This window comes from Delftia sp. WSY_16, from assembly GCF_043104415.1.
Taxonomy (GTDB): Bacteria; Pseudomonadota; Gammaproteobacteria; order Burkholderiales; family Burkholderiaceae_C; genus Comamonas; species Comamonas tsuruhatensis.
The window spans coordinates 113338-171008 of record NZ_JBICKS010000041.1 but is presented as its reverse complement, the minus strand read 5'-3'; the positions used below and the strand labels follow the sequence as shown (position 1 = coordinate 171008).

The 57671-nt window shown below is 69.1% G+C and carries 46 protein-coding genes (2 of these 46 only partly in view); 27 read left to right on the top strand and 19 right to left on the bottom strand.

Features of this window, described 5'->3' with window-relative positions:
* Positions 1-1689, top strand: the 3' portion of a protein-coding gene (locus ACF8O7_RS25495) for a U32 family peptidase (protein WP_016451402.1). Its footprint begins 318 nt before the window's first position; the window shows 1689 of its 2007 coding nt (coding positions 319-2007); the start codon falls outside the window, past its left edge; it ends in the stop codon at positions 1687-1689.
* Here ACF8O7_RS25495 and ACF8O7_RS25490 read toward each other — a convergent pair.
* On the bottom strand, positions 1653-1934 hold the full coding sequence (locus ACF8O7_RS25490) for a hypothetical protein (RefSeq protein WP_012206611.1): 282 nt from the start codon (positions 1932-1934) through the stop codon (positions 1653-1655). The genes ACF8O7_RS25495 and ACF8O7_RS25490 overlap by 37 nt on opposite strands.
* Before the next feature lie 10 nt (positions 1935-1944).
* On the bottom strand, positions 1945-4287 hold the full coding sequence (locus ACF8O7_RS25485) for an FdhF/YdeP family oxidoreductase (RefSeq protein ID WP_392444597.1): 2343 nt from the start codon (positions 4285-4287) through the stop codon (positions 1945-1947).
* A gap of 128 nt (positions 4288-4415) precedes the next feature.
* Here ACF8O7_RS25485 and ACF8O7_RS25480 point away from each other — a divergent pair, with 128 nt between their 5' ends.
* Positions 4416-4874, top strand: a complete 459-nt coding sequence (locus ACF8O7_RS25480) for a GNAT family N-acetyltransferase (RefSeq protein ID WP_013801551.1) — start codon at positions 4416-4418, stop codon at positions 4872-4874.
* Positions 4875-4886: 12 nt separating this feature from the next.
* Here ACF8O7_RS25480 and ACF8O7_RS25475 read toward each other — a convergent pair whose 3' ends face one another.
* Positions 4887-7637 (bottom strand): LuxR C-terminal-related transcriptional regulator, encoded by a 2751-nt coding sequence (locus ACF8O7_RS25475; protein WP_392444594.1) that lies wholly within the window; start codon positions 7635-7637, stop codon positions 4887-4889.
* Between the two features lie 177 nt (positions 7638-7814).
* Here ACF8O7_RS25475 and ACF8O7_RS25470 point away from each other — a divergent pair, with 177 nt between their 5' ends.
* The 15 genes from ACF8O7_RS25470 to ACF8O7_RS25400 all read left to right on the top strand — a co-directional run bounded on the left by ACF8O7_RS25470 (position 7815) and on the right by ACF8O7_RS25400 (position 24178).
* A complete protein-coding gene (locus ACF8O7_RS25470; protein WP_392444592.1) occupies positions 7815-8597 on the top strand; it encodes an SDR family NAD(P)-dependent oxidoreductase in 783 nt (260 codons plus the stop codon).
* Between the two features lie 125 nt (positions 8598-8722).
* Entirely contained in the window at positions 8723-9907 is a 1185-nt protein-coding gene (locus ACF8O7_RS25465; RefSeq protein WP_392444589.1) for an acetyl-CoA C-acetyltransferase, read from the top strand.
* Between the two features lie 69 nt (positions 9908-9976).
* Positions 9977-10801 (top strand): ABC transporter ATP-binding protein, encoded by an 825-nt coding sequence (locus ACF8O7_RS25460; RefSeq protein ID WP_392444586.1) that lies wholly within the window; start codon positions 9977-9979, stop codon positions 10799-10801.
* A complete protein-coding gene (locus ACF8O7_RS25455; protein WP_392444583.1) occupies positions 10785-11510 on the top strand; it encodes an ABC transporter ATP-binding protein in 726 nt (241 codons plus the stop codon). The genes ACF8O7_RS25460 and ACF8O7_RS25455 overlap by 17 nt, the downstream gene beginning before the upstream one ends.
* 5 nt (positions 11511-11515) lie before the next feature.
* Entirely contained in the window at positions 11516-12388 is an 873-nt protein-coding gene (locus ACF8O7_RS25450) for a branched-chain amino acid ABC transporter permease (protein WP_034363620.1), read from the top strand.
* A gap of 130 nt (positions 12389-12518) precedes the next feature.
* Positions 12519-13556, top strand: coding sequence for a branched-chain amino acid ABC transporter permease (locus ACF8O7_RS25445; RefSeq protein WP_392444580.1), 1038 nt, complete (start codon positions 12519-12521; stop codon positions 13554-13556).
* A 29-nt stretch (positions 13557-13585) separates the two neighbouring features.
* The gene (locus tag ACF8O7_RS25440) at positions 13586-14452 is read left to right on the top strand and encodes an enoyl-CoA hydratase-related protein (protein WP_392444577.1); all 867 of its coding nucleotides are present in this window, start codon (positions 13586-13588) and stop codon (positions 14450-14452) included.
* A gap of 143 nt (positions 14453-14595) precedes the next feature.
* The gene (locus ACF8O7_RS25435) at positions 14596-15834 is read left to right on the top strand and encodes an ABC transporter substrate-binding protein (RefSeq protein ID WP_126312126.1); all 1239 of its coding nucleotides are present in this window, start codon (positions 14596-14598) and stop codon (positions 15832-15834) included.
* 35 nt (positions 15835-15869) lie between these two features.
* A complete protein-coding gene (locus ACF8O7_RS25430) occupies positions 15870-17525 on the top strand; it encodes a long-chain-fatty-acid--CoA ligase (protein ID WP_126312127.1) in 1656 nt (551 codons plus the stop codon).
* Positions 17526-17537: 12 nt separating this feature from the next.
* A complete protein-coding gene (locus ACF8O7_RS25425) occupies positions 17538-18620 on the top strand; it encodes a CaiB/BaiF CoA transferase family protein (protein ID WP_392444573.1) in 1083 nt (360 codons plus the stop codon).
* Between the two features lie 9 nt (positions 18621-18629).
* Positions 18630-20192, top strand: a complete 1563-nt coding sequence (locus ACF8O7_RS25420; RefSeq protein WP_017406340.1) for a long-chain-fatty-acid--CoA ligase — start codon at positions 18630-18632, stop codon at positions 20190-20192.
* A gap of 25 nt (positions 20193-20217) precedes the next feature.
* Positions 20218-21366 (top strand): acyl-CoA dehydrogenase family protein, encoded by a 1149-nt coding sequence (locus ACF8O7_RS25415; protein ID WP_017406341.1) that lies wholly within the window; start codon positions 20218-20220, stop codon positions 21364-21366.
* A 77-nt stretch (positions 21367-21443) separates the two neighbouring features.
* Positions 21444-22334: an SDR family oxidoreductase gene (locus ACF8O7_RS25410; RefSeq protein WP_034363614.1), complete on the top strand. Its 891-nt coding sequence runs from the start codon at positions 21444-21446 to the stop codon at positions 22332-22334.
* A gap of 17 nt (positions 22335-22351) precedes the next feature.
* Positions 22352-23164: a crotonase/enoyl-CoA hydratase family protein gene (locus ACF8O7_RS25405; protein ID WP_046241661.1), complete on the top strand. Its 813-nt coding sequence runs from the start codon at positions 22352-22354 to the stop codon at positions 23162-23164.
* 258 nt (positions 23165-23422) lie between these two features.
* Positions 23423-24178 (top strand): 3'-5' exonuclease, encoded by a 756-nt coding sequence (locus tag ACF8O7_RS25400; RefSeq protein WP_017406343.1) that lies wholly within the window; start codon positions 23423-23425, stop codon positions 24176-24178.
* Here ACF8O7_RS25400 and ACF8O7_RS25395 read toward each other — a convergent pair.
* Complete coding sequence (locus ACF8O7_RS25395; RefSeq protein WP_227472559.1) at positions 24175-25233, bottom strand: diguanylate cyclase; 1059 nt, start codon at positions 25231-25233, stop codon at positions 24175-24177. The genes ACF8O7_RS25400 and ACF8O7_RS25395 overlap by 4 nt on opposite strands.
* A 433-nt stretch (positions 25234-25666) precedes the next feature.
* Between ACF8O7_RS25395 and ACF8O7_RS25390 the strand changes: the two genes are divergently transcribed.
* Positions 25667-26956 carry an O-acetylhomoserine aminocarboxypropyltransferase/cysteine synthase family protein gene (locus tag ACF8O7_RS25390; protein WP_046241742.1) on the top strand — a complete coding sequence of 430 codons (1290 nt, stop codon included), beginning with the start codon at positions 25667-25669 and terminating at the stop codon, positions 26954-26956.
* A 7-nt stretch (positions 26957-26963) separates the two neighbouring features.
* Here the strand turns inward: ACF8O7_RS25390 and ACF8O7_RS25385 are convergent, their stop codons facing one another.
* The 4 genes from ACF8O7_RS25385 to ACF8O7_RS25370 all read right to left on the bottom strand — a co-directional run bounded on the left by ACF8O7_RS25385 (position 26964) and on the right by ACF8O7_RS25370 (position 31447).
* Positions 26964-28028 (bottom strand): hypothetical protein, encoded by a 1065-nt coding sequence (locus ACF8O7_RS25385; protein WP_016449203.1) that lies wholly within the window; start codon positions 28026-28028, stop codon positions 26964-26966.
* 86 nt (positions 28029-28114) lie between these two features.
* Complete coding sequence (gene egtB, locus ACF8O7_RS25380; RefSeq protein ID WP_126312129.1) at positions 28115-29425, bottom strand: ergothioneine biosynthesis protein EgtB; 1311 nt, start codon at positions 29423-29425, stop codon at positions 28115-28117.
* A complete protein-coding gene (egtD, locus tag ACF8O7_RS25375) occupies positions 29412-30470 on the bottom strand; it encodes an L-histidine N(alpha)-methyltransferase (protein ID WP_046241879.1) in 1059 nt (352 codons plus the stop codon). The genes egtB and egtD overlap by 14 nt, the downstream gene beginning before the upstream one ends.
* Before the next feature lie 362 nt (positions 30471-30832).
* Entirely contained in the window at positions 30833-31447 is a 615-nt protein-coding gene (locus ACF8O7_RS25370; protein ID WP_016449200.1) for an OmpW family protein, read from the bottom strand.
* A 230-nt stretch (positions 31448-31677) separates the two neighbouring features.
* On the opposite strand from ACF8O7_RS25370, the gene ACF8O7_RS25365 reads away from it, so the two are divergent.
* The 5 genes from ACF8O7_RS25365 (at position 31678) to ACF8O7_RS25345 (ending at position 38351) form a co-directional block, all read left to right on the top strand.
* On the top strand, positions 31678-32193 hold the full coding sequence (locus tag ACF8O7_RS25365) for a sigma-70 family RNA polymerase sigma factor (RefSeq protein ID WP_016449199.1): 516 nt from the start codon (positions 31678-31680) through the stop codon (positions 32191-32193).
* Complete coding sequence (locus ACF8O7_RS25360) at positions 32190-33227, top strand: FecR domain-containing protein (RefSeq protein ID WP_212645408.1); 1038 nt, start codon at positions 32190-32192, stop codon at positions 33225-33227. The genes ACF8O7_RS25365 and ACF8O7_RS25360 overlap by 4 nt, the downstream gene beginning before the upstream one ends.
* 102 nt (positions 33228-33329) lie before the next feature.
* On the top strand, positions 33330-35801 hold the full coding sequence (locus ACF8O7_RS25355) for a TonB-dependent siderophore receptor (protein WP_016449197.1): 2472 nt from the start codon (positions 33330-33332) through the stop codon (positions 35799-35801).
* A 279-nt stretch (positions 35802-36080) separates the two neighbouring features.
* Positions 36081-37613: a hypothetical protein gene (locus ACF8O7_RS25350; RefSeq protein WP_046240617.1), complete on the top strand. Its 1533-nt coding sequence runs from the start codon at positions 36081-36083 to the stop codon at positions 37611-37613.
* Between the two features lie 117 nt (positions 37614-37730).
* Positions 37731-38351, top strand: a complete 621-nt coding sequence (locus tag ACF8O7_RS25345) for a glutathione S-transferase family protein (RefSeq protein ID WP_016449195.1) — start codon at positions 37731-37733, stop codon at positions 38349-38351.
* 36 nt (positions 38352-38387) lie between these two features.
* Here the strand turns inward: ACF8O7_RS25345 and ACF8O7_RS25340 are convergent, their stop codons facing one another.
* Entirely contained in the window at positions 38388-38723 is a 336-nt protein-coding gene (locus ACF8O7_RS25340) for a type II toxin-antitoxin system YafQ family toxin (protein WP_016449194.1), read from the bottom strand.
* On the bottom strand, positions 38723-39019 hold the full coding sequence (locus tag ACF8O7_RS25335; RefSeq protein ID WP_043790100.1) for a type II toxin-antitoxin system RelB/DinJ family antitoxin: 297 nt from the start codon (positions 39017-39019) through the stop codon (positions 38723-38725). Before ACF8O7_RS25335 ends, ACF8O7_RS25340 begins: the two co-directional genes overlap by 1 nt.
* A 262-nt stretch (positions 39020-39281) precedes the next feature.
* Here ACF8O7_RS25335 and ACF8O7_RS25330 point away from each other — a divergent pair, with 262 nt between their 5' ends.
* Positions 39282-39536 carry a hypothetical protein gene (locus ACF8O7_RS25330; protein WP_016451380.1) on the top strand — a complete coding sequence of 85 codons (255 nt, stop codon included), beginning with the start codon at positions 39282-39284 and terminating at the stop codon, positions 39534-39536.
* A gap of 33 nt (positions 39537-39569) precedes the next feature.
* Here ACF8O7_RS25330 and ACF8O7_RS25325 read toward each other — a convergent pair whose 3' ends face one another.
* From ACF8O7_RS25325 to ACF8O7_RS25290, 8 genes are all read right to left on the bottom strand, one after another.
* Complete coding sequence (locus tag ACF8O7_RS25325) at positions 39570-40376, bottom strand: tetratricopeptide repeat protein (RefSeq protein WP_392444567.1); 807 nt, start codon at positions 40374-40376, stop codon at positions 39570-39572.
* A 32-nt stretch (positions 40377-40408) separates the two neighbouring features.
* Positions 40409-41053 carry a hypothetical protein gene (locus ACF8O7_RS25320; protein WP_016451378.1) on the bottom strand — a complete coding sequence of 215 codons (645 nt, stop codon included), beginning with the start codon at positions 41051-41053 and terminating at the stop codon, positions 40409-40411.
* Positions 41054-41371: 318 nt separating this feature from the next.
* The gene (locus ACF8O7_RS25315) at positions 41372-42349 is read right to left on the bottom strand and encodes a DUF808 domain-containing protein (protein ID WP_016449189.1); all 978 of its coding nucleotides are present in this window, start codon (positions 42347-42349) and stop codon (positions 41372-41374) included.
* Positions 42350-42474: 125 nt separating this feature from the next.
* Positions 42475-43707, bottom strand: coding sequence for a VWA domain-containing protein (locus ACF8O7_RS25310; protein ID WP_016449188.1), 1233 nt, complete (start codon positions 43705-43707; stop codon positions 42475-42477).
* Positions 43704-46271: a DUF5682 family protein gene (locus tag ACF8O7_RS25305; protein WP_392444564.1), complete on the bottom strand. Its 2568-nt coding sequence runs from the start codon at positions 46269-46271 to the stop codon at positions 43704-43706. Before ACF8O7_RS25305 ends, ACF8O7_RS25310 begins: the two co-directional genes overlap by 4 nt.
* A gap of 62 nt (positions 46272-46333) precedes the next feature.
* Positions 46334-47416, bottom strand: a complete 1083-nt coding sequence (locus tag ACF8O7_RS25300; RefSeq protein ID WP_016449186.1) for an AAA family ATPase — start codon at positions 47414-47416, stop codon at positions 46334-46336.
* A 66-nt stretch (positions 47417-47482) separates the two neighbouring features.
* On the bottom strand, positions 47483-49237 hold the full coding sequence (locus ACF8O7_RS25295; RefSeq protein ID WP_392444561.1) for a DUF5691 domain-containing protein: 1755 nt from the start codon (positions 49235-49237) through the stop codon (positions 47483-47485).
* On the bottom strand, positions 49234-50694 hold the full coding sequence (locus tag ACF8O7_RS25290; protein WP_126312137.1) for an SWIM zinc finger family protein: 1461 nt from the start codon (positions 50692-50694) through the stop codon (positions 49234-49236). Before ACF8O7_RS25290 ends, ACF8O7_RS25295 begins: the two co-directional genes overlap by 4 nt.
* 481 nt (positions 50695-51175) lie before the next feature.
* Between ACF8O7_RS25290 and ACF8O7_RS25285 the strand changes: the two genes are divergently transcribed.
* Together ACF8O7_RS25285 and ACF8O7_RS25280 are read left to right on the top strand one after the other, a co-directional pair.
* Positions 51176-52495: a putative DNA modification/repair radical SAM protein gene (locus ACF8O7_RS25285; RefSeq protein WP_016450772.1), complete on the top strand. Its 1320-nt coding sequence runs from the start codon at positions 51176-51178 to the stop codon at positions 52493-52495.
* Positions 52496-52510: 15 nt separating this feature from the next.
* Positions 52511-53350 carry a TIGR03915 family putative DNA repair protein gene (locus tag ACF8O7_RS25280; RefSeq protein WP_046986777.1) on the top strand — a complete coding sequence of 280 codons (840 nt, stop codon included), beginning with the start codon at positions 52511-52513 and terminating at the stop codon, positions 53348-53350.
* Positions 53351-53415: 65 nt separating this feature from the next.
* Here ACF8O7_RS25280 and purL read toward each other — a convergent pair whose 3' ends face one another.
* Complete coding sequence (gene purL, locus ACF8O7_RS25275; protein WP_280047706.1) at positions 53416-57447, bottom strand: phosphoribosylformylglycinamidine synthase; 4032 nt, start codon at positions 57445-57447, stop codon at positions 53416-53418.
* A 178-nt stretch (positions 57448-57625) separates the two neighbouring features.
* Here purL and map point away from each other — a divergent pair, with 178 nt between their 5' ends.
* On the top strand, positions 57626-57671 hold the 5' end (the start) of the coding sequence (map, locus tag ACF8O7_RS25270) for a type I methionyl aminopeptidase (protein ID WP_016450769.1). It continues 770 nt past the right edge of the window; 46 of the gene's 816 nt are visible here — the first part of the coding sequence; it begins with the start codon at positions 57626-57628; its stop codon lies beyond the right edge, outside the window.

Here is a 57671-nt window from a genome sequence, read left to right as displayed (position 1 = left end):
GACCTGCCGCCCATCCAGCTGCACGCCAGCACCCAGACCGACATCCGCACGCCCGAGAAGGCCCGCTTCCTGCAGGATGCCGGCCTGTCGCAGATCGTCGTTGCGCGCGAGCTGGACCTGCAGCAGATCGCCGCCGTGCGTGCGGCCACCGACCCGGCGCGCACCACCATCGAATTCTTCGTGCACGGCGCGCTGTGCGTGGCCTACTCGGGCCAGTGCTACATCACCCACGCCCACACGGGCCGCAGCGCCAACCGCGGCGACTGCAACCAGGCCTGCCGCCTGCCCTACGAGGTGCTGGACGCCAGCGGCCGCATCATTGCCCACGAAAAGCACGTGCTGTCCATGAAGGACAACAACCAGAGCGACAACCTGCGCGCACTGATCGACGCCGGCGTGCGCAGCTTCAAGATCGAGGGCCGCTACAAGGACATGGGCTACGTGAAGAACATCACGGCCCACTACCGCAAGCTGCTGGACGAAATCATCGAGGAGCGCGAATTCTCCGACACGCCGCTGGCGCGCTCGTCTTCAGGCAGCACCACGTTCAGCTTCACGCCCGACCCCGACCAGAACTTCAACCGCGAGTTCACCGACTACTTCGTCAACGGCCGCAAGGACGACATCGGCGCCTTCGACACGCCCAAGACACCGGGCCGCGCCATCGGCTGGGTCACCAAGGTGGGCGAGAACTTCGTGGAGATCGAGACCTCGAGCCGCGACACCGAACTGCACAACGGCGACGGCCTGTGCTACTACGACCTGCAAAAGGAACTGGTGGGCCTGCAGATCAACCGCGCCGAGTCGGTGGATGCGAAGAAGTCGCTGTGGCGCCTGTTCCCCAAGGACCCCATCGCCGGCTTCAAGGACCTGCGCAAGGGCCTGGAAGTCAACCGCAACCGCGACATGGCCTGGGTGCGCACGCTGGACAAGAAATCCAGCGACCGCCGCATCGGCCTGTGGGCCGAACTCAAGGAAACGCCCGACGGCTTTGCGCTCACGCTGACCGACGAGGACGGCTTCACCGCCACCGCCGCCATCGTGCAGGAACACCAGGCCGCCACCGACGCAGCCCGTGCCGAGGCCACGCTGCGCGAGCAGCTGGGCCGCTTCGGCGCCACCATTTTTTCCGTGCATGACATCGGCCTGCAGCTGAGCCAGCCCTGGTTCGTGCCGGCCTCGGCCCTGAACCAGCTGCGCCGCGACGCCGTCGCCGCGCTGGAGGCCGCGCGCCAGGCCGGCTTCGTGCGCCTGCCGCGCGCCCTGCCCGTGGAGCCGCCCGTGCCCTTCCCCGAGGACACGCTGACCTACCTGGCCAACGTCTACAACCAGAAGGCGCACGACTTCTACATCAAGCACGGCGTCAAGGTCATCGACGCGGCCTACGAGAGCAAGGAAGAAGAAGGCGAAGTCAGCCTGATGATCACCAAGCATTGCGTGCGCTTTTCCATGAGCCTGTGCCCCAAGCAGGCCAAGGGCGTCATCGGCGTCAAGGGCACGATCAAGGCCGAGCCGCTGCAGCTGATCAACGGCAAGGAAAAACTCACGCTGCGCTTCGACTGCAAGCCCTGCGAGATGCACGTGGTGGGCAAGATGAAGCGCGCGGTGATCAACCAGCACGCCAAGGAAATGCAGGAGTTTCCGATGCAGTTCTACCGCACGCGGCCCGTGCCCTCGGCCAGCGCCTGACAGGCCTCGGCCTCCACCCACAAGCGCCCGCGCTCCGTCAGGGCCGCCAGCCACCGCCCCTCTTCCTGCTCCAGCCTGACCCAGCCCGGCCCCGGTGTGCCGGCAATGGGTGCATCGCCCATCAGCGCCAGGCAGCGCATGAGCACGCTGGCGCCCTGCCCCAGTCGCTTGCCCAGCCTGGGCAGGGACATGGGTGCGGGCTCGGTGGCCAATTCGCGCAGGATGGCGGCGGCCAGTTCTTCCATGCCTTGCACTTCAGGCCGCCATTTCTTCCAGCGCAAGAGACGGCACGGCAGGCAGCCGGTGCGCCACCAGCTGCACGGGAATGGACTTGGAGCTGGGCGTGCCCGCCACGATGGCCGTGGCCGACAGCGGCACCAGCGGATTGGTCTCGGGATAGTAGGCAGCGATGCAGCCGCGCGGAATGTCGTAGGCCACGAGCCTGAAGCGCTCGGCGCTGCGCTGCTGGCCGTCATCCCACACCGTCTGCAGGTCCACCCAGTCGCCATCCTTCAAGCCCAGGGCGCGGATGTCCTCGGCATGGATGAAGACCACGCGGCGCTGTCCGAAGACGCCGCGATAGCGGTCGTCCATGCCGTAGATGGTGGTGTTGTACTGGTCGTGCGAGCGCGTGGTGAACAGCGTGAACACCGGCGATGCGCCGGGGCTGCGCGCGGCGCGCGCGCGGTGCACGGGCGTGTCGCGCGGCACGGCGTGCACGAAGAAGCCGGCCTTGCCCCGGGGCGTCTCCCAGATGCGCTCGCTCGCCGCATTGCGCAGCTTGAAGCCGCCCGGCACGGCCACGCGCGCGTTGAAGTCGTGGAAGTCGTCGAAGACCTGCTCGATCAGCTCGCGTATGCGTGCATAGTCGCCAGCCAGCTCCAGCCAGTGCACGGGCCGCTGCGCGCCCAGCGTGGCGGCGGCCAGGCGCGCGACGATGGCGATCTCGCTGAGCAGGTGCTCGGACGCAGGCGGGTTGATGCCGCTGGAGATATGGACCATGCCCATGGAGTCCTCCACCGTCACGCCCTGCGGGCCGGTGGCCTGCATGTCGATCTCGGTGCGGCCCAGGCAGGGCAGGATCAGCGCCTCGCGGCCGTGCACCAGGTGGCTGCGGTTGAGCTTGGTGGTCACATGCACGGTCAGGTCGCAGCGGCGCAGCGCCTGCCAGGTGGCATGCGTGTCGGGCGTGGCCGCCGCGAAGTTGCCGCCCAGCGCGAAGAAGACCTTGCCCCTGCCTTCGAGCATGAGGCGGATGGACTCGACCACGTCCACGCCGTGGGCGCGCGGCGGCTCGAAGCCGAAGACCTGCTGCAGCCGGTCCAGCAGCGCGGCCGGCGGCTTTTCCCAGATGCCCATGCTGCGGTCGCCCTGCACATTGCTGTGGCCGCGCACCGGGCAGGCACCTGCGCCGGGGCGGCCGATGTTGCCGCGCAGCAGCAGCAGGTTGACCAGCATCTGCACGGCGGCCACCGAATGCATGTGCTGCGTGATGCCCATGCCCCAGCAGACGATGGTGCTGCGGGCGGCGATGTAGACCTCGGCCGCCGTCTGCATCTGCGCGCGGCTCAGGCCGGACTCGGCCTCCAGCAGGCCCCAGTCCTCGGCCCGCAGGTCCTCGGCCAGGGCCTCGAAGCCGGTCGTGTGTTCGGCGATGAAGGCATGGTCGAGCACGCCGCCGCACCCGTGCCCCAGTGCATCGTCCTGCGCGATCACATGCTTCATGATGCCCTTGACGGCCGCGATGTCGCCGCCCACGCGCAGCTGGAAGTAGTGCGTGCTGATGGGCGTGGCGCCCAGGGTGGCCATCTCCAGCTTGCTTTGCGGGTCCTGGAAGCGCTCCAGCCCGCGCTCGCGCAGCGGGTTGAAGCTCAGGATGCGCGCGCCGCGCTTGTGGGCTGCGCGCAGTTCGCCCAGCATGCGCGGGTGGTTGGTGCCGGGGTTCTGGCCGAAGATGAAGATGGCATCGGCCTGCTCGAAATCGGCCAGCTGCACCGTGCCCTTGCCCACGCCGATCTGCGGCTTCATGCCGCTGCCGCTGGGCTCGTGGCACATGTTGGAGCAGTCGGGGAAATTGTTGGTGCCGTAGGCGCGCACGAACAGCTGGTACAGGAAGGCCGCCTCGTTGCTGGCGCGGCCCGAGGTGTAGAAGATGGCCTGGTTCGGGTCGGGCAGCGCGTTCAGGTGGCGGGCAATCAGCGCAAAGGCGTCGTCCCAGGCGATGGGCCGGTAGCGGTCGCTGGCCGCGTCGTACACCATGGGCTCGGTGAGCCGGCCCTGGTCTTCCAGCCAGAAATCGCTTTGCGCCATGAGCTCGGCCACCGTGTGCCGGGCAAAGAATTCGGGCGTCACGCGGCGCGCCGTGGCCTCGGCCGCCACGGCCTTGGCGCCGTTCTCGCAGAACTCGAAGGTGGAATGGTGGTTGCGGTCGGGCCAGGCGCAGCCCGGGCAGTCGAAGCCGTCGGGCTGGTTGGCCGACAGCAGCGTCTTGGCGCCCTTGACGGCGATATCCTGGCGCATCAGGGCCTGGCTCACGCTGCGCAGTGCGCCCCAGCCGCCAGCGGCCCCCTTGTAGAACTCGATCTTTTGTTCGGACATGGGCCGGGAGTGTTTCGCCTGTCCATGATCCAGGTCAAATCACATCTCCAAATGGAGAGATTCAGCAAAGATATGAGCACGGCATCCTTGCCCTGCGCCATGCTGGCAACCTCCGCCCCGGACCACCGATGAACTCCACAGCCATACACACCGCCATCCCCGAAGACGCCGCGCTGATCGCTCCGCTGTTCGACGCCTACCGCCAGTTCTACGAGCAACCTGCGGATGCCGACGCGGCGCTGGCCTTCATCACGGCGCGGCTGGAGCGCGGCGAATCCGTGATCCTGCTGGCCCGCCGACCGGACGGCAGCGCCCTGGGCTTTTGCCAGCTCTACCCCTCGTTCTGCTCGGTGCTGGCCGCGCCCATCTACGTGCTCTACGACCTCTTCGTGGTGCCCGATGCGCGCCGCCTGGGCGTGGGCCGCGCCCTGCTGCTGGCGGCCGAAGCCCATGCCCGCGCCACGGGCCATGCACGCATGGACCTGACCACGGCCCGCAACAACCTGCGCGCCCAGGCGCTGTACGAGTCGCTGGGCTGGGTGCGTGACGAAGTGTTCCTGACCTATGCGCGCCATCTGCAGGCTTGAGCCGCCAGCGGCCTAGCGCAGAACCCGCAGCTCCCGCGCCAGCGCCACGGCCTGGGTGCGGCTGCGCGCGCCCAGCTTGAGGTTGATGCTGCGCAGGTGGGTGCGCACCGTGCTGTCGGAGACGAAGAGCTTTTCGGCCATGGCCGCATTGGAGTAGCCCGAGGCCAGCAGTTCCAGCACGCGCAGCTCCTTGCGGGTCAGGGGCTCGGCAAGCGCCGTGGCCGGCGCCGGGTCCTGGGGCGCATCCGCTGCCTGCAGCTCGGGGGGATCGGCGGGCTCGGCGGGCTCGCCCAGGGCAGACAGCAGCCGCTGCGCATGGGCGGCAGCCTCCGGCTCCGCCGCTTCCGTGCGGCGCGACAGTGCAGGCGTCAGTGAGGGCGACAGCACACGCTGCAGCACGGGCGCGAGCAGCGGCCCCTCATCGAGCATCAGGCGCACAAAGCCTTCGCTGGCCCCGTGGCGCAGCGGCTGGGCCAGCATGGCGGCTGCGGCGTCCATGTCGCCGCAGCCCGCCTCGGCCAGCGCGCACAGCACCTGCAGCTTGAGGCTGCGGTGGCGTCGCCCGCGCAGTTGCGCATCGGCCAGCAAGGGGGCGATGGCATCGCGCACGGCACGGCAGTCGCCAAAGTGCAGCCCCCAGCGCAGCCGGGCGATGGCGATGTCCTCCACCTCGTGCGGCGGCAGGCGCAGGCGTTCCACGCGCGGCCATACGCCGGGATCGTCGGCACGCTCCAGCGCCTCGGACGCGGCGGCCCGGTTGCCCTGCAGCACGAAGATGCGCGCATGCTCCAGCCGCGCGCTGGCCGTCACGCGCGGCAGCTGGCGCTCGTGCCCCAGGTATTCCAGTTCGGTGAGCAGGCCCACGGCGGCATCCACGTCGCCGCGCAGGAAGGCGATGCGCGCGCGCATGCGGTAGCTGGCGATCACGTGGTCGGGCAGGCCCACATCGCGGGCCAGCGGCAGGTAGACGTTGAGCAGGTGGTCGGCGCCGTCGAGGTCGTTGGTCTCGTAGAGCACGCCGGCATGCAGCACGCCGGCCCAGGCATTGCCGTTGGTGGGGTTGTAGGAGGCGCTGCGCGGCGTGGCGGCCAGCGCCACGCGAAAGCGCGACGCCGCCTGCCGCAGCCGTCCGCCCGACAGGTCCAGCACGCCCTCCATGGCCTCGGTGTACATGCGGCTGAACAGGCTGCCGGCCTGGGTGCTGCGTGCCGCATCCAGCAGGCGGCGGGCCTCGTCGGTATCGCCCAGCACCGATGCCACGTAGGCCATGGCATTGGTCAGCGAGCTGTCCGCAAAGGGCCGGCAGCTGGGCAGGCGCGCCAGCGCCTCGCGGCCCAGGGGCGCAGCCTCTTCCACGCGGTCCATCATGGCCAGCAGCAGCGGCCGCAGGGCGATGACCAGGGCCTGCGCGGCAGAGTCGGCGGCCATGCCGGGCTCCAGCGCATCCAGCCACAGCTGTGCCTGCACGGGACCGCGGGTGAAGCAGTCGGCATAGGCGGCGACGGCCTGCAGCAGCGGCTCGCGCGCCAGCAGCGGCGCCGGCAGGGCCGTGAACCAGCGCGACAGCAGGCGCATGCGGCCCTGCTCCATCAGCGCCTCGGCATGGCGCGCCAGCAGGGACAGGGCATGCGGCAGGTCGCCGCCTTCCAGCGCATGCTCGATGGCGGGCACGGGCCGGCCGCAGGATTCGTACCAGCCGCTGGCCGCCAGGTGCAGGCGCTGTACCTCGCCGGGGCGCTCGCGCTGCAGCTGGGCGCGAAGGAAGTCGGCAAACATGCTGTGGTAGCGCCAGCTGCGCCTGCCCTGCCCTTCGTCGGCCAGCGGCAGCAAGAACAGATGGGCCTGCTCCAGCGCCTGCAGCATGGCGGCGCCATCGGCGCGCGGCACCAGGGCCTGGCAGACCTGGGCATCCAGCGTGCGCAGGATGCTGGTGCGCAGCAAAAAATCGCGCACGGGCGCGGCCTGCTGTACCAGCACGTCCTCGGCCAGGTAGTCGGCCACGGCACGCTCCGAGCCCGAGAAGCGCTCGATGAAGTCGCTGTGCGCCCCATGCCGCTCCAGCGCCAGCGAGGCCAGCCACAGCGCGCCTATCCAGCCTTCGGTCTTGTCCACCAGGCGCGCCACGGCCTCGCGCGGCAGCGCGCAGCCGCGCAGGCGAAAGAACTCCTCGGCCTCGGCCGCTGAAAAGCGCAGCAGCGCCGCATCGATCTCGAGCAGCTGGCCGCTGGTGCGCAACCGCCCCAGCCCCAGGGCCGGCAGCGCGCGCGAGCCTATGACCAGCCGGCCGTGCACGGGCAACTGCTCCATCAGCTGGCGCACCAGGCCCAGCACGGCATCGTTGTGCAGCACCTCGAAATCGTCGATGAACAGCGCAAACGACCGGCCTTCGCCGGCCAGCGACTGCAGCGCCCGGGACAGCTCGCCCGGCCCGTCCGCCTCGCGCTCGGCCATGCCGCCCAGGCCGCGCACGGCCGCGCCCAGGCATTGCAGAAAGCGCGAGACATCGTTGTCGGCGGCATCCAGCGTGAGCCAGGCCGTGGCCTGCCCTTCGGCCTGCAGGCGCTCGCGCATCTGGCGCATGGCCGTGGTCTTGCCGAAGCCGGCCGGCGCACGCACCAGCACCACACGGGCGCGCAGCGCCTCGGGCCAGCGCGCGGCCACCGCCAGGCGCGCCACCTGGGCTGCGGCCGCGCGCGGCGGGCTCAGCTTGGCCTGGGGCACATAGCCGGAACCGGGAGCAGGAATGGGCACTGGGAACGGCATGCGGGCGAGGAGCACATGGCAGGAGTGAAGGAGCGGGCACTTTCGTCGGTTTCGACGATGGCGGCAATGCGGGGTGATTCCTAGACTGGCCTGCAGATCATAGGCAGCGCAGCGCGCCCTGTCGCGAGCCAAGGCGACAGGGCGCGCGGCAAAGACTCTCACAAAGGAGACCCACACATGAAGCTTGACGCAAGCATCGGCGCCGTCGTCACGGGCGGGGCATCGGGCCTGGGCGCGGCCACCGCGCGCCGCCTGGCCGCCAGGGGCGTGCGCGTCGCCCTGTTCGACCTCAACGAGACGGCCGGGCAGGCGCTGGCGCGCGAGACAGGCGGCCTGTTCTGCCGCGTGGACGTGACCGACGAGGCCAGCGTGGACGCGGGCTTTGCCCAGGCCCGCGCGGCCCACGGGCAGGAGCGCATCCTGGTCAACTGCGCGGGCACGGGCAATGCCGTCAAGACGGCCAGCCGCGACAAGGCCACGGGCGAGATCCGGCACCTGCCCGTGGCCAACTTCGACCGCATCATCCAGATCAACCTGGTGGGCACCTTCCGCTGCATCGCCAAGTCGGCGGCGGGCATGCTCACACTGGAGCCGCTGGCCGACGGCGAGCGCGGCGCCATCGTCAACACGGCCTCGGTGGCGGCGCAGGACGGGCAGATGGGCCAGGCCAGCTACTCGGCCAGCAAGGCCGGCATCACGGGCATGACCCTGCCCATCGCGCGCGACCTCATGGGCGAGGGCATCCGCGTGAACACCATCCTGCCCGGCATCTTCGACACGCCGCTGCTGCAGGGCGCGCCCGACAACGTGAAGGCGGCGCTGGCCGCCTCCGTGCCCTTCCCCAAGCGGCTGGGCCAGCCCGACGAATACGCCCACCTGGCCGAGACCATGATCACCAACGGCTACTTCAACGGCGAGTGCGTGCGCCTGGACGGCGCCATCCGCATGGCGCCGCGTTAGGCGCACCGCCCAGCCACTAACCGTCCCCGCGTTTTCCCTGGCCGGAATCGTCGCTTGCGACGATGCCCGGCCCGCGCCGGCCGGGCCACCATCCCCCCAGGAATACAGGAACAGGAGACATATCCATGGCACAGGCATACATCGTTGCCGCCACGCGCACGGCAGGCGGCAAGCGCGGCGGAAAGCTCTCGGGCTGGCATCCGGCCGATCTCGCGGCCCAGGTGCTGGACGAGCTGGTGCGCCGCAGCCAGGCCGACCCGGCCCAGGTCGAGGACGTGATCATGGGCTGCGTCAGCCAGGTCGGCCAGCAGGCGACGAACGTGGCGCGCAACGCGGTGCTGGCCTCGTCCCTGCCCGAGTCCGTGCCGGGCACCACGGTGGACCGGCAGTGCGGGTCGTCCCAGCAGGCCCTGCATTTCGCGGCCCAGGCCGTGATGTCGGGCAGCATGGACATGGTGATCGCCGCAGGCGTGGAGAGCATGTCGCGCGTGCCCATGGGCACGCCCAACGCCCTGCCCGCCAAGGCCGGCCTGGGCGTGTACATGAGTCCGGCCATGCAGCAGCGCTATCCGGGCGTGGAGTTCAGCCAGTTCATGGGCGCCGAGATGATGGCCGGCAAGTACGGCCTGGCCAAGGACCAGCTGGACGCCTATGCGCTGCAAAGCCATGAGCGCGCCGTGCAGGCCGCGCGCGAGGGCCGCTTCGACCGCGAGATCCTGGCCGTGCAGGCGCGCAGCGCCGAAGGCGGTGCCGAGGGCGAAGGCCAGCCGCACACGGTGGACGAAGGCATACGCTTCAACGCCACGCTGGAAGGCATTGCCGGCGTCAAGACCATCCGCGAGGGCGGCTGCGTGACCGCCGCCACGGCCAGCCAGATCTGCGATGGCGCCAGCGGCGTCATGGTGGTCAGCGAGCGCGGCCTCAAGGCCCTGGGCGTGCAGCCGCTGGCGCGCATCCACCACATGAGCCTGCTCGGGCACGACCCGGTGATCATGCTGGAGGCCCCCATCCCCGCCACCCAGGCCGCGCTGAAGAAGGCCGGCATGCGCATCTCCGACATCGACCTGTACGAAGTCAACGAGGCCTTTGCCCCCGTGCCCCTGGCCTGGCTGCAGACCACGGGCGCCGATCCGGCGCGGCTCAACGTCAACGGCGGCGCCATTGCGCTGGGCCATCCGCTGGGCGCCTCGGGCACCAAGCTCATGGCCACGCTGGTCCACGCCCTGCATGCGCGCGGCGGGCGCTACGGCCTGCAGACCATGTGCGAGGGCGGCGGCATGGCCAACGTCACCATCATCGAGCGCCTGTAGGCGCCGCCATGCCACCGTGCGACCGGCGCGGCCAGCGCCGGCCGCCCACCATCGGGGGGAGGGAAAGCCATGAGCCAGGACTCGCAGCCCCTGCTGCGCATCGAAGGCGTTTCGCTGCGCTTCGGCGGCATCGTCGCGCTGGACGGTGTGAGTTTCGATGTTGCGGCAGGCCAGATCTGCGGCCTCATCGGCCCCAACGGTGCGGGCAAGAGCAGCCTGTTCAACTGCCTGTCGCGGCTGTATGCCTGGCAGGCCGGCCACATCCGCTTTCGCGGCCAGCCGCTGGCCACGCTGGCGCGCCACCGCATGGCCGCGCTGGGCATGGGCCGCACCTTCCAGAACCTGGCCCTGTTTTCCAGCATGACGGTGGCCGACAACGTGCGCCTGGGCACGCACAGCCACCAGCACGCCGGCTTTGTGCGCGACGCCCTGCGCCTGCCCGGCGTGCGCCGGCGCGAGGCAGAAGCCCGCGCCCAGGCGCAATCGCTGATGGCCCTGCTGGAGCTGACGGGCGTGGCAGAGCGCCGCGTGGCCGACCTGCCCTTCGGCACGCAAAAGCGCGTGGAGCTGGCGCGCGCCCTGGCCTGCCGCCCGCAGTTGCTGCTGCTGGACGAGCCGGCCTGCGGCCTCAACCATGAGGAGCTGGCCGGCCTGGGCGAACTGATCCTGTCGCTGCGCGACCGGCTGGGGCTGACCGTGCTGCTGGTGGAGCACCACATGGGCCTGGTCATGCGCGTGAGCGACAAGGTCGTGGCGCTGAACTTCGGCCGCAAGATCGCCGAAGGCACGCCGGGCGAGGTCCGCGCCCATGCCGAAGTCATCCGCGCCTACCTGGGCTCGGACATGCAGCCGCAGGATCAGGACAGGGAGGTGGCGCATGCCGGCACTGCTTGAAATCCGCGGACTGCATGCGGCCTACGGGTCGGTGCGCGTGCTGGACGGCATCGACATGGACCTGGCCGAAGGCCGCGTCACGGCCCTGCTGGGCGCCAATGGCGCGGGCAAGACCACCACGCTGCGCGCCATCTGCCGCCACCTGGTGGACACACGCGGCGAGGTGCGCCTGGCCGGCGAACGCATAGACCGGCACAGCACCGAGCGCATCGCGCGCCAGGGCGTGGGCCATGTGCCCGACGGGCGCGGCACCTTCGCCCAGCTCAGCGCCGAGGAGAACCTGCGCCTGGGCGCGCAGGCCCGGCCCACGCGCGCTGCCCGTGCAGACGTGGGCAGCGATATGGAGCGCATGTTCGGCTACTTCCCCCGCCTGCGCGAGCGCCGCACCCAGCAGGCCGGGACGCTGTCTGGCGGCGAGCAGCAGATGCTGGCCATTGCCCGCGCCCTCATGGGCCGCCCGCGCCTGCTGCTGCTGGACGAGCCCTCCTTCGGCCTGGCGCCGCTGGTGGTGCGCGACATCTTCGGCATCCTGCAGCGCATCAACGCCGAGCAGGGCACGACCATCCTGCTGGTGGAGCAGAACGCGCGCCTGGCGCTGGAGCTGGCGCACAGCGCCTACCTGCTGGAGACCGGCCGCATCGTGCTGCACGGCTCCAGCGAAGCCATGCGCCGCAACGATGCGGTACGCCAGGCCTATCTCGGGGAGTAGCGGCCATGGACGCCTTCATCCACCAGTTGCTGGCCGGCCTGGCCACGGGCGGCATCTACGCCACCGTGGCGCTGGCCCTGGTCATGATCTACCAGGCCACGCACCACATCAATTTCGCGCAGGGCGAGATGGCCATGTTCTCCACCTTCATCGCCTGGGCGCTGCTGCAGGCGGGGCTGCCGTACTGGTGGGCCTTCCTGGCCACGGTGGCGCTGTCCTTCGTGCTGGGCGCGGCCGTGGAGTTCGCCATCATCCGCCCCATGCACAAGGCGGCGGACCTGGCCCAGGTGGTGGTCTTCATCGGCCTGCTGATCGTCTTCCACAGCCTGGCCGGCTGGATCTTCGGCTACACCATCAAGGAGTTTCCCAGCCCGTTCCCGGCCGACGCCTGGTATGGCAGCGCCCTGATGTCGGCCCATGAGGTGGGCACCATCTTCGTGGCGCTGTCCATCGTGGCCCTGCTGTTTGCCTTCTTCCGGCTCACGCCGCTGGGGCTGGCCATGCGCGCGGCCGCGCAGAACCCGGCCTCCTCGCGCCTGGTGGGCATCTCCGTGGGGCGCATGCTGATGCTGGGCTGGGGCCTGGCCGGCGCCATCGGCGCGGTGGCCGGGATGATGGTGGCGCCCGTGGTCTTCCTTGATCCGCACATGATGAGCGGCGTGCTGCTGTATGCCTTTGCGGGCGCGCTGCTGGGCGGCATCGACAGCCCCGCGGGCGCCGTGCTGGGCGGCTTCATCGTGGGCGTGCTTGAAAACCTGGTGGGCAGCTACGTGGTCGGCACCGAACTCAAGCTCTCGGTGGCCCTGGTGCTGATCGTGGGCGTGCTCATCGTGCGGCCGGCCGGGCTGATGGGCCGCAAGGTCGTCAGGAGGGTTTGAACAATATCCCCCCTGAGCGGCTACGCCGCTTCCCGTTGCACGGCGCCCCCTCTCTCGCTACGCGGGAGGGGGACGACACCCTCGCTTTTGGGCCACGCCAGTTTTGTGCCCAACGCCCTGGAGAACAATGATGTCCACACGATCCGCCTCCTCGTCTGACGCGCTGGTCGCCTCCACCAGCGCGCGCCGCCCCCTGCCCCTGGGCACGGTACTGATCGCGGCGCTGGCGCTGGCGGCCTGCTCGCTGGTCTTCGTGGCCAAGGGCTACCAGCTGTTCCAGGCCACCATGGTGCTGGCCTATGCCGTGGCCCTGGTGGGGCTGAACATCCTCACGGGCTACAGCGGCCAGATCTCGCTGGGCCATGGCGCCTTCTTCGCCATAGGCGCCTATGCGGCCGGCATCCTGATGGACCGCGCGGGCCTGGCCTACTGGCTTGCCGTGCCTGCAGCGGGCCTGGTGAGCCTGGCGGCGGGCTACCTGTTCGGGCGGCCCGCGCTCAGGCTGGAAGGGCTGTACCTGGCGCTGGCCACCTTTGCGCTGGGCGTGGCCATGCCCCAGCTGCTCAAGTACCGCCACCTGGAGGCATGGACCGGCGGCGTGGGCGGCATCGTGCTGACCAAGCCCGAGGCGCCCTGGGGCCTGCCGCTGGATGCCGACCAGTGGTTCTACCTCTATGCATTGGCCGTGGCGGCCCTGCTGTTCTGGATGGCGCGCAACCTCATAGACAGCGGCAGCGGCCTGGCGCTGCGCGCCATCCGCGACCACGCCATGGCGGCCGAGGCCATGGGCGTGGACAACGCGCACTGCAAGTCCATGGCCTTTGCGATTTCGGCCGGCTACACAGGCGTGGGCGGCGCGCTGTCGGCCATTGCCGTGCAGTTCGTGGCGCCCGACTCCTTCACCATGTTCCTGTCCATTTCGCTGCTGGTGGGCGTGGTGGTGGGTGGCGTGGGAACGCTGTGGGGCGCGCTGTTCGGCGCCCTGTTCATCATGTTCATCCCGGGGCTGGCCGAGCAGGTGTCCAAGGCCGCGCCCTGGGCCGTCTACGGCACCGTGCTCATCGTCTTCATGTTCGCCATGCCCGGCGGCGTGATGGGCCTGCTGCACCGACTGGGCCGACCGGGCCGGCCGGGCCGGCGCCTGCCCCGGCAGCGGCCGCGCACCTGACTTTCCATCCCCACCCACAGGAGTCCCCCATGAATTCCAGTCCGGCCGTCCGCATGGAACGCCACGGCAACAACGGCGACAGCGGCAACAACGGCGAGATCGCCCTCATCGTCCTCCAGGACAGCGCCCGCATGAATCCGCTGGGCAGGCCCTTGCAGCTGCGGCTGCGCGAACTGCTGGCCGAGGTGCGCGAGGACACCTCCCTCCGCGCCCTGGTGCTCACCGCCGAGGGCCGGGGCTTTTGCGTGGGCGCGGACCTGTCGTCCATGGGCGGGGCACAAGGCGGGGCACAAGGCGGGGCCCAGGCCGATGGCCGCACGCTGGGCGAGCAGACGGCCGACAACATGCAGCAGCTGTCCAACCGCCTCATCCTGGACCTGCAGCAGTTGCCCGTGCCCGTGGTCTGCGCCATCAACGGCGCGGCAGCCGGGGCCGGCGTGGGCCTGGCCCTGGCCGGCGACGTGGCGCTGGCGGCGCGCTCGGCCTACTTCTACCTGCCTTTCCTGCCGCGCCTGGGCATCGTGCCGGACCTGGGCACCACCTGGTTCATCGAACGCCGGCTGGGCCGTGCGCGCGCCATGGGCCTGTCCCTGCTGGGCGACAGGCTGGGCGCGCAGCAGGCCGCCGACTGGGGCCTGGTCTGGGCCTGCGTGGACGACGAGGCCCTGCGCGAGCAGGCCCTGGCCGCGGCCGCCCGCCTGGCGCGGCTGCCGGCCGGCGCCGTGCTGGAAGCCCGCCGCGCGCTGGACCACGCAGCCGCTTCCACGCTGGAGCAGCAGCTTCACTACGAGGCTGAACGCCAGCGCGAGCTGGTGGGCGCGCCGGCCTTCATGGAAGGCGTGCAGGCCTTCATGCAAAAGCGCGAGCCCGTGTTCGCGCCCCGCCAGCCGGGCTGAGCGCCGCGCCTTCCCGACGCACCTTGCTGCGCCCGCACATGCATTCGTCGGAATCGACGATGGGCGCGCGCCGGGCCGGTTCCTACCATGGACCGGCCACCACAAGAAAAGCGGGCACGGCGCCCGCAAGCCAGGAGACCACCATGCGCAACCCCTTCGCCCGCGGCCCCCGGGCCCTGATCGCCTGCCTGGCGCTGGCCCTGCCGGCCATCACCCAGGCGCCAGCCCAGGCCCAGGCCCAGGCCCAGACCCAGACCCAGACCCAGAAGAAGTACGACACCGGCGCCAGCGACACCGAGATCCGCATCGGCAACTTCGTGCCCTACTCGGGCCCGGTGTCGGCCTACGGAACCATCGGCAAGGCCCATGCGGCCTACTTCGCCAAGATCAACGCCGAGGGCGGCATCAACGGCCGCAAGATCACCTACCTCTCGGCCGACGACGCCTACAACCCCGCCCAGAGCGTGGAGCAGACGCGCAAGCTGGTCGAGCGCGACGGCGTGCTGCTGATGTTCGGCGCGCTGGGCACCTCGCACAACCAGGCCGTGCATCGCTACATGAACCAGCGCAAGGTGCCCCAGCTGTTCGTCTCCACGGGCGCCACGCGCTGGGGCGATCCGAAGAACTTCCCCTGGACCATGGGCTGGCAGCCCACCTACCAGCTCGAAGGCCGCACCTTCGCCCAGCACATCCTGGCCACGCGGCCCCAGGCCAAGGTGGCCGTCCTGATGCAGAACGACGACTTCGGCAAGGACTACCTCAAGGGCGTGCTCGACGGCTTCGGCGAGCAGGCCAAGCAGCGCATCGTCGTGCAGCAGACCTACGAGGTCGGCGACCCCACGGTGGACAGCCAGATGGTGGCGCTCAAGGGCTCGGGGGCGGACACCTTCATCAACATCAGCACGCCCAAGTTCGCGGCCCAGTCCATACGCAAGGCCGCCGACATCGGCTGGAAGCCTGCGCACTACCTGGTCAGCGTCTCGCTGTCCATCAGCTCGGTGCTCAAGCCCGCGGGCCTGGACAACGCGCGCGGCGTGATGACGGCCAGCTACCTGCGCGAGCCCTCGGACCCCACCAACCAGGGCACGCCCGAGCTGGCCGGCTACCTGGCCTTCATGAAGCAGTTCTACCCGGCCGGCGACCCCAACGATTCGCTCAACGTCATCGGCTACTCCCAGGCCCAGACCCTGGTGCAGGTGCTCAGGCAGGCCGGCGACGAGCTCACGCGCGCCAACATCATGAAGCAGGCCGCCAGCCTGAAGATGGACCTGCCCATGCTCTACCCGGGCATCAGCCTGCAGACCGGTGCGGACGATTTCTTCCCCATCAAGAAGATGCAGCTCGTGCGCTTCGACGGCAGCCGCTACGCGCCCGTGCAATGACCCCGGCCTTCAGGACAACGACAGGAGACACCCCCATGCCCGCCTTGCAAGGACTGATGCAGGACCGCCCGCTCATGATCTCGTCGCTGATCGAGCATGCGGCGCGCTTTCACCCGCACACCGAAATCGTCTCGCGCCTGCCGGAAACCCGGGACGGTGGCCTGCACCGCACCGACTGGGCCGGCATGCGCCGCGCCTCCTGCCAAGTGGCCAACGCCCTGCAGTCGCTGGGCGTGCAGCCTGGCGAACGCGTGGGCACGCTGGCCTGGAACAGCTGGCGCCATCTGGCGCTGTACTTCGGCGTCTCGGGCAGCGGCGCGGTGCTGCACACCATCAACCCGCGCCTGTTTCCCGAGCAGATCGAATACATCGCCAACCATGCCGAGGACAAGGTGCTGTTCTTCGACGTGACTTTTGCGCCGCTGGTGGAAAAGCTCGCACCGCATCTGAAGACCGTCACCACGTATGTCTGCATGAGTTCGCGCGAGCACATGCCCGCGCTGGACCTTCCCGGCCTGCACTGCTGGGACGAGCTGGTGGGCAACCAGAGCGAGGACTTCGACTGGCCCGAGTTCGACGAGCGCACGGCCTCCTCGCTGTGCTACACCTCGGGCACCACGGGCCACCCCAAGGGCGTGCTGTACTCGCACCGCTCCACCGTGCTGCACACGCTGATGGAGCTGGCGCCCGACACCTTCGGCCTGAACGCGCGCGAGACCGTGATGCTCATCGTGCCCATGTTCCATGCCAACGCCTGGGGCACGCCCTATGCGGCGGCCATGGCCGGCGCACGGCTGGTGCTGCCCGGCCCGCACCTGGACGGCCAGAGCGTCTACGAGCTCATGCGCGACGAGAAGGTCACTTTCTCCCAGGGCGTGCCCACCGTGTGGCTGATGCTGTTCCAGTACCTGGATGCGCATCCCGACATCGACCCGCGCGCGCTGGGCGTCAAGAGCATAGGCATCGGCGGCGCGGCCGTGCCGCGCGCCATGCTGGAGCGCTTCGAGAACCAGTTCGGCGCCCAGGTCGTGCAGGGCTGGGGCATGACCGAGACCAGCCCCATCGGCGTGGTCAGCAAGCTGCTGCCCCGGCACGACGCGCTATCGGGCGAGGAACTGGTCAAGGTCAAGCTCAAGCAGGGGCGCGGCGTCTGGGGCGTGGACCTCAAGATCGTGGACGACGACGGCCGGCCCCAGCCCTGGGACGGCCAGGCCCGGGGACACCTGCGCGTGCGCGGCCCCTGGATCGCCAGCGCCTACTTCAAGGGCGAAGGCGGCTCGCCCGTCGATGAGGAAGGCTTCTTCACCACGGGCGACGTGGCCACCATCGATGCCGGCGGCTTCCTGCAGCTGGTGGACCGCGCCAAGGACGTGATCAAGTCGGGCGGCGAGTGGATTTCCTCCATCGACGTTGAGAACGCCGCCATGGGCCATCCCGGCGTGGCCGAGGCCGCCATCATCGGCGTGGCCCATCCCAAGTGGCAGGAGCGGCCGCTGCTGCTGGTGGTGCCGCGCGCAGGCCACAGCGTCAGCCGCGAGTCCATGCTCGACTTCCTGTCCACGCGCATCGCCAAATGGTGGCTGCCCGACGATGTGCTGCAGGTGGCCGAGCTGCCGCACACGGCCACGGGAAAACTGCTAAAGACCAAGCTGCGCGAGCAGTACAAGAACCATCCACTGCCCACGGCCTGAAAGGAGACCTCCATGCCAGGACCGCTTGAAGGCGTGCGTGTGGTCGAGTTCGCGGGCCTGGGCCCGGGGCCGTTCTGCGCCATGCTGCTGGCCGACATGGGTGCCGAGGTGCTGCGCATCGCGCGGCCCGGCACGCCGGTCGATGCACAGGACATCACCACGCGCAGCCGCAGCCAGGTCGAGATAGACCTGCGCGGCGAGGAAGGCCAGGCCTCGGCCCTGGCGCTGATCGCACGCGCCGACCTGCTGGTCGAGGGCTTTCGGCCCGGCGTGATGGAGCGCCTGGGCCTGGGGCCCGAACCCTGCCTGGCGCGCAACCCGCGCCTGGTCTACGGCCGCATGACGGGCTGGGGCCAGCACGGGCCGCTGGCGCATGCGGCGGGGCATGACATCAACTACATCGCCATCTCCGGCGCCCTGCACGCCATCGGCCGCGCGGGCGAGGCGCCCGTGCCGCCGCTCAACTACGTGGGCGACTTCGGCGGCGGCGGCATGCTGCTGGCCGTGGGCCTGCTGGCCGCCCTGCACGAGGCCGGGCGCAGCGGCCGGGGCCAGGTCATCGACGCGGCCATGACCGATGGCACGGCCCTGCTGTCGGCCTTCATGTACGGCTTCAAGGCCAAGGGCCAGTGGAGCAACCAGCGCGGAGAGAACCTGCTGGACGGCGGCGCGCACTTCTATGACACCTATGCCTGCGCCGACGGCAAATACATCGCCATAGGCGCCATCGAGCCGCAGTTCTACGCCGAGCTGCGCCAGCGCTGCGGCATACAGGACCCGCTGTTCGACGCGCAACTGGACGCCGCACGCTGGCCCCTGCTCAAGCTGCGCCTGGCCGACGTGTTCCGCACGCGCACGCGCCAGCAGTGGTGCGAGCTGCTGGAAGGCAGCGATGCCTGCTTCGCGCCCGTGCTCGACTGGGACGAGGCGCCCCAGCACGCCCACAACCGCGCGCGCGCCACGTTCACCGAGGCCGGCGGCGTACTCCAGCCCGCGCCGGCGCCGCGCTTTTCGCGCAGCGTGCCCGAGCAGCCCCGCCCCCCGCGCGCCACCAGCCTGCAGGACACGCTGGCCGCCTGGAATGCCCGCTCCTGAGGAAACCCCATGCCCATGTATCTCACCCAGGCCATCCACAAGGGCCGCCGCGAAAGGGCCGGCGCCACGGCAGCCATCTGCGGCGCAGAGCAGGCCAGCTGGTCGCAGCTTGCGCAGCGCATCGAACGCTGTGCCGGCCTGCTGCGGGCGCTGGACGTGGCGCCCGGCGACCGCGTCGGCATGATGGGCCTGAACTCCATCCGCTACCTTGAATACTTCTATGGCTGCTGGTGGGCAGGCGCCGCGGTCAACCCCGTCAACATCCGCTGGAGCGCGCACGAGGTGGCCTACTCGCTGGACGACTGCGACACGCGCGTGCTCTTCGTGGACGATGCCTTCGCGCCCCTGGTGCCCCGGCTGCGCGAGCTGTCCTCCAGCCTGCGCACCGTGGTGTTCTGCGGCACGGGCGCCGCGCCCGAAGGCGCGCTGCACTACGAACAATTGCTGGCCGCCGCCACGCCCTGCGCCGACGCGCTGCGCAGCGGCAACGACCTGGCCGCCGTCATGTACACAGGCGGCACCACGGGCCGACCCAAGGGGGTGATGCTCAGCCACGACAACCTGTTCATCAACGCCCTGTCCAATGCCAGCAACGTGCCGCGCCAGCATGTGAAGGTGGGCATGGTGGTCACTCCCATGTTCCATGTGGCCGGCTGCGGCCTGGCCCTGCTCATGGCCCAGCGCCTGGTGCCCCAGGTCATAGTGCCGGCCTTCGACGAGCTGGCCATCCTGGACGGCATCCAGCAGCACGGCGTGAACGAGCTGTTCCTGGTGCCCACCATGATCCGCCGGCTGATCGAGCATCCGCGCATGGCCGAATTCGACCTGTCCAGCCTGCGCCTCATGCTCTATGGCGCGGCGCCCATCGACGCCAGCCTGCTGGAGCGCGCCATGCAGGCATTGCCCGGCGCCGACTTCGCCCAGGCCTACGGCATGACCGAGCTGTCGCCCACCATCGTGTCCATGGGCCCGGCCGAGCACCGCCCCGGCCCGCAGCGCGAGCGCCTGCTGCGCGCGGCCGGCCGGCCCGTGACCATTGCCGAGGTGCGCATCGTCGATGGCGAGGGCCGCGAGCTGCCGCCCGGCGAGGTGGGCGAGATCACGGCACGCGGCCCCATGGTCATGCAGGGCTACTGGAACAGGCCCGCCGAGACGGCCGCCGCGCTCAAGGACGGCTGGATGCACACGGGCGACATGGGCCGGCTGGATGCCGACGGCTACCTCTTCGTCGTGGACCGGCTCAAGGACATGATCGTCAGCGGCGGCGAGAACGTGTACTCGGCCGAGGTCGAGAACGCCATCGCCCAGCTGCCCCAGGTCGCCATGTGCGCCGTCATCGGCGTGCCCGACGAACGCTGGGGCGAGCGCGTGCACGCCGTGATCGTCGCGCGCGAGGGCCAGCCGCTGACCGAGGCCGAGGTCATCGCCCACTGCCGCGAACGCATCGCGGGCTACAAGTGCCCGCGCTCGGTGGAGTTCCGCAGCGAGCTGCCGCTGTCGGCCGCGGGCAAGCTGCAGAAATTCCAGCTGCGCGAACCCTACTGGCAGGGCCGCGAACGCCGCATCAACTGAACCCCTCAATCCACCGGTCCAAGCCATGCCACTGCAACTGACACGCTCCTGGAGCACCCCCGAACTGGAAAGCCTGCGCGCCACCGCCGTGCGCTTTCTGGAAACCGAAATGCAGCCGCAGGACGAGGCCGCACGCCAGCGCGGCAACGTGGGCCATGCCATCTGGCGCCGCGCCGGCGAGCTGGGCCTGCTGTGCACCGACATCCCCGAGGACTACGGCGGCGGCGGCGGCGACTTCCGCCACGAGGCCGTGATCCACGAGGAGATGGCGCGCCGCGCCCTCTCGGGCATGAGCAACTCCGTGCATTCCATCGTGGCCCACTACCTGCTCAACCACGGCACCGAGGCGCAAAAGCGCAAGTACCTGCCCGCCATGGCGCGCGGCGAGCTGGTGGGCGCCATCGCCATGACCGAGCCCGGCGCGGGCTCGGACCTGCAGGGCGTGCGCACGCGCGCAGAACTCAGGGACGGCCGCTACCGCATCAACGGCAGCAAGACCTTCATCACCAACGGCCTGCTGGCCGGCCTGATCCTCGTGGTCTGCAAGACCGACCCGGCCCAGGGCGCGCGCGGCACCTCCATCCTCATCGTGGAGACCCGGGACTGCGCGGGCTTTCGCGTGGGCCGCGTGCTCGACAAGATGGGCATGAAGGCCCAGGACACCTCGGAGCTGTTCTTCGACGACGTGGCCGTGCCGCAGGACGCGCTGCTGGGCGGGCGCGAAGGCCAGGGCTTCTACCAGCTCATGGGCGACCTGCCCTACGAACGCCTGATCATCGGCCTGGCCGCCCTGGCCTGCATGGAAGGCGCCTATGAGGCCACGCTGGCCTACGTGCGCGAGCGCCGCGCCTTCGGCCAGGCCATTGCCGACATGCAGAACACCCGGTTCAAGCTCGCCGAGGTGGCCACCACCCTCACCGTGGGCCGCGCATTCATCGACCGCTGCGTGGAGCAGCTGGTGGCCGGCACGCTGGACACGGCCACGGCCTCCATGGCCAAGCTGTGGGGCTCGGAAGCGCAGGGCCGCGTGCTCGACGAACTCGTGCAACTGCATGGCGGCTACGGCTACATGAACGAATACATGGTCACGCGCATGTACGCCGATGCGCGCGTGCAGCGCATCTACGGCGGCACCAGCGAAATCATGAAGGAAGTGATCTCGCGCGCGCTCTGACGCTCCGATCCCCTGGCGGCGCCAAGCGCTGCCGCAGTCCCCCTATCCCTTCCCCGGCAGCACAGGAGACAGCAGCCATGACCCTCGACGACCTCATCTACAAGCCCGGCCTGCTCCAGGGCGAACGCATCCTCGTCACCGGCGGCGGCACCGGCCTGGGCCGGGTCATGGCCGAGGCGTTTCTCATGCTGGGCGCCGACATCCACCTGTGCGGCCGGCGCGGCGCCGTGGTCGAGCAGACAGCGCAGGAGCTGATGCAGCAGCACGGCGGCCGGGCCACGGGCCATGCCTGCGACGTGCGCCAGCCCGAGGCCGTGGAGCAGATGATCGAGGCCATCTGGGCCGACGGCGGCGCGCTCACGGGCCTGGTCAACAACGCGGCCGGCAACTTCGTGAGCCGCACCGAGGACCTGTCCATGCGCGCCTTCGACGCCGTGGCCAACATCGTCATGCGCGGCAGCTTCAACCTCACGCTGGAGTGCGGCCGCCGCTGGCTGGCCGAGGGCCGCAAGGCCAGCGTGCTGTCCATCCTCACCACCTGGGTCTGGAACGGCTCGGCCTTCACCGTGCCCTCGGCCATGGCCAAGTCGGGCGTGCATGCCATGACGCAGTCGCTGGCCGTGGAATGGGGCAACCGGGGCATACGCTTCAACGCCATCGCGCCGGGCCTGTTCCCCACCGAAGGCATGAGCGCGCGGCTGAACCCGCAGGGCGGCGAGCATGTGCGTGCCGACAACCCCATGGGCCGCAACGGCCGCATGCCCGAGCTGGCCAACCTGGCCGTCTTCCTCATGAGCCGCCAGGCCGAGTACCTGACGGGACAGACCATCGCCATAGACGGCGGACAATACCAGGCGACGGGCGGCAACTTCGCCGGGCTGGCCAGCTGGAGCGACCAGGACTGGGCGAATGCGCGCAGCGCCATCGAATCGCGCAACGCGGCCGACCGCCAGCAAAGAACCGCATAGACACAAGGAGACAAGCCATGAGCCAAGAACGCGTGCGCATATCGGTGGACCACGGCGTGGCCGAGGTGACCCTGGCCCGGCCCGACAAGATGAATGCGCTGGACCCCGCCATGTTCGACGCCCTGATCGACGCATTGGCGCGGCTGCGGGACACGTCCGGGTTGCGCGCCGTGGTGCTGCATGGCGAGGGGCGCGCCTTCTGCGCGGGCCTGGACATGGGCAGCATGGCCGGCATTGCCGACGGCCAGCAGACGGCAGACATGACGGACCTGGCCGCGCGCACGCACGGCATTGCCAACCGCTTCCAGCAGATCTGCTGGGGCTGGCGCGAACTGCCCGTGCCCGTGATCGCCGCCGTGCACGGCGTGGCCTACGGCGGCGGCCTGCAGCTGGCGCTGGGCGCGGACATCCGCCTGGTGGCCGAGGATGCGCGGCTGTCCATCATGGAAATCAAGTGGGGACTGGTGCCCGACATGGCCGGCTGCGCGCTGGCCGCGCCGCTGGTGCGCGGCGATGTGCTGCGCGAGCTGGTCTACACAGGCCGCATCGTGCCCGGCCCCGAGGCCGTGGCCCTGGGCCTGGCCACGCGCGTGAGTTCCGCGCCGCTGGAGGAAGCGCGCCACCTGGCCCGCCAGATCGCGGCCAGCAGCCCGCACGCCATGCGTGCGTCCAAGCGCCTGATGCAGCTCAGCGAAACGGCATCGCCCCAGGACATCCTGCTGGCCGAGGCGCGCGAGCAGCAGGCCCTGCTGGGCAGTGCCAACCAGGCCGAAGCCGTGCGCGCAGGCCTGGAAAAACGGGCCCCGGTGTTCAGCGACCAAGGCCTTTAGACACCTCTTGAAACAACCACCGGACCCTGCCCGCGGGTCCGGCGCGGCCATCCGTAATTACCCTTAATCGACGCCCTTTCGCCACTGCGCTGATTTTTTAGGCATTCCGTGGAAAGCCTTGCAGGGCGCGGATTCGGCAAGTTACACCCGGAGTTTTCCACAACTCCGTCCACATGCATCGGGGATAAAAACCCGGGGCCGAAGGGACATGCAGGAGCAGGCATACTTGACGGCTCGCCTCGGCCTCCCCCCTTTCCCATGCCCCGCCTGCACGCCCCCAGCAAGGAAGACAGCCGCCTGCTGCCGCCTTTTTCCGCCCTGCCGGAACGCTGCATCCACGTGCCCGCCACCGACGCCGAATTCGCGGCCGCCCGCGCCGCGCTGATGGCCGCGCCCGTGCTCGGCTTCGATACCGAGAGCAAGCCTCTTTTCCACGCCAGCCAGACCGACACCGGCCCCCATGTGGTGCAACTGTCCACCTGCGACCAGGCCTGGCTGCTGCAGCTGCACCATGCGCAGGCACGCGCGCTTGCGGCCGACGTGATGGCCAGCGAGGCCATCTGCAAGGCCGGCTTCGGGCTGGACCATGACCGCAGCGCGCTGCCCGCGCGCCTGGGCGTGGCGCTGAACAACGTGATCGACCTGGACCGCGTGTTCAAGCGCCATGGCTACGCCAGCTCGGTAGGCGTACGCGCGGCCGTGGCCCTGGTGCTGGGGCAGAACTTCCAAAAGTCCAAGAAGATCTCCACCTCCAACTGGGCTGCACCGCAGCTGAGCCTGGCCCAGCGCCACTACGCGGCCAACGACGCCCACGGCGCCGCCATGGTGCATGCCGCGCTGCCGGGCTGGGAGCTGCGCCAGCCGGCAGCGGCCCAGCGGCCTTCCAGGCCTGCGCTTGAACCGCGCGGGCCGCGCGAGTCCAGCGCCCCGCAGACGCCGCAGACGCCGCAGACACCGCGTCCGCCCCGCACCGCTCGCCTGCTGCAGGCTGCGGTCGCGCCGGCCAAGTCCTAGAGCGTTTCCTCTTCCTTCACCAGCCGCACCCGGTCCCGGCCTGCGCGCTTGGCCTCGTAGAGCATGGCGTCGGCACGCGCGAGCGCCTGCTCCAGCGTCTGGCCCGGCGCCATCCAGGCCACGCCGAAGCTGGCGGTGATGCGCACCTCGTCGGGCAGCCCGCTGAAGCCCATCAGGCGCAGCTGGGTCTGTATGCGCCGGGTGATCGACTGCACGGCCAGCGGGTCCGCACGCGGCAGCAAGGCCACGAACTCTTCCCCGCCAAAGCGGGCCACCAGGTCCTGCTGGCGCGTGCTGCGCAGCAGCAGTCGCGCAAAGCGCTGCAGCACTTCGTCACCGGCCGCGTGGCCCCAGCCGTCGTTGACCCGCTTGAAATGGTCCAGATCACAGACCAGCACGGCGGCTGAAAGCTGAGGGTGCTCGGCCCGCCGGCGCTGCACCTCCTCCTTGAAGGCGCGCCGGTTCAGCAGCCCTGTCAGCGGATCGCGGTCGCGCTCCTCATGCAGCTCCTGCACGGTGTCGCGCACCGCCGCCGCCAGGAACACAATGGCGAACAGCAGGCCGAACACCAGCAGGCTCAGCTGCTTCGCCAGGCACGCGGAAGAAACGCCCAGCCATTCACTGGCCGCGTCGGCCGGTGGCGAGGCGCCAGGCGGTGTCAGCCACAGCGCACGAACGAAAAAGCTCAGCGCAAAGACCACGAACACCCCCAGCAGCAGCCGGTCCCAGTCCGTACCGGGATGCCTGCGCGGCAAACGCCACAGCGGCAGGGCCAGTTGCAGTCCCAGGCCGAAATTGAGCACATGCTGGCGCGCCTGCGCATCGGGAACGACCCAGGCGTAGTAGCCCAGCACCGCCAGCACTGCGCTGCCAAAGACAGCCGCCAGCGGCGCATCCGGTCGCACGCCCTGGCGCATGGCCATGGCCTCGGTGATGAACCAAGCCGCACACAGCTGCAGCGCGGCCGTGGCCAGCGCATTGACGGGCACGGCCGCAGGCCGCTCCAGGACCTGCAGCAGCAGCGCCAGGCTGAATCCGGTGAAGGCGAGGGACATGCTGCGCAATTCGCGCCGGGCACGCAGATGCCGCCAGCAGACATAGAAACAGCCGGCCAGCAGCGAGGTGCACAAGGGCACCGCCAGCGCCAGAAAATGTCTTGCTGTCAACGTCACCATCAACTCCCGAATGGAGTCTAGCGATCAGGTCACGTTACAACACGTTGTTAACAAAAATACACATTCACTCACGATCCTGGCAAAGCCAGGCCGGACATATCTGCGCGCGGCAGAGGAGCAACCGGTCTGCGGCGTATATGTTCGTAACCAACGCATCGTTGGGCACCGGAGGCCGGCACGCCACAATGCCAACCGTCCTCCGCTTGTAAAACCTCAGGACTTACGCAAACAGGATGCGGGACGCGCCGCTGCCCATGGCAAATGGCCCGCCCTGCCCTTCTTGCGTAAGCCGTCACCAGAAAGGCAATCTTCCATGCGCATCGAAACCCTGGCCGTCCACGCCGGCTACTCGCCCGACCCCACCACCAAGTCGGCCGCCGTGCCCATCTACCAGACCGTGGCCTATGCCTTCGACAGTGCCCAGCATGGCGCCGACCTGTTCGACCTCAAGGTGGCCGGCAACATCTACACGCGCATCATGAACCCCACCACCGACGTGCTGGAAAAGCGCGTCGCGGCGCTGGAAGGCGGCATTGCCGCCGTGGCCGTGGCCTCGGGCATGGCCGCCATCACCTATGCCATCCAGGCCATCGCGGAGGCAGGCGACAACATCGTCTCGGCCAGCACGCTCTACGGCGGCACCTACAACCTGTTCGCCCACACATTCCCGCAGCAGGGCATCACGGTGCGCTTTGCCGATCCGCGCGACCCGGCCAGCTTCGCCCAGCACATCGACGAAAAGACCAAGGCCATCTTCATCGAGTCCATCGGCAACCCGCTGGGCAATGTCACCGACATCCGCGCCCTGGCCGACGTGGCCCACGCCCACGGCGTGCCGCTGATCGTGGACAACACCGTGCCCAGCCCCTACCTGCTGCGCCCCATCGAGCATGGCGCCGACATCGTGGTGCACTCGCTGACCAAGTACCTGGGCGGCCACGGCAACAGCGTGGGCGGCGCCGTCGTGGACAGCGGCAAGTTCCCCTGGGCCGAGCACAAGGCCCGCTTCAAGCGCCTGAACGAGCCCGATGTCAGCTACCACGGCGTGGTCTACACCGAGGCCCTGGGCGAGGCAGCCTACATCGGCCGCGTGCGCGTGGTGCCGCTGCGCAATACCGGCGCCGCACTGTCGCCGCACAACGCCTTCCTGATCCTGCAGGGCATCGAGACGCTGGCCCTGCGCATGGACCGCATCTGCGAGAACACCCAGAAGATCGCCGAGACGCTGCAAAGGCATCCCAAGATCGAATGGGTGCGCTACGCCGGCCTGCAGGACCATCCCGACCACGCCCTGGTGAAGAAGCAGCTGGGCGGCCGCGCCTCGGGCATCCTGTCGTTCAGCCTCAGGAACTGCAACGGCGACAGCGACACCCGCGCCGCCGGTGCGCGCTTCCTGGATGCGCTGCAGCTGTTCACGCGCCTGGTCAACATCGGCGACGCCAAGTCCCTGGCCACGCACCCCGCATCGACCACGCACCGCCAGCTCGACGCCGAGGAACTGGCCAAGGCCGGCGTCACCGAAGGCATGGTGCGCCTGTCAGTGGGCATTGAGCACATCAGCGACCTGCTGGCCGACCTGGAGCAGGCGCTGGACAAGGTCTGAGACGCCCTCAGCGCCTGCGCGAGCGCTCGCGCAGTTCCTGCGAGGAATAGAAGATCAGCGGGTCCGGCGTGCGCTGCGGATTGGCGCAGGGCTCGATGGCATGGCCGCGCGGCGGGGCGCAGCGGGCCAGGTCACGCAGCTGGGCCTGGGTTCGTTCGGCGTGGCGCGCGGCGGTCTCTCCTTCGGAGGGGCGGCTGCCGGGCACGATCAGGCGCAGCTCCATCTTGCGGATGGCCGGCTCCACGGCGTAGGTGCCCTGGAACTGCAGCACCACGCGGCGCTCGGGCAGGTCCACCGTGGCCAGCACGGCACGCATGGGCACGGGAATCATCGCTCCCGACTGGTAGCGCACCAGCACGAAGGGCGCAAAGGGCTTGGGCAGCTTCAGCGCCAGCGTCTGGCCCTTGCCGTTTCCATTGCCGTTACGCGCATCGGCACGCACACGCAGCTGTCCGCCATCGGGCAGATAGCGGTCCAGCCGCCAGCCGGTGGCCACGCGCTGCGCGCCCACACAGGGCGCGTAGTAGTACTCGGTGGGGTCGGCATCCTTGCCCGTGTACAGCATCTGGGCGCCTTCATGCTCGGTCAGCGTCTTGATGGCCGCATCGGCGCCATCCGCCTGGGCGCCGACCAGCGTGCCGCCGCGCACGAACACGCCCGTATACGGGAACCAGGTGGTGCGCTGGTTGGCCACGGCGCCATAGGGCTTGCATTCGGTGGACATGCTCTGGTCCTGCATGTCGGCATGCGGGGCCACGGGCTCGCCGCCCTGGCCGCCGCCCTGGTCGGCCAGGGTCAGGCGGCCATCGGACTCGATGGTGAAGGTGGCCTTGGCCACCATGGAGTAGTAGCGGCCGGCTGCGTCTTCGCCGATCAGCAGCAGGCTGGGCAGGGGCGTGAGGTTGGCCACCTCGGGCTCGGCGCGCGGCGTGTCGGCCGGGGCCTGGGCAGGCACCTGGGGCCGGGGCTGCTCCTGTGGCTGGCTGGGCGCCGGAGCCTGGGGCGGCGCAGTGGCGCAGCCGGCAAGGACCAGGGACAGCGGCATGGCAAGAACAAGCGAACGCAACAACATGGAACTCCCTCGGATCATTGAGGCCGACGATGCTACTGCATGCACCGGCGGGCGGCGCAATGCATGGGGATGCGGCAGGGGCAGGCTCAAGCCGGATCCCGCGCCAGCCGCAGGCCGGTCATCTGCCAGCGCGCCTGCGTGGGAAAGAAATTGCGGTAGCTGGCGCGCGCATGGCCTGGCGGCGTGAGGCAGGAGCCGCCCCGCAGCACATACTGGTTGACCATGAACTTGCCGTTGTATTCACCCACGGCGCCCTCCGCGATCTGGAAGCCCGGGTAGGCGCCGTAGGCGGACTGGGTCCATTCCCAGACCTCGCCCAGCGCAAGGCTGCCGGGCTGCATGGCGCGCGGGTGCACGGGGCCGGGAGGCTCGTCGTGCTCGGGGCGCTGCGCCATGGGCGCGGCAAAGGCCGCCTCCCATTCCGCCTCGGTAGGCAAGCGCGCGCCGGCCCAGCGCGCATAGGCGTCGGCCTCGAAAAACGAGATGTGGCAGACGGGGCGGCGCCCGTCCAGCGCCAGCGCGCCATGCAGGCTGAACTCCTGCCACGTGCCGTCCGATGCGCCATCCAACGCGCCGCCTGCATTGCGCCGCCAGTACCAGGGATGCTCCAGTTGCTGCGCGCAGCGCCAGTCCCAGCCTTCGGCCAGCCACCACTGCGGCTGGGCATAGCCGCCGTCCTCGACGAAGCGCAGGAACTCGGCATTGCTCACGGGCCGCTGCGCGATCTCGCAGCCTTGCACAAACACCTCGTGGCGCGGGCGCTCGTTGTCGAACGCAAAGCCCTCGCCGCCATGGCCCACGGCATGCATGCCACGCGGCACGGTCTGCCACTGCAGCGGGGCAGGCGTTCCATCTGCCGGCCCAGGCGCAGGCATGCCCTCTTCCTGCTCTCGATAGGCAGGCCACAGCGGGTGGCACGACAGCAGGTGCTTGATGTCGGTCAGCAGCAGTTCCTGGTGCTGCTGCTCATGCTGCAGGCCCAGCTCCAGCAACGCGGCCAGACGCGCAGGCGGCTGCGTGCCCCAGTCCTCGAACATCTGCAGCATGCGCTGGTCCACGGCTTCGCGGTAGGCCAGCACCCGTGCCAGCGAGGGCCGGGTCAGCAGCCCGCGCTGGGCACGCGGATGCCGCGCACCCACCTGCTGGTAGTAGGAGTTGAACAGCACGCGGAAGTCGGGATCGAAGGGCGGCACGCCGGGCGCGTGCTCGGCCAGGACAAAGGTCTCGAAGAACCAGGTGGTATGCGCCAGATGCCATTTGGCAGGGCTGGCATCGGGCATGGACTGTACGCAGGCATCCTCGGCGGACAAGGGGGCGGCCAGCAGCACGGTGGTCTGGCGCACGGCCTCGTAGCGCTGCACCCAGCGGAAGACGGCGGGCATTTCACGCATGGGCATGGATCACCGCAAACCACTGGCGCTCATCGGTCCAGACCTGGCAGGCCCCGAAACCCGCACAGGCCAGCATGTCCAGGAAGTCGGGCAGCGGGTATTTGTAGCTGTTCTCGGTGTGTATGGTCTCGCCGGCCGCGAAGTGCCGCAGCCCCTGGGGCCAGCCCACGATCAGCGGGCGCCGCGCGCGCAGGTGCATCTCGATGCGCGAGTGCTCGGTGTTGAAGAAGGCCACATGTTCCCAGTCGCCCTCGTTGAAGTCGCTGCCCAGCAGGTGGTTCACATGGCTGAGCAGGTTGAGGTTGAAGCGCGCCGTCACGCCCTGGGCATCGTCATAGGCAGGCTCCAGCCACTGTATGGGTTTGGGCAGGTCTATGCCGATCAGCAGCCCACCGTCGTCGCTGAGCAGGGCCCGCATCTGGCCCAGCATGCGCTGGGCCTGTTCAGGGTCGAAGTTGCCTATGGACGAGCCCGGGTAGAACAGCAGCCGGCCGGCCTGCGGGATGTAGGGCGGCAGGGCCAGCGGCTCGGTGATGTCGGCCGTGACGGCATGGGCCTGCAGCTGCGGAAACTCCTCGGCCAGGCGCCGCACGGACTGGCGCAGGAAGGCGCCCGCAATGTCCACGCCCACGAAGTGCCGTGGACGCAGGCTGCGGCACAGGCCGCGCACCTTTTCGCAATTGCCGGCGCCCAGCTCGATCAGCACCTCGCTGCCGCGCAGGGCCTCGGCCATGGCCGGACCGGAGTCGGCCAGGATGGCAGCCTCGGTGCGCGTGGGGTAGTACTCGGGCAGCCGCGTGATCTGCTCGAACAGGTCGCAGCCGCGTGAGTCATAGAGAAACTTGGGCGAGACCCGGGCCTGCGGCTGCATCAGCCCGTGCTGCAATTCGGCCAGGGTTGCTCGCAGGGCGCTGTCTGCCAGCTCCGGCGCAGCCTCTCTCCTGCCACCTTCGGCCGGTGTGCGCGGGGCCGAAGGCAGGGGCAGGGGCACGCGCTGGGCGCGCGACGCCAATGGAGGGGAAGACACGGAATGATCGTGGGCATACAGCATGGTGGGGGCCTCGCGTTGTGCGCCGACCGCCTCAGCATGGTGAATGCCGCGCCCCCGCCTTGCAGCGGGGAGCGGTCGCCAAGGGGGCGGGCAGCCAGAATGAAGCCTGCAAACTGGCGTCCCGCCTCGCAAGGCGCGCGCCGACAGGCCGAGGCACCAGCCTAGGCGCCCGCCCCGGGCACGCGGGTAGGACAGTTTCCAGCGAGCGTGTCTTTTTCATGACCTGCAGATCTGGTGCGCTGCAGCATGCCGGACGAAAAAAATCCGGTATGCCGCGAACGGCATACCGGACCAAGTACCCATCCTTGCCTCACTACGCGCTGCCGGATGAAGCAGCGCGTGCCTCGCTCATGATCCGAAGATCAGAAGCGATAGCCCAGTCCCACGCCAACCAGCACGGGGTTCACCTTGAAGGTGCCCACCTTGGTGCCGCCAGCGCGCACGTCCGTCTCGATGAAGACTTTCTTCACGTCGAAATTCAGCGACCAGTTCTTGTCCAGCGCATAGTCGAAGCCGATCTGCAGCGCGCCGCCAAAACTGTTCTTCTTGATGGAGGGGTTCAGCGCGGCCTGCACGGCGGGATCGAAGTTCACGCTGGAAAAGCGCGTGAAGTTGACACCGGCGCCCACGTAGGGCTTGAACGCGCCGAAATTGGTGAAGTGGTATTGCGCCAGCAGCGTGGGCGGCAGGTGCTTGAGGCTGCCGATCTGACCCAGGCCGTTGGCACGCAGGTCATGCTTTTGCGGGTAGGTCAGCACCAGCTCGGCCGCGATGTTGGGCGTGAAGAAGTAGGACACGTCCAGTTCGGGCATCCACTTGTCATTGATCGACAGGCCCAGGCCCGTGCTGTCCTTGTTGACGCTGTCCAGGTGGACGGCGCGCACGCGCACCATCCAGGGGCCTTCGGCCTGCTGCGCAAAGGCGGCACCCGACGACAGGGCGCAAACGGCAGCAACGGCGAGCAGAGTTCTTTTCATGATGGAGAGTCTTGGAGTAGCCCGGGGCAAATCCCGTAGCTGTATTGCAGCAGGGGCAGGCAAGGCCGGTCTTGTCCTAGCTCAAATCCGAAGGTGGGCGCCGTCGCATGGCCGGATCGCGTTGGATGCATGCAACGCCATGCGCGGCAGGCCAGTTGCGGCCAGGCTGCAGCCATTGCTCAAATAGAATGCGAATCATTATCAAATCCGCTTTCCCAGGAACCCGCTCCATGGCCGCCGCGCCTTCGCACCCCGATATCGCCCTGCTCTACAGCGACCACCACGGCTGGCTGGTGGGCTGGCTCAGGCGCAGGCTGGGCAATCCCTGCGATGCGGCCGACCTGGCCCAGGACACCTTCATTCGCGTGCTGGGCAAGCCCCAGTCCCTGCATGGCGTGCGCGAGCCGCGCGCCTGGCTCACCACCATCGCCCACGGCCTGGTCGTGGACCACACACGCCGCGCCGCGCTGGAGCGCGCCTGCCTGGACGCCATCGCCAGCCTGCCCGAGCCGCTGGCACCCTCGGCCGAGGAGCGCCATCTGCTGATCGAATCCCTGGTGCGCATGGACAACCTGCTGGCCGGCCTGCCGCCCAAGGCCCGCAGCGCCTTTCTGCTCTCCCGCCTGGAAGGCCTGAGCTACCCCGAAATCGCCCTGCAGCTGGGCGTGTGCCTGAGCTCCGTCGAGAAATACATGGCCACCGCCATACGCCACTGCCTTGCCCTGCGCAGGGAACTGACGGCGTGAGCACAGACCAGGCCCCCCAGGCGCTGGAACAGGCCATTGCCTGGGCCGTGCGGCTGGCCTCCGGCACGGCCACCGATGCCGACCGCGCCGCCTGCCAGGCATGGCGCAGCAGCCACGCCGCGCACGAACAGGCCTGGCAACAGGTCCAGGCGGTGGAGGCCCAGTTCGCCCTGCCCGCCGGCCAGGCGGGCCTGGCCCACGGCGTGCTGCGGTCCGCCGGCCCAGGGCCGGCGCGAGGCCGGCGCGCAAGCCTGCAGCGGCTGCTGTTCCTGGGCCCCGCTGCCCTGCTGCTGGGATCCATGGCTTGGCGCTGGGCTGCACCGCGCGAGCAGATCGCGCTGGAAACGGCCATTGGTGAGCGCCGCAGTACCCTGCTGGCCGACGGCAGCCGCCTGCACCTGGCACCGGACACGCTGGTGCAGGTGGATTTCACCTTGCTGCGCCGCGTGGTCCGCCTGGCACGCGGCGAGATCTTCATCGACACCGGCAGCGACCCGCGCTCCCTCGCGGGCCGACGCTCCTTCTGGGTGGAAACGCCGCTGGCCCGCTTCGAGGCCCTGGGCACCAGCTTCGGCGTGCGCCACGAAAAACACCCGGACACGGCCACGCGCCTGTACGTCACCGAGGGCCGCGTGGCCATCCATGTCAGGGCGCTGGACGGCACTGCGCCAGGCACCCTGGACGCCATCGTCGCCACCTCCGGCGAAACCCATGTGCTGCACGCCGGCCAGCACCGCCCTGTGCGCCTGCCCGACGAAGGCCTGGTGCCCGACGCATGGACCGACGGCGTACTGGTCGCCCGCCGCATGCGCCTGGACGCCTTCGTGACCGAGCTGTCACGCCAGAGCGGCATGCCCATGGAATGTGCCGACGACGTGGCTGCCCTGCGTGTTTCAGGCGTATTCCAGCTGGACGGCCCGGATCCGGCGGGTCGTGCGCTGGCCGCCATTGCCCGCACGCTGCCTGTGCGTGTGGAGCGCGGACAAGGTGCAGCCAGCGGTGCCCGCAGCGCCAGGCGCCTGGTCAAAGCCTGAGCCGGAATTTTTTCAGGCAGTCATTACGGGTTTCACACCGCCCGTTCGGCATAGGAGCAAAGACATCGCTTTTTCCTTTGCCGCTTCTCAAGGACTGCCTCCATGCCCAGCCTGCCCAGCACCCGCCGCGCCGCCCATCCACCCTCGTGCACACGCCCCACGGCGCTGGCTGCACAGGCCTTGATGCTGGGCCTGTTGATCACGCTGGGCCTGCCCATGACCGCCCTGGCCCAGAGCCCGAGCTCCGCCCCGGATGCCAGATCCATCCGGTTCGACCTGCCGGCCGGTGAACTGGAGACCAGCCTGCACAGCCTCGCGCGCCAGGCAGGCATCACCCTCTCGTTCGATCCAGCCCTGGTCCAGGGCCGACAGTCGGCGGCGCTGAGCGGTACGCGCGGCGTGCACGAAGGGCTTGCCGCCCTGCTCGCCCCGCACCAGCTGCAGGCCACGCGCACGGCCGAAGGCGGCTGGGCCGTGCACCGTGCGCGGCCCGGGGCCGCGGCCGAGCATGCGCTGCCCACCGTGAACGTGCTGGCCGATGCCGAGCATGAAAGCGCCTGGGGCGCCGTGCCCGGCTACGGGCCGCGCCGCAGCGCCTCGGCCATGAAGATGGATGTGCCGCTGCTGGAGACGCCGCAGCAGGTCAGCATCATCGGCGAGGCCCAGATCCGCGACCAGGCCATCTCCAGCGTGGCCGAAGCCGTGCGCTACAGCGCGGGCGTGCGTCCCATGGACTACGGCATCACCGATGACGACGTGGCCGTGCGCGGTTTCTATCTGACCGGCACGGGCCTGTACCGGGACGGCATGCGCATGGTCCACAACGGCTTCATGACCAACCTGGAGCCGTATGGACTGGAGCGGCTGGAAGTCGTGCACGGCCCGGCCTCGGTGCTGTACGGCCAGTCCGCGCCCGGCGGCCTGATCAATGCCGTCACCAAGCGCCCGCGCGCCGGCATGCAGCGCGAAGTGGGCGTGGAATTCGGCAGCCACGACCGGCGCCAGCTCACGGCCGACATCGGTGGCGCCATCAATGAACAGGGCACGGCGCTGGCACGGCTGACCGTGCTCAAGCGCGAATCGGGCACGCAGTGGAACGGCCTGCGCGCCGACCGCAGCTACATCGCCCCCTCCTTCACACTGCTGGGCGAGCGCACCAGCCTCACCGTGCTGGCGCAGTACCAGGAGGACGAAACCGGCTTCGTCATCCCCTACTACCGCCAGACGCCTGCGGGCTGGTCGGCCACGGACATCAACGTCAGCGGACCGGGATCTGGCCACCACAAGCGCAACGCCAGCGTGGGCTGGCTGCTGGAGCACCGGCTGAACGACCAGCTCACGCTGCGCAACAACCTGCGCTACCTGGACGGCCGCAACGACCGGCGCGAGATGCGCAACCGGGGCCTGACGGCCGACCAGCGCGGCATGGCACGCCTGGCCATGGTGCGGCCCGACGCCGAACAGACCTGGGTCATGGACACGCAGATCGAAGGCCGCCACCGGACGGGTGCCGTCTCGCACCAGTGGGCCGTGGGCTTCGACTACTACCGCTCCAGGCTCGACTGGCGCATCTACTCGCTCAACGGCGCCGTGGCGCCGCTGGACCTGGTCAACCCCATCCACATCGCGCCGAACTGGAATGACAACTACCTCAGCGACCGCGCGCTGGCCCGCACGCACCAGGCGGGCCTGTACGTGCAGGACCAGATCAAGTTCGGCGAGCGCTGGGTGCTCAGCGCCGGCCTGCGCCGCGACAGCGCACGCATAGACACCGACTACGACGCGCGCGCCGCAGCCAACGCGCCCTTCGCCATCACCACCGTGCGCCGCACCGACAGCGCCGTCACCGGACGACTGGGCCTGATCTACCTGGCGCCCAGCGGCCTGGCTCCCTATGTGTCCTTCAACAACTCCTTCCAGCCGCCGCTGACCACGGTCACGGCCACCGACGCCAACGGCAGGCCCTACGAGCCCGAGACTGCGCGCCAGTTCGAGGCCGGCCTGCGCTACGCGCCGCCGTCGACCGGCTACACGCTCAGCGCCGCCGTGTTCGACCTGCGCAAGCGCAATGTGCGCACGCCATCCACACTCAACCCGCGCTTCGACGTGCAGACCGGCGAAGTGCGCAACCGGGGGCTGGAGCTGCAGGCCCAGGGCGAGATCGGCGGCGGCTTCTCGGCCATTGCGGCCTATACCTACCTCGACTCCAGGGTCACGCGCAGCAACAACGCCATCGAGATCGGCGCGCGCCCCGGCGCCACGCCGCGCCATGCCGCATCGCTGTGGGGCAAGTACCAGCGCGGCGCCCTGGAGCTGGGCCTGGGCCTGCGCCACATCAGCGCCACGCCTGGCGAGCTGCCCATGGACGGCGTGAAGACCCCCATGAACGACGCCTACACGCTGTGGGACGCCATGGCCGCCTACACCACCGGCCCGTGGCGCTTCTCGGTCAACCTCAGCAACCTCACCGACAGGCAGTACCGCACGCAATGCAACACCTTCCGTGGCGGCGCGCAATTCTGCGCGCTGGGCTTCGGGCGTGAGGTGCGTGTGGCTGCGGCCTATCGGTTCTGAGTGCCGCCATTGCTGCCCGCCAGGGCGGGAGCAATGCAGGCCCCGCTCTTGGAACAACGCCTGGCGGACAGCAACAGACCGCCCACTCGGCATGCATCTGCAGCACGCTCGGTGCAGCTTCCATCCGGCACAGCGCATCGCGGACCTGCTCGTCTGGATCGGATGGCGTTGCACCGCCGCAGCTGCATTGGTTCAGCCGCGCACCACGCCATCGACTTGACATTTCGCCCAGTCCACACCGCGCTCTGCTGGCGACAATCAGGTCTTTGAAAGGCGCGCATGCACTACGGCAAATCCCAGGCCATTGGAGACAAGAGCATCTTCATCATCGACACCGCCATGAGCGTGGTCGATGGCCGGCTCTACTACGAGTACTGCAACAAGGGGGACAGCACAACGTCCTTTCTGCGCGCCGTTGATGTGGCCACCGGCAACGTGCTCTGGGACCACCGCATGCGCGAGAGCGAGGGCATGTCGTGGTTCGTGGACGAGCGGCATCTGATGCTCTGCGACCAGGTGCTTGATGCCCGCACCGGCGAATGCCTGTTCGACTTCCATGCCGTGCCGGGCATGCAGGCCAGGCATTGGCCCGTTCCCGTGGAGCTGGACGCGCATCGCTGGCTCGTCGCGATGGAGGAGAGCAGTCCCGAGGGCCGCTATCTGCTGCTGGACCGTCGCACCTGGCAGGGCAGCACGCTGGCGCTGGGCCTGCAGGGTGCGTTTGTGCTGGAGGGGGCGGTCTACGGCTGGATCGTCCACCCTGAGCGCTCGGAGCTGCGGCGCTGGCATGAAACAGACGGGCACACCGAGCATGTGCTGTGGGTGGACAGTGCCCGCGACCTGTACTCGCCCGCCATTGCAGGCGCGTGGGCCGTGTTCGGCCCCGGCAGCAGAGACCACGTGGACATCGATGCACCCTGGCTTCGCATCCATCCTTGCAGCGGCGAAGTCCTGGCCATCACACCTCCCGTTCAACCTGACGATGAGCGCCGGCATGTGCATGCCCAGCGGGCAGCGCATCGTGACGGCGTGGTCTATTTCTGCTTTGCACGCCAGGGCATGTATGGCTATGACATTCGCAGCAACCGTTTCGGACCGTGCCTGTCGCCTACCCATGTCAGCGCGCCGCAATGCCATGCCGGCGTCCTCTATGGAATACAGGACAGGCACGAGGACGGCATGGAGCGGGCCTATCTTGTCGCCGTGGACCCAGACACCGGCGCCCCGCTTTGGGAAACCCCGTGCAGCAGCCGCAACTACAGGCATCTGAGCGTGAGCGAATGCGGTGTCTTTCTGGGCATTGCGGGCGGCAAAATCCAGCACCTTCCGCCAGCGGGCCGCAGGCGCAGCACCCCAACGGCAGAGCCTGCCAAACGCGCCAAACGCGCCAAACGCGCCGAAAGCGCCAAGGCCGCCACCCGGCCAGTACGCACCGTGCCGCCCGAGTCTCCCTATGCACACATGCTGGACGACATGCCCACGCTGCTCGATGCCCTGCAGGCGCGCGCCTGCGCGCAGAGCCCGGATAGCACCCTCACGGCCGTGGCCGTCTCCAAGCCCTGGGCCATGGTGGCCTGCATCGAATATGGCGAGGACCCCGACTTCCCCCATCTGCGCCTGCTGGATCTGCAGACCGATGCCTGGATCGCGCTCGACTGCAACGACCTGATCGACGCCCCCATGATTGAAGGCATCACGTTCGTGGATGGCCAGGACGGGCAGCTGGACCTGCTACTGCATGACGGCGGCCGCCACACCATCCACATTGACCTGCCCGCACGCACCGTGCGCTGGAATGCCGAGCAGGCATAGGACAAGACAACGATGCCGCTTGCACGACCGTGCAATCCGCACTAAGTTGGGGGGCCGGTCCGGCCATCGGCGCCGACGGCAGAATCTGCCCGTATCCCACCCCTACCCGTCTCTTTCATGACCACCCTCAAGCTCTACTACGCTCCCGGCACCTGCGCCCTGGCCGCCCGCATCGCCCTGATCGAGGCCAATGCGCCCCATGAAGTCGTCAAGCTCGATTTCTCCAAGGGCGAGCAGCGCAGCCCCGAATACCTGGCCATCAATCCCAAGGGCCGCGTGCCCGCCCTGGTGACCGAGCGCGGCGTGCTCACCGAAACGCCGGCCCTGCTCGCCTATATTGCCCGGCGCTTTCCCGAAGCACGGCTTGCCCCGCTGGACGATGCCTATGCCTTCGCCCACATGCAGGAGTTCCACGGCTACCTGTCCTCCACCGTGCACGTGGCCCACGCCCACGGCCGGCGCGCAGGCCGCTGGGCCGATGACGAGGCGGCCATTGCCTCCATGCAGCGCAAGGTGGCAGCCAACATGGCCGAATGCTTTGGCGTGATAGAGCGCCATTACCTGGGCGACGCGCCCTGGGTGCTGGGCTCCGACTATTCCGTGGCCGACGCCTATCTGTTCACCATTGCCGGCTGGCTGGAGGGCGACGGCGTGGACATCGCCGGCTTCCCCAAGGTGCAGGCGCACTTCAAGCGCATGGGCGAGCGCGCTGCCGTGCGCGGGGCGCTGGGGAGCTGAGAGGGAGAGGCTGCCCGCGGCCTGCGATGGCCGCGCTCAGCCAAACAGATCGCCGTGGGTTCCAAGGCGCTTGAAGATGACGATCTCCATGTCCTTGGCTTCGGGATGCGGATCAATGCGATAGATCAGCAGGAAGTCCCCTCCCAGATGGATGTCCCGGTCGCCCGCGTCCCATTCATCGTCGGCGATCAAGGCGTGATCGCTCCACTGCGCCGACAGCACCTGTTGCGCCGTGTGGGCGATGAGCAGGCCGCCGACCTGGTTCACCAGAGCCATGTCGTAGCGGCCTGATGCCGCCATGCGCTGGTAGTCCTTCTTGAAGGTCTTGGTGTACGCGATGGTGCGCAGCCTGCAGCCCTTCTTGCCGGCCATCAGGCTTCATCCCTTTCCATGGCCTGCAGCATGGCTTCAACAGAGGCATGTCCAGGTTCACCGCCTCTGGCGATTTCTCTCGCCTCCAAAGTGGCCTGCCGGTTTGTCTCGCGACGCAGCCGCATCGCCTGCACCTGCTCCGCCGTCAGCCGCAGGTCAAAGGGAATCCCGTTGTGCAGCACAACGCCCTGCAGAAACATGCGCACGGCGGCGTTCACGTCCATGCCCAGCGTAGAAAGTATGTCGGCAGCGCTGTCGTAGATCTTGTCATCCACGGTAGTACGGATGATGGTCATCTTTTGCTCCTTTGAGGTCCCTTGCCGACATATTTTAGGCAATCTCAAATCAACCGTTGCTGCGACCTTCCACACGCATTCACTTGCAAAAACAAAAAACCAGACAGCCATTCGTAAATTTCCCTTGGCAGTCCACCAAGCCCCAGACCTCTACCGCCGCCCCCAAGCCTTGCCTAAAGTCGCCAGGACAGGCAGGGGCGTTGCGCAAGGCGGCGCCTTTTCGCCATTCCAGAAACGACGGATTCAGACGACAGGGTGGAGCATGCAAAGACAAGCCAGGGTGATTGCCATCAACAACCAGACAGGGCTCATCGGTCTGCAGCCGGAGGGAGAGGACAGCTGCGTGCTGGCGCAGCAGCTCGATACCCGCCCCGTGAATACGGGCCAGATGCTGTCAGGGGAGATGGACAGCGTGGGCATGGAGACGTTTGTGAACGCGCAGACGCAGGACCGCATCGAGGTCTTTGTCGAGGCCTACGGGCTGTCTGCGGAGGCCGTGGAGCTGGCGATGCGCTGAGTGGGCCGGCCAGCGAAGGTGCGGGTGCCGGTCTCAAGGCCGCGCCCACTGCGCCAGCGTGTGCCGCGCCAGCGCCTCGACATCCAGCGGAGACCGGGGGTCCACCGCCAGCTCTCCCAGCATCACCATGGCCTCGGGAATCTGGTTGCGCTCGCGCAGCAGCAGGGCCTTGTTCAGCAGCAGAAAGCCGCGGGTCTCGGCATCGGGGTCGGCCTTCAGGCCGCTGTCCAGCAGGGCAAGGCATTGGTCGGGGTCGTCCTCCATCAGGGCGGCTGTCTTCCAGGCGGGGGCGAAGCCAGGGGTTTCGCGGGTCATGGCCAGGGCGGCCTGGCGCACCTTGCTCCTGTCGGTCTCCCACTCCAGGGCGAGGTAGCGCAGATAGGTGCCTTGCGGGAGCTTGCCATCGCGCTCCATGCGCAGGCTGTGCACGGCCGTCTTGGCCATGAAGAAACCCCTGGGAGCCATTGCATCCACGCGCCGGTAGTGGCGATAGGCCGCATCAAAGTCCTTTTGCAGCAGGTAGGTGAATGCGGCGTCGTAGACGGGATAAGGCCAGTCCGGCGCCAGCTTCGAGGCGGTCTCGAAATGCGCCAGCGCAGCCCGGTTGTCACCGCGCTGCCCTGCGGCGCGGCCCAGGGCATGGGCATCGCGCGCCGCCTGGCTGACGGGTGTGGCGCGGGGCAGTTCCCAGCTGAAACGGCCATCGGCCTTGTCCAGGTCGCTGCGCTTGAGCACGCGGCCGGCGCTGTCCTTGAAGACGATGTCGTCGGCTGCCATGGCGGGCGCTGGCGCCAGCAGCTGCAGTGCCAGGGCCATGGCGGCAAGCAAGGGGAGCTTCATGGTGTGCTGAGCTTGGTTCGGGAAAGCCGATATTAGGGCGCAGAAGCAGACGCAGACGCAGACGCAGGAGCGGAGCCGGCAGAAGGGGATTCACCTGCAGGCCTGCCAGTTGAGGGGGCCGTGGCGGCGGCACGCCTTCCCCTGCCCCTGGCGCGCGGACGGGCAAGGTGATTCATTTGCCATTCCAGCGATTCGGTATCGAAGTCGAAGGCATCCAGCAGGGCAATGGCTTTCCTGGCCTCCCTGAAGTCCACTTCCGTGACGGGCGGACTGTGCCGCAGCGACAGATCGTGCTTGAGCAGCCATTGCTGCAGATCGGCCAGCGCGACGATGGAGATGCCCTGGTTGATGAGCTGTGACGCGGTAACTTGCGCCAGCATGGCCGGCGTCAGTTGCCTGCAGGAGCGCAGGCCCAGGACCTGCCTGAGCTTGGCCACCAGGGGAGTGCGCAGCTCGAACTGGGGCAGGCTCTCGAAATGGGCCAGGGATTCGAGGTACAGGTCCGGCTCCGCATGTATGGCGTCCAGGTCGTTGGGCAGATTCAGCAGTTCGCAGATGCGATTGAGGGCGGTGCGTGCGCGTTCGGTGCCGAGTTTCTCGGCCTTGCCCGCTTGCGCGACCGAGCAGCCGGCGATGACGGAGCGCAGCACATTGGCCTTGGTGAGATTGGAAATCATGGAATCCCCCTGATGAAAATCCAGGGACCCGCGCGGAATCAGCTTCAGCCGCCCGGTCCCGACAATGGCTCTGGCGCGGCGATGGGCCGTTCACGGAACCTCGGAGGCCGGCAGGCGCAAGTGCATTGCGCCGCCGCCAAGGGACAGGAGGACGCCAGGCCTTGCAGAGTTCCAGGGGAAATGCACGTGCTTGCGCCCACAGTCAAATGCAATGCGCTGAGGTGCAAATTCCATGCAGATTCCATCGAAAAGGGGGCCTGACGGCCCCCCTGGTGTGCTCTGCCGGCTGCAGCCCCGGCAGGCCTTGCTTGCGGCGACTCAGCGGCGGCGCAGGCGCTTGATGCCTTCGACAGCCGCCAGCACGATGGCGCCGGCCACGATGCCGGCCACCGCGTTGAGCACATTCACCGCCAGCACGCGCCACAGGCCGCCCAGCGCGCCCTGGGCCACGGCATCGCCCAGGCCCTCCACGGCGTGGTGCAGCGCAGGCACGCCGTGCACGAGGATGCCGCCGCCCACCAGGAACATGGCGGCCGTGCCCGCAACGGACAGCCCCTTCATGAGCCAGGGCGCGGCGGCGACGATGCCCCGGCCCAGCGCGCGGGCCGCGGCGCTGGCACGCTGGCCCAGCCACAGTCCCAGGTCATCGAGCTTGACGATGCCGGCCACCAGGCCATAGACGCCCAAGGTCATGATGAGGGCAATGCCCGCCAGCACGGCGACCTGCTGCCCGAACGGCGCCGAGGCCACGGTGCCCAGGGTAATGGCGATGATCTCGGCCGAGAGGATGAAGTCGGTGCGCACGGCGCCCTTGATCTTGTCCTTTTCCATGGCGACGAGATCGACGCTCGCATCGGCATTGGCCTGGGTGAGGCGCTCGCGCTCCACGGCATCTTCCTCGGGCGAATGCAGGAATTTGTGGGCCAGCTTCTCGCAACCCTCAAAGCACAGAAAGGCGCCGCCGACCATGAGCAGCGGCGTGACAGCCCAGGGAATGAAGGCGCTGATGAGCAGCGCCGTCGGCACGAGGATGACCTTGTTGACCAGCGAGCCCTTGGCCACGGCCCAGACCACGGGAATCTCGCGCTCGGCGCGCACGCCCGTGACCTGCTGGGCGTTGAGGGCCAGGTCATCGCCCAGCACGCCGGCCGTCTTCTGCGCAGCCACCTTGGTCATGACGGACACATCGTCGGCCATGGCCACGCTCTTGCGGGCCGCGACCTTGGTCATGAGGGCCACGTCGTCAAGGATCGCTGCAATATCGTCAAGCAGCATCAGCAAACCAGCACCAGCCATCGCGTTTCTCCAGTGAATTGTTGGGGGGCCTTGCGGCCTGGGCGCCATCATGGGGCACGGGCATGTCCTGCCCGTGTAGGAGAGGCCCGGCGGCCGGCCGGGCCACCGGCCTGAGCGGCCATCCGCTACTTGCTTGTCTTGAAGCCCTGCCCTGCCGCCCAGGCCGCCACGTCGTCGCGGCGGATGGCGGCGGCCATGAGCTGCGGGAAGGCGTCCGGCGTGCAGGCAAACGAGGGCACGCCCAGCGCGGCCAGCTTGGCGGCCAATTGTGCATCGTAGGCAGGCGCGCCTTCGTCGCTGAGCGCCAGCAGCGTGATGAACTGCACGCCCGACTCCACCAGCTCGGAGGCACGTCGCAGCAGGCCGCTTTCCACGCCGCCTTCGTAGAGGTCGGAGATGAGCACGACGATGGCATTGCGCGGCTCGCTGATCAGGCCCTGGCAGTAGCCCACGGCGCGGTTGATGTCGGTGCCGCCGCCCAGTTGCACGCCGAACAGCACGTCCACGGGGTCGGAGAGCTTGTCGGTCAGGTCCACCACCGCCGTGTCGAAGACCACCAGACGGGTAGCGACGGCCGGCAGGCTGGCCATGACGGCACCGAAGATGCTGGAGTAGACGACGGAGTTGGCCATGGAGCCGCTCTGGTCTATGCACAGGATGACTTCGCGCTGCGGGCGGCGGACCTTGCGGCCGTAGCCGACCAGGGTCTCGGGCACGATGGTGCGGTAGTCGGGCTGCCAGTGGCGCAGATTGGCGCGGATGGTGCGGTTCCAGTCGATCTCGGAATGGCGCGGGCGGCGGTTGCGCTGGCTGCGGTCCAGCGCGCCCGAGACGGCGCTGCGCATGGGCTCTTCCAGGCGGCGCATGAGGTCGTCCACCACCTTGCGCACGACGATGCGCGCGGTCTCCTTGGTGTTCTGCGGGATGACGGAGCCCAGGGAGATGAGGTCGGCCACCATGTGCACGTCGGGCTGCACATGCTCCAGCATTTCGGGCTGGAGCATGAGTTCGCGCAGGTTCAGGCGCTCCATGGCGTCTCGCTGCATGACCTGCACGACCTGGCTGGGAAAGTACTTGCGGATGTCGCCCAGCCAGCGGGCCACGCTGGGCGAGGAATTGCCCCGGCCGCCCCGGCGCGAGAGGCTGCCGTCCTTGTTGTCTTCTTCGTAGAGCGCGGCCAGGGCCTTGTCCATCTCTTCGAGGGAGCCGCCCTTGGCGCCCAGCCCGCCGCAGCTGCCCTCGGCCGGCTGGCCCAGCACCAGGCGCCAGCGCTGCAGCCGGTTGGTGGGCTGGACAGCGGGGTCCTGCGGATCGGCGTCGGCAAGGGATGCATCGTTCACGGTGGCAGCGGTGTTCATGGCTGGGCCTCCTGCGGGCTGGACAGCAGTTGCGCGGGCAGGTTCAGGCCCAGCAGTTGATCGAGTACGGGAAGGGCAAGCACGGCGCGCGCCTCGTTCCAGGCGCCGTCGTCACCGCCGCCTGCCGCGCCTGCGGCACCTGCGGATGCAGCCGCCACGACGGCCGCACTGCCCTGCCCTCGCCGGGCCTTTTCGCCCAGGCTCTGGCGGTCATGGTTGGAGAAGGCCGAGAAGCTGCGGCGCACCAGCGGCAGGATCTGGGTGAACTGGGTCTCGCCCAGCTGGGCCAGCCAGGCATCGACGGCGCCCCAGATGGCGTCGTCGTGCAGCAGCACCAGGGCCTGGCGGTTGAGAAAGCCGTCCAGCCAGGCGGCAGCGTCCAGCGGCGGCACGCCCAGCGAGAGATTGCGGCCCAGTTGCGTGGCCACGGCCTCGCTGTCCAGGCGGTGGGCATCCAGCAGCAGGCGGCAGGACGTGCCGCGCAGCAGGGCCGCGCCGGCGTCGCCCAGGGCAATGCTGCGCAGGGCGCCGAACCAGACCTCGCGCGTCTCCTCGGCATCGCGCAGGCGCAGGGCCTCGTGGGCCTGCAGCACCGTGGCCTGCATGTGCCTTGCGGCGTCTTCATCCAGCGCCATGCAGGCCAGGGGCAGGCCGATGGCGGCACGCAGCGCCATGCTGTCGATCACCGTGGCCAGCGCCTGGGTGTCGGTCTGGCGCACGCTGCCGTAGCGCAGCACATTGGCCAGCGGCGGCAGCGCCTGCATGAGCTGGGAAACGTCGCCGGTGCTGGCAGAGCGGTCGGCCAGGTCGTGCATGAGGGCATCGACCAGGTGCGGCAGGTCGGCCAGCAGGGCGTCGTCGATGGTCTTGGCCAGCTCGGGCAGCGGTGTCTCGGGCGTCAGCGCCTGGCGCACCTTGGCGGCTGCAGCCTGCACCAGGGTGCCGCCGTAGCGGCTGGCCTCGATGACGCGCACGGCCAGCTCGGGCTCCCACTGCAGCTGCCAGCTTTCGCGGAAGGTGCCCCGGTTGCGCTGCTGGTCGGTGGTGACGCTGCCCCACTCTATGCCCAGCAGGCGCAGCCGATGCAGGAAGTGGCTGCGGTCGCGGTCCGTGTCCTTGCGCAGGTCCAGGGCCAGAACCTTGGCGGCCGCCTCGGGCTTGAGGCGCAGGCTTTTTTGCTGCTGCTCGATGTCGCGCTGCAGCGGCACCTGGGGCACGTCGGCGGGCACGCCGCCGATGCGGTCGCCCACGCTGAGTTCGCGCTCGATCAGGCGCAGCGGAGCGCGCTCGCCCATGCTGATGACGGTGACGATGGCCTCGTCCAGCTCGGGCAGGCCCGGGCTGGCGTGGCCGCGCAGGGCGGCCAGGCTTTCGGCCAGGCGCGTGGCCTCGATGATGTGGGCGCTGGAGCAGTCCAGGTCCTTGGAACGCAGCAGATGGGCCACGCGCGCCAGCCAGCCGACGGTGCGCCGGGTGCTGGCGCGTGCCGGGTCGGCAGCAGGTGCGGACTGGAGCAAGGACTCGGGCGCAGGCTCGGAGCAGCGCCACAGGTGTTCATACCAGCCCGGCGAATCCACGCCCGCTCCATAGCCGCTGGACGCGCACAGGTTGCGGTAGGTCCAGGGCGCCCAGGTGGCCTGGACCTTGGCCTTGGGCAGGCCCTTGAGCGTGGCGGCATCGGCCTTGGCGGTGACCTGGGCCTGCAGGGCCGGCACATGCCATGCGCCGCAGACCACGGCAATGCGCTGGTGGCCGGCCTTGACGGCCTCGCGCATGCACTGGCGCATCCAGGCTTCGCGCAGCGCCTCGCGCCGGGCGTGGCGTTCTCCGCGCACTTCGTTGGGCAGCTCGGCGCGCACCACGGCCATGGCTTCGGCAATGCCCTCGAACAGGGTGGCGCCGTCGCCGCGCTCCTCGACCATGCGGTTCCACCAGCTTTCGCCGTCGGGGTAGCCTGCGGCCTCGGCCAGCAGGTCCAGCGGATCGCGCCAGTCCCGCCTGCCGGGGTCCGAGGGATCGACGGCGAGGTCGGCAGCCGGCACGGACTGCGTGGTGTCGTCGCGGTCCAGGGCCTCGGCGGCATTGCTCTGGAGCTGGCCGCCGTCTGCCGCAGCGGCGCCGGAATCGGAGCCGGTGTCGGCATCCTGGCCTTCATCGCCCGCATCCTCGCCCGCATCACCTGCATCTGCTGCCGCCGCCTCGGCCCGGCGCCGCTCCTGCTCGGCCATGTCCAGCGCCATGCGGTGGGTCTGGGGCAGGTCGATGAAGCGCGTGGCCACGCCCTGGCGCGCCGCCCATTGCAGGGCCTGCCATTCGGGCGAGAACTCGGCGTAGGGATAGAAGGCGGCATGGGCCGGGCTGTCCTGCACATAGACCAGCATGGCCACGGGCGGCTGCAGGTCGGCATGCTGGAGCATGGGCAGCAGGGACTCGCCCTCGGGCGGGCCTTCGACCAGCAGGCAGTCGGGCTGCAGCTGCTCCAGGGCCTGCAGCAGGCTGCGCGCGCAGCCCGGGCCATGGTGGCGGATGCCGAAGAAATGAAGCGGATTGGCAGAGGTGGCCATACGGGAAGTGCGCAGGAGATGCGCAGAAGATGCGGTCGGTCAGCGGAGCGGGAGTGCGGGCTTCAGAGCTGCTCGCGGCAGGCGCGGTACAGGTCCTTCCAGTCGCTGCGCTCCTTGACCACGGTCTCCAGGTATTCCTTCCAGACCACGCTGTCCTGCACCGGGTCCTTGATCACGGCGCCCAGCAGGCCCGAGGCCACATCGCCCGCGCGCAGCACGCCGTCGCCGAAATGCCCGGCCAGCGCCATGCCGCTGTTGATGACCGAGATGGCCTCGGCCGTGGACAGCGTGCTGCTGGGCGACTTCACGCGCACGGTCTTGCCGTCCTCGGTCTGGCCGTTGCGCAGCTCACGGAAGATCTGCACCACGCGGCGCACTTCCTGCAGGGCCGGCGGCTCGGCGGGCAGGGCCAGGGCGCGGCCCTGCTCGGCCACGCGCTTGGTGACGATCTGCACTTCCTCGTCCTGCGATGCCGGCACGGGCAGGACCACGGTGTTGAAGCGGCGCTTGAGCGCGCTGGACAGCTCGTTCACGCCCTTGTCGCGGTTGTTGGCCGTGGCGATGACCGAGAAGCCCTGCACGGCCTGCACCTCGGTGCCCAGCTCGGGCACGGGCAGTGTCTTTTCGGACAGCACGGTGATCAGCGTGTCCTGCACGTCGGCCGGGATGCGGGTCAGCTCTTCGATGCGGGCGATCTTGCCCAGCTTCATGGCGTTGACCAGGGGGCTGGGAATCAGCGCCTTCTCGGACGGGCCATGGGCCAGCAGCTGCGCGTAGTTCCAGCCGTAGCGCAGCTGCTCCTCGCTGGTGCCGGCCGTGCCCTGCACCAGCATGGTGGAGTCGCCGCTGACGGCGGCCGACAGGTGCTCGGACACCCAGGACTTGGCCGTGCCCGGCACGCCGTACAGCAGCAGGGCGCGGTCGGTGGCCAGGGTGGAGACGGCGATTTCCATCAGGCGCGGATTGCCGATGTACTTGGGGCTGACCTCGAAGCCGTTGCCGAGCTTGCCGCCCATGAGGTACTGGAGCACGGCCCAGGGCGACAGCTTCCAGTTGGGCGGACGCGGACGGTCGTCCACCTTGCGCAGGGCTTCGAGTTCTTCGGCGAATTGCTGTTCGGCATGCTGGCGCAGGACTTGGCTCATGGTGTGCTTCCGGAAAGGGATGGGAATGGGATTCGGTAGGGGGTGGGTGGCAAAGCGGGCCCGGCCTCAGGCCTGGCCGCGCAGTGCGATGAAGGCCTGGTGCAGGCCCAGGCGCAGCTCGACGATGCGCTCCAGGTGGCCGCGCATGCGCTCCTCGTCCCAGGGCCGCGCGCGGCTGCGTTCGAGGCGCGCCTGCTGCTGGGGCGTGAGGGGAATGGCCGGGGCGGCTGTTGCTGCAGATGCCGAAGCGGCTGCGGTCTCTGCAACAGGCTCGGCCGGGGGCTCCGGCGCGGGCTCGACCTGTGCATCCAGCACCAAGGGCTTGCGCCACAGCTCGGCAAAGCGCTCCAGCGCGGTCACGTCCAGCATGCGCGCGCAGGACAGCAGGGCCTGGTCGGCGCGGTAGCTGTGCCAGTTGCCCGTGATCTGCTTGCCGCCCACGGCCACATGCAGTGCCTCGGTCAGCCGCGCCGACAGCGCGGGCGAGAGCAGTTCGGCACCGCCCAGCGACTGGGACATGCCCTCGATGGCGTCGATGAGCTTGTGCCTGTCGCGCTCGAACTGTGCAATCCAGCGGGACTCGCGTTCTTCGGGGGACAGCCGGGCCATGAGGGCGGGCAGCAGCGCATCGTGGCGCATGTCGCGGCCCAGGGCCTGGGCGGCATCGATCCATTCCACGTCCAGCTGGTACTGCAGGGCCCGCACCCAGCCCTGGCGCAGCGAGGATTTCCAGTCGCTGCGCCGGCTCCACTCCATCACTTCCAGGGGCGTCAGGCCCAGGGCCCGGGTCCAGAAGGACACCGGGGTGAGCTGCACCATCTGCTCCAGCAGCCAGGCCTTCTTGCCGCCACGGAAGTAGGCATCGGGCTTGAGCGTGATGCCGTCGCGCTCCCATTCCTTGAGGCCTTCCTCGGGAGGCTCCACGATCCACTGGCCCTTGTCGTCCTGCTGCAGCATGGACTGCATCCAGCCCATGACGCGCTGGCTGTGCGCGCTGTCCGGCAGGCACGAGAGCATTTGCGCGGCGTTCTCGCGGATTTCCTTGCTGCGGTCGGACAGCAGTTTTTCGAGCAGCGGCTCGTCGTCCATGCCCAGCCCCACGGTCAGTGCCTGGACCATGGGCAGGCGCTCCTTGGCGCCCAGCTCCTTCAGGCTGCCTTCCAGCCGCGCACGGGCCTGGGCGGCATCGGCCGCGCGCTCGCTGCGCAGCAGGGCCACGCGCTGCTCGACCGAGCCCTCCTGCCAGACCAGTTCGGGGTCGGCGGTTTCCTCCACGCCGCTGGCATAGCTCCATTGCGGATTGAGCGCGCCCAGCCAGCGCCCGCGCTCGCCCAGCACCGGGGCCAGCCACTGGCGCAGCTCCACGGACTGGCGGCCCTGCTCCAGCGCAGGCACCAGCAGGTCATGGGGCAGGCGCTGGCCCGCCTGGTCCAGGGTGCGCAGCATGGAGGCCTGCAGCTCGAACGGCCCGTCCTTGAGCACGTCACCCATCAGGGTCTGCAGGCGAGCATCGGCAGGCGCGGGGCGCGATTCTGCAGGTGCCGCGGCCGGCACGGCCAGCGGTGCCGGCAGGCGCACCTGCGCGCCGGGCTGCCAGCCTGCGCGCTCGAACACGGCCGCCACGGCGCTGGCGCGCAGCAGTTGCTGGGCGGGCGAGTCGCCGGGCAGGTCCGCCCGGGGCAGCAGCGCGGCCTGCACGGCCTGCTGCGACCACGGGGCAGACGGATCAACGCCCGAAGCCAGCGCAGGCGGCACGGCCAGCCGGTCCGAGCCGACCATGGCCGATTGCTGCAGCGCAGTCCAAAGTTGTGTGTTGCTCATACCGGTTCACCCTGGTTCTGCCAGATACATTGCCGGGCGCTTTCGCCCTCGCGGGCCTGCCAGGCGCTCAGCAGGCGCCAGCGGCCCACGGCCGGGCCGGGCTCCCATTCGCCAAACAGCTGCATGGGCGCGCCGCCGCTGAGCGCCAGCAGGCGCCAGGCTTCGGAATCGTCAATGGCCACGGGAACGGGTTGCACAGACGCGGCAGTGCCGTCAGCAGACACGCCGGGCGCAGCCGCCGATGCGCCCGGCGCATCGGGCCAGGCCGCAAACCATTGGCCCTGGGCAGGCACCAAACGCAACCCGTCCTGGCACAGCGGCTGCGTGGCCTGCAGCGGGTTGGCGGCAATGCGCCGGCCCATCTGCTGCAGGACGTCGCCCACGGCCGAGGTGTCCAGCGGGCTGGCGCCCTCGGCAGGCAGCGCAGGCCCGTTGCCGTTGGCGGCAATGGCGCGCAGCGGCGCATGGCCCGGGTAGAAATTCAGCGCGCAACCGTAGCGATGGCCAGGCACCCAGGCCGATTCGAAGCCGCGCCCGCCCTGCGCATAGTCCAGCACCAGGGCCATGCGGCCCGTGCGCTGCCCGTGCAGCCAGACGCGGCGCTCCATGAGCCGGCCTTCGCGCTCGATCATGCGCAGGCCGGCCACCAGCCATTCGTCCTCGACCAGTTGGCCGCGGGCCTGCACTTCGGCCTTGTCCATGGGCCAGCCCAGCGCGGCCATCACGTCGGCCTTGACCTCGGGGCTCAGCGATTCGCGGCGGCGCACGGCGTCGATGATCAGCTGCCAGTGGCCCAGCTGCACCAGCATGTCGCGCGGCCAGTCGCGGTGGCTGTCCACCAGATCCCGGCAGTCCTTGATGCGTGCCGCCATGCCCGTGGCCTGCGCATCGACCATGCGCGCGGCCATGGTGTTCCAGCGCTGGCGCATCTGGGAGTCGCCGGCCTGGTTGGCCAGGCCCGCGCGCACCATGTCCTGCATCCACAGCGACAGTTCCTGCAGGCCCGCCTCGACCTTGTCCCAGCGCTTGTCTTCGCGCCTGGCCTGCTGCCTGGCCGCAACCTCGGGATCGGGTGGCGGCTCGGCCGCCGCGGCGGCTGCCTTGGCCTCCTTCTTCTCGGCCTTTTCCTGGCGGCTGTCCAGCCAGGTCTGCACCCAGGCCGGTGGATCGCCGCCCTCGGTGACCTGGCCGCCCGCACGCATCAGCATCAGCGCCAGCCCATGCTTGCAGGGGAACTTGCGGCTGGGGCAAGAGCATTTGAAGGAAGGTCCCGACAGGTCCACCTGGGTCTGGTAGGGCTTGCTGCCGCTGCCCTGGCACTCGCCCCACACCGCCACATCGTTGGCACCCATGGTGGGCCATTTGGCGGGCGATTGCAGCCCCTTGGCGGCCTTGCTGGAGGAAGCGTCCGGCGATAGCGCCAGCACTTCGCTCTCTGTTCCTAATACACGCGACACCGAAGCTCCCTCTCCAAGTGTTTGTCATCGCCAGGCGCATTGAATGAAGAAACGACCGCGCCCGGCAAGCCCGAAAGCCTATCAGCAATAGTTATCGGCAATTTGAAACAAATCACAACAACGTCAAACCTCTCTCCCATGAACCGGGAACCCCATGGCGCGCAGCCAGCTGCGCTATATCAGCGCATGCATTGATGACACCAAGCCGTACCAGCCTTCAGACATTGCAAAAAGACGCAGGAAACACGCATTCACCATTTCCTGCGATGCACATCGCCACCCATTGAAAGCAAGCACTCATTCCGCACTGAAAACGGTTTCATTCCATTGCACTGGCAACCATTGCAATCCGCTGGCCATTGCGATAGCCCGACAGTGCGTTCAAACCGGAGCCAGGCAAGGCCGGACCAGACCCTGGCTGGGGGATGGGCTCTCGAAAAACCGGATGTGCCAGGCAAATATACTGTATATTCATACAGCCATGGAGCTGCAACGCAAACTTTTCATCCTCGCCGACGCCGCCAAGTACGACGCCAGTTGTGCCTCCAGCGGATCGCAGGGGCGCGACTCGCTGGACGGCAAGGGCATGGGCTCGGTCACCGGCATGGGCATCTGCCACAGCTATGCGCCCGACGGGCGCTGCATCTCGCTGCTCAAGATCCTGCTGACCAATGTCTGCATCTTCGACTGCCGCTACTGCATCAACCGCAAGAGCTCCAACGTGCAGCGCGCCCGCTTCACGGTGGCCGAGGTGGTGCAGCTGACGCTGGACTTCTACCGGCGCAACTGCATCGAGGGGCTGTTCCTGTCCAGCGGCATCATCCGCTCCAGCGACTACACCATGGAGCAGCTGGTGGAAGTGGCCCGCCGCCTGCGCGAGGAGCATGACTTTCGCGGCTACATCCACCTCAAGACCATCCCGGATGCCGCCCCTGAATTGCTGGCCCAGGCAGGCCGCCATGCCGACCGCCTGAGCATCAATGTGGAACTGCCCACGGCCAGCGGCCTGGCGCAGTTCGCGCCTGAAAAGGACGGCCGGCGCATACGCCAGGCCATGCAGGGCGTGGACCGGCATGTGCAGGCCTGGCGCGCGGCCACGCGCGAGCAGCGCCAGGCGCAGTCCCTGCCCGGCGCGCCCGCGCAGCGCGCCGCCGTGCCGCGCTTCGCGCCGGGCGGGCAGAGCACGCAGATGATCGTGGGCGCCGACCGCGCAACCGATGCCGACATCCTCGAATCCAGCCATACGCTGTATGCGGGCTACGGCCTGCGCCGCGTGTACTACTCGGCCTTCAGCCCCATTCCCGATGCCTCGCGCGACCTGCCGCCGCAGGCGCCGCCCCTCATGCGCGAGCACCGGCTCTACCAGGCCGACTGGCTCATGCGCTTTTACGGCTACGGGGCGGGCGAGATCGCGGCGGCCAGCCGCCACGGCATGCTGGACCTGGAGATCGACCCCAAGCTGGCCTGGGCACTGGCCAACCGCCAGCAGTTCCCCGTGGACCTCAACCGTGCGCCGCGCAGCCTGCTGCTGCGCGTGCCGGGCCTGGGCACGCAGACGGTGGAGCGCCTGCTGGCGGCGCGCCGCGTGCGCCGGCTGCGGCTGGACGACCTGCTGCGGCTGCGCGCCCCCGTGCAAAAGGCCCTGCCCTTCGTGCTGATCGACGGCCACCGCCCCCTGCTGGGCGAGACCGACTCGGCCGCGCTGCGCACGCGGCTGATCGCGCAGTCGCAGGCCAGCCAGGCCCAGGCGCGGCACAGCGGCATGCGCGTGCAAAGCGCACTGCAGGCCAGCCTGTTCTAGAACCTGGAGCACGCCATGCACGGACAGGCCCTCACCATCGAACTCGACAGCCCCGACGACTGGCCCGGCTTTCGCGCAGCCTGCAGGGCGCTGCTGGCCCATGGCGCCGACCCCGCCCTGGTGCGCTGGCGGTGGCCCGACACGCCGAGTGCGCAGCCACTCGGCGCGGGGGTGGACCTGTTTTCCAGCGCGCCGCAGCAGGCCATGCCCGCCTCGGCGCTTGCCGGGCTGGCCGGCCCCGGCGAGGCAGGGCTGTCCCTGTCGGACACCCAGATGTCCGCCCTGCGCCATGCCTGCATGCACCGCGCGGCAGGCCGCTTCGAGCTGTGCCACCGCTGGCTGGCGCGCATGCAGGCCCGGCCCGAACTGCGGCTGGATGCGCTGGATGCGGACTGGCGCGCCATCGAGGCCCTGGCCCGCCCCGTCTCGCGCGAGATCCACAAGATGCACGCCTTCGTGCGCTTTCGGACGACACAGCGACCGGACCTGCCCGAGCTGCACATCGCCTGGTTCGAGCCCGAGCACCACATCGTGCGCGCGGCGGCACCCTTCTTCTGCAAGCGCTTTGCCAACATGCACTGGGCCATCCTCACGCCGCAGTGCAGCGTGCACTGGGACGGCCATGCGCTGCGCCTGGCGCCCGGCGCACGCCGCAGCGATGCCCCGCCAGCCGACGCGGGCGAGGCCCTGTGGCTGACCTACTACGCCAGCACCTTCAACCCCGCGCGCCTGAAGGAGCAGGCCATGCTGCGCGAGATGCCGCGCCGCTACTGGCACAACCTCCCCGAGACGGTGCTGATCTCCACCCTGGTCCAGCAGGCCCGCGCGCGCACGGGACAGATGCTGGAGCAGTAAGTACAGGCGCAAAAAAACAAAGGCCCCGAAGGGCCTTTGTCTGCTTTGCAGCGTCGCTCAGTGCATCAGCCCAGCCACTTGCGGGCGTTGCGCCACACGCGCATCCAGGGGCTGAATTCCGACTTGTCGCCGTTGGTCCAGCTCATCTGCACGTTGCGGAACACGCGCTCGGGGTGGGGCATCATGGCCGTGAAGCGGCCATCGGCCGTGGTCACTGCCGTCAGGCCGCCGGCCGATCCGTTGGGATTGAACGGGTACTGCTCGGTGGCCTTGCCGTGGTTGTCCACATAGCGCATGGAGGCGATGGCCTTGTCCGCATTGCCGCGGAAGCGGAAGTTGGCAAAGCCTTCGCCGTGGGCCACGGCGATGGGCAGGCGGCTGCCGGCCATGCCCTGCAGGAACAGGCTGGGCGACTCCAGCACTTCCACCATGGACAGGCGCGCCTCGAAGCGGTTGCTCTGGTTCTGCGTGAAACGCGGCCAGTCCTGGGCGCCGGGAATGATATCGGCCAGTTCGGCAAACATCTGGCAGCCATTGCACACGCCCAGGCCGAAGGTGTCGCTGCGGCCGAAGAACTGCTGGAACTGCGCGGACAGGCTGTCGTTGAAGGTGATGGAGCGCGCCCAGCCGATGCCGGCGCCCAGCGTGTCGCCGTAGCTGAAGCCGCCGCAGGCCACCACGCCGGCGAAGTCCTGCAGCTGCGCGCGGCCGCTTTGCAGGTCGGTCATGTGCACGTCCACGGCGTCGAAGCCGGCCTCGGTGAAGGCGTAGGCCATTTCCACATGGGAGTTCACGCCCTGCTCGCGCAGCACAGCCACGCGGGGCCGCGCGCCCAGGTTCAGGAAGGGTGCGGCCGGGTTCTCGGCCGGGTCGAACGTCAGGTGCAGGTGCATGCCCGGGTCGGCAGGCTCGCCGGCTGCGGCGTGCTCGCTGTCGGCGCAGGCCGGGTTGTCGCGCTGCTGGGCAATCTTCCAGCTGACGGCATCCCAGACCTGATGCAGGTCGCTGAGCGAGGCGCCGAAGACGGACTTGGCATCGCGCCAGACCTGCAGCTCGCCCTTGCCCGCATCGACCTTGGAGGAGGCAGGACGCGTCTTGCCGATGATGTGGCTGCAGGTGGACAGGCCATGCTCGCGCAGGGTCTGCAGCACGGCGGCGCGGTCGGCCGTGCGGATCTGCAGCACGGCGCCCAGCTCTTCGTTGAACAGCGCGCGCAGCGTCATATCGTCGCGGCGGCCGCTGATCTGGGAGGCCCAGTTCTTGCCTTCGCCCGAGTCCATGCGGCTGTCGCTGATGCCGTCGCCTTCGGTGACCAGCATGTCCACGTTGATGGCCACGCCCACATGGCCGGCAAAGGCCATCTCGGCCACGGTGGCCAGCAGGCCGCCGTCGCCCTTGTCGTGGTAGGCCAGGATCTGGCCCTTGGCGCGCAGGTCGTTGACGGCATCGACCAGGGCAATCAGGTCCTTGGCGTCATCGAGGTCGGGCGTCTCGTTGCCGGTCTGGCCCAGCACCTGGCCCAGGATGGAGCCGCCCATGCGCATCTTGCCGCGGCCCAGGTCCACCAGCACCAGGGTGCTGTCGTCTTCCGAGGCGTCCAGCTGGGGCGTGAGCGTGCCGCGCACATCGTCGATGGAGGCAAAGCCCGTGATGATCAGGCTGACCGGCGAGGTCACCTTCTTGACCTGGCCGCCCTCGTTCCACTGGGTGCGCATGGACAGGCTGTCCTTGCCCACGGGAATCGAGATGTCCAGCTGCGGGCACAGCTCCATGCCCACGGCCTTGACGGTGGCGTAGAGCGCCGCGTCTTCGCCGGGCTCCCCGCAGGCCGCCATCCAGTTGGCCGACATCTTGACCCTGGACAGTTCGATGGGCGCGGCCAGCATGTTGGTGATGGCCTCGGCCACGGCCATGCGGCCCGACGCCGGCGCGTTGATAGCCGCCAGCGGCGTGCGCTCGCCCATGGCCATGGCCTCGCCCTTGAAGCCCTGGAAATCGGCCAGCGTGACGGCCACGTCGGCCACGGGCACCTGCCAGGGGCCGACCATCTGGTCGCGGTGGGTCAGGCCACCCACGGCGCGGTCGCCGATGGTGATCAGGAAGCGCTTGGAGGCCACGGTGGGGTGGGCCAGCACGTCGATCACGGCCTTTTCCAGGGGCACGCCGGTCAGGTCCATGGGGGGCAGCTCCCGCTGCACGGTGGCCACGTCGCGGTGCATCTTGGGCGGCTTGCCCAGCAGCACGTTCATGGGCATGTCCACGGGGAACTTCTGGTCGCCCGAGGCCACGGCCGTGTCCTCCAGCACCAGCTGGCGCTCCTCGGTGGCCGTGCCGATCACGGCAAACGGACAGCGCTCGCGCTCGCAGAAGGCCGTGAATTCGGCCAGCGATTCGGGCGCGATGGCCAGCACATAGCGCTCCTGGCTTTCGTTGGACCAGATTTCCTTGGGCGCCAGGCCGGATTCCTCCAGGTTGACGGCGCGCAGGTCGAAGCGCGCGCCACGGCCCGCATCGTTGGTCAGCTCGGGGAAGGCATTGGACAGGCCGCCGGCACCCACGTCGTGGATGGCCAGGATGGGGTTCTTGTCACCCTGGGCCCAGCAGTGGTTGATGACTTCCTGGGCGCGGCGCTCGATCTCGGGGTTGCCGCGCTGCACGGAGTCGAAGTCCAGCTCGGCCGCGTTCGTGCCGCTGGCCATGGAGCTGGCAGCGCCGCCGCCCATGCCGATGCGCATGCCGGGGCCGCCCAGCTGGATCAGCAGGGTGCCGGCGGGGAACTCGATCTTGCGCGTCAGCTCGGAGTCGATCACGCCCAGGCCGCCCGCGATCATGATGGGCTTGTGGTAGCCGCGCATCACGGCATCGGCACCCACGCCGACCTGCTGCTCGTACTCGCGGAAATAGCCGGTCAGGTTGGGACGGCCGAACTCGTTGTTGAAGGCCGCGCCACCGAGCGGGCCCTCGATCATGATCTGCAGCGGGCTGGCGATGTGCTCGGGCTTGCCCACTTCGCTGCCCCACAGCTTGGAGACCGTGAAGCCCGACAGGCCGGCCTTGGGCTTGGAGCCGCGGCCCGTGGCGCCCTCGTCGCGAATCTCGCCGCCCGCGCCAGTCGATGCGCCGGGGAAGGGGGAGATGGCCGTGGGGTGGTTGTGCGTCTCCACCTTCATGAGGACGTGGTTGACGGCCTTCTTCTTCTGGTAGCTGGGCGCCTTGATCTTGTCCAGGGCCGCCTCGAAGGTGGCGACGAAGCGCTCGACCTCATGGCCTTCCATGATGGAGGCGTTGTCCGAGTAGGCCACCACCGTGTGCTGGGGCGAGACCTGGTGCGTGTTGCGGATCATGCCGAACAGGCTCTTGTCCTGGGCCACGCCGTCAATGGTGAACTGGGCGTTGAAGATCTTGTGGCGGCAGTGCTCGCTGTTGGCCTGCGCGAACATCATCAGCTCCACGTCCGTGGGATTGCGCTGCAGGCCCTTGAAGGCGTCGACCAGGTAGTCGATCTCGTCGTCGGCCAGGGCCAGGCCCCATTGGCGGTTGGCAGTCTCCAGCGCCGCGCGGCCGCCGCCCAGCACATCGACGAACTCCATGGGAGCGGCTTCCAGGGCGGAGAACAGCTGCTCGGCCTCGGCGCGCGTGGCGAAGACCGATTCGGTCATGCGGTCGTGCAGCAGGGCCGCGATCTGCGCGGTCTGCTCGGCCGACAGCTCGGGCTTGCCACCGAGCAGGCCGCTCTTGAGGACCACGCGGTACTCGGTGATGCGCTCGACGCGGAAGACTTCAAGGCCGCAGTTGCGCGCGATATCGGTGGCCTTGGAGGCCCAGGGCGAGATCGTGCCCAGGCGCGGGGTGACCACCAGGGCGGTGCCATCGGCCGGGCCTTGCGGGCCTTCGTAGGGATCTCCATAGGTCAAGAGCGCCTGGAGGCGCTCTTGCAATGCGGGCGTGGGTGCGGCGTCCGTGGCCACCAGGTGCACGAAGCGCGCGGCAATGCCGGTGATTTTGGGATGGATGGCGACCAGGTCGGTCAGAAGCTGCTGGGCGCGGAACGAGCTGAGAGCGTTTCCACCCTCGAACTGTGTCAGATGCAAGGTCACGTGGCGGCCTGTTGGGTGAGGAGGCTTGTGAAAAGCGCCCTGCGGCCCCGCCCGGCTGGGGGCAGGCCGCAAGGCGCTGAATCGGTGAGGCCGCCATTTTACCGGGCTGCGCCGTCCCGGTGGCGACAGCCGCCCCTTACCCCTGCACGTCCAAAGGCGCAATGGGATAATTGCGGGCATGAGCATCACCATCAAGAGCGCCGAAGACATCGCAGCCATGCGCG

Bases quoted from the DNA above. Each gene is read 5' to 3' on its own strand.
- ACF8O7_RS25395 (WP_227472559.1), bottom strand. From the start codon at position 25,233: ATGTCCCTCGCCTTCACCGGATTCAGCCTGGCGCTGCTGCTGCAGGTC.
- ACF8O7_RS25460 (WP_392444586.1), top strand. From the start codon at position 9,977: ATGAGCCAGGACTCGCAGCCCCTGCTGCGCATCGAAGGCGTTTCGCTG.
- ACF8O7_RS25415 (WP_017406341.1), top strand. From the start codon at position 20,218: ATGCCACTGCAACTGACACGCTCCTGGAGCACCCCCGAACTGGAAAGC.
- ACF8O7_RS25405 (WP_046241661.1), top strand. From the start codon at position 22,352: ATGAGCCAAGAACGCGTGCGCATATCGGTGGACCACGGCGTGGCCGAG.
- ACF8O7_RS25280 (WP_046986777.1), top strand. From the start codon at position 52,511: ATGCACGGACAGGCCCTCACCATCGAACTCGACAGCCCCGACGACTGG.
- egtB (WP_126312129.1), bottom strand. From the start codon at position 29,425: ATGCCCATGCGTGAAATGCCCGCCGTCTTCCGCTGGGTGCAGCGCTAC.
- ACF8O7_RS25435 (WP_126312126.1), top strand. From the start codon at position 14,596: ATGCGCAACCCCTTCGCCCGCGGCCCCCGGGCCCTGATCGCCTGCCTG.
- ACF8O7_RS25465 (WP_392444589.1), top strand. From the start codon at position 8,723: ATGGCACAGGCATACATCGTTGCCGCCACGCGCACGGCAGGCGGCAAG.
- ACF8O7_RS25345 (WP_016449195.1), top strand. From the start codon at position 37,731: ATGACCACCCTCAAGCTCTACTACGCTCCCGGCACCTGCGCCCTGGCC.
- ACF8O7_RS25425 (WP_392444573.1), top strand. From the start codon at position 17,538: ATGCCAGGACCGCTTGAAGGCGTGCGTGTGGTCGAGTTCGCGGGCCTG.
- ACF8O7_RS25340 (WP_016449194.1), bottom strand. From the start codon at position 38,723: ATGGCCGGCAAGAAGGGCTGCAGGCTGCGCACCATCGCGTACACCAAG.
- ACF8O7_RS25430 (WP_126312127.1), top strand. From the start codon at position 15,870: ATGCCCGCCTTGCAAGGACTGATGCAGGACCGCCCGCTCATGATCTCG.
- ACF8O7_RS25420 (WP_017406340.1), top strand. From the start codon at position 18,630: ATGCCCATGTATCTCACCCAGGCCATCCACAAGGGCCGCCGCGAAAGG.
- ACF8O7_RS25330 (WP_016451380.1), top strand. From the start codon at position 39,282: ATGCAAAGACAAGCCAGGGTGATTGCCATCAACAACCAGACAGGGCTC.
- ACF8O7_RS25455 (WP_392444583.1), top strand. From the start codon at position 10,785: ATGCCGGCACTGCTTGAAATCCGCGGACTGCATGCGGCCTACGGGTCG.
- ACF8O7_RS25450 (WP_034363620.1), top strand. From the start codon at position 11,516: ATGGACGCCTTCATCCACCAGTTGCTGGCCGGCCTGGCCACGGGCGGC.
- ACF8O7_RS25295 (WP_392444561.1), bottom strand. From the start codon at position 49,237: ATGAGCAACACACAACTTTGGACTGCGCTGCAGCAATCGGCCATGGTC.
- ACF8O7_RS25350 (WP_046240617.1), top strand. From the start codon at position 36,081: ATGCACTACGGCAAATCCCAGGCCATTGGAGACAAGAGCATCTTCATC.
- ACF8O7_RS25370 (WP_016449200.1), bottom strand. From the start codon at position 31,447: ATGAAAAGAACTCTGCTCGCCGTTGCTGCCGTTTGCGCCCTGTCGTCG.
- ACF8O7_RS25385 (WP_016449203.1), bottom strand. From the start codon at position 28,028: ATGTTGTTGCGTTCGCTTGTTCTTGCCATGCCGCTGTCCCTGGTCCTT.
- ACF8O7_RS25325 (WP_392444567.1), bottom strand. From the start codon at position 40,376: ATGAAGCTCCCCTTGCTTGCCGCCATGGCCCTGGCACTGCAGCTGCTG.
- egtD (WP_046241879.1), bottom strand. From the start codon at position 30,470: ATGCTGTATGCCCACGATCATTCCGTGTCTTCCCCTCCATTGGCGTCG.
- ACF8O7_RS25300 (WP_016449186.1), bottom strand. From the start codon at position 47,416: ATGAGCCAAGTCCTGCGCCAGCATGCCGAACAGCAATTCGCCGAAGAA.
- ACF8O7_RS25485 (WP_392444597.1), bottom strand. From the start codon at position 4,287: ATGTCCGAACAAAAGATCGAGTTCTACAAGGGGGCCGCTGGCGGCTGG.
- ACF8O7_RS25445 (WP_392444580.1), top strand. From the start codon at position 12,519: ATGTCCACACGATCCGCCTCCTCGTCTGACGCGCTGGTCGCCTCCACC.
- ACF8O7_RS25320 (WP_016451378.1), bottom strand. From the start codon at position 41,053: ATGATTTCCAATCTCACCAAGGCCAATGTGCTGCGCTCCGTCATCGCC.
- ACF8O7_RS25480 (WP_013801551.1), top strand. From the start codon at position 4,416: ATGAACTCCACAGCCATACACACCGCCATCCCCGAAGACGCCGCGCTG.
- ACF8O7_RS25310 (WP_016449188.1), bottom strand. From the start codon at position 43,707: ATGAACACCGCTGCCACCGTGAACGATGCATCCCTTGCCGACGCCGAT.
- ACF8O7_RS25400 (WP_017406343.1), top strand. From the start codon at position 23,423: ATGCCCCGCCTGCACGCCCCCAGCAAGGAAGACAGCCGCCTGCTGCCG.
- ACF8O7_RS25335 (WP_043790100.1), bottom strand. From the start codon at position 39,019: ATGACCATCATCCGTACTACCGTGGATGACAAGATCTACGACAGCGCT.
- ACF8O7_RS25365 (WP_016449199.1), top strand. From the start codon at position 31,678: ATGGCCGCCGCGCCTTCGCACCCCGATATCGCCCTGCTCTACAGCGAC.
- ACF8O7_RS25285 (WP_016450772.1), top strand. From the start codon at position 51,176: ATGGAGCTGCAACGCAAACTTTTCATCCTCGCCGACGCCGCCAAGTAC.
- ACF8O7_RS25490 (WP_012206611.1), bottom strand. From the start codon at position 1,934: ATGGAAGAACTGGCCGCCGCCATCCTGCGCGAATTGGCCACCGAGCCC.
- ACF8O7_RS25305 (WP_392444564.1), bottom strand. From the start codon at position 46,271: ATGGCCACCTCTGCCAATCCGCTTCATTTCTTCGGCATCCGCCACCAT.
- ACF8O7_RS25470 (WP_392444592.1), top strand. From the start codon at position 7,815: ATGAAGCTTGACGCAAGCATCGGCGCCGTCGTCACGGGCGGGGCATCG.
- ACF8O7_RS25475 (WP_392444594.1), bottom strand. From the start codon at position 7,637: ATGCCGTTCCCAGTGCCCATTCCTGCTCCCGGTTCCGGCTATGTGCCC.
- ACF8O7_RS25390 (WP_046241742.1), top strand. From the start codon at position 25,667: ATGCGCATCGAAACCCTGGCCGTCCACGCCGGCTACTCGCCCGACCCC.
- ACF8O7_RS25440 (WP_392444577.1), top strand. From the start codon at position 13,586: ATGAATTCCAGTCCGGCCGTCCGCATGGAACGCCACGGCAACAACGGC.
- ACF8O7_RS25315 (WP_016449189.1), bottom strand. From the start codon at position 42,349: ATGGCTGGTGCTGGTTTGCTGATGCTGCTTGACGATATTGCAGCGATC.
- ACF8O7_RS25410 (WP_034363614.1), top strand. From the start codon at position 21,444: ATGACCCTCGACGACCTCATCTACAAGCCCGGCCTGCTCCAGGGCGAA.
- ACF8O7_RS25355 (WP_016449197.1), top strand. From the start codon at position 33,330: ATGCCCAGCCTGCCCAGCACCCGCCGCGCCGCCCATCCACCCTCGTGC.